The following is a 57,671-nucleotide window of genomic DNA, read 5'->3' as shown; positions in this document are numbered from 1 at the left end:
CTGGCCGGTACGCGTGTACTACGAGGACACCGACGCAGGCGGCATCGTCTTCTATGCCAACTACCTGAAATTCTTCGAGCGCGCCCGCACCGAATGGCTGCGCGCGTGCGGCATCGACCAGCGTCGGCTCGCCGACGACACGGGCGCGATCTTCATCGTCCGCAGTACCTCGCTCGACTACCGCGCGCCGGCGCGACTCGACGACGCGCTGACGATCACGAGCCGGCCCGGACGCATCGGCCGCGCATCCGTGGAATTCACGCAGGAAGCCTGGCGTGGCGACTCGCTGCTCGTCGCCGGACACATCCGCCTCGGCTGCGTCGACCGAACCGGCATCCGGCCCGCGGCAATCCCGCCGGTCGTGCTCGACGCGCTGCAACGCGGGCCCGTCATCGACACCGGGCAGACTGTATTGTCAACGCAGCTCGGATGAGCACCGTTTAGACAAAACCTATGAACTTGCCTTCCTGAATCGATACTAAGCAAGGTTCGGCGCCAGGCCAGGCCGGCGCGCCGCGCCACACGCATACCGTGCCCCCTCGCCGGACACCCCCGAAGGGACGTTACTCAAACCTCTATGAACACTTCTCAAGACCTGTCGATCATTTCCCTCGTCCTCAACGCGAGCGTGCTGGCCCAGGCCGTGATGGGGCTGCTGCTGCTTCTGTCGCTGATGTCGTGGACCTTCATCTTCCGCAAGTGGTTCGCGATCCGCCGCGCACGCGCGCAGACCGAACGCTTCGAAAGAGATTTCTGGTCGGGCGGTGACCTGCAGGCGCTGTATCAGAGCGCGGCCAACAATCGCCACACGATCGGCGCGCTCGAGCGGATTTTCGAATCGGGGATGCGTGAGTTTCTGAAGGCGAAGGAAAAGCGCATCAGCGACCCGGGCCTCGTGCTCGACGGCGCGCGCCGTGCGATGCGCGCGTCGTTCCAGCGCGAAATGGACGTGCTCGAAGCGAACCTCGCGTTCCTCGCGTCGGTCGGCTCGGTCAGTCCGTACATCGGTCTGTTCGGCACCGTCTGGGGGATCATGAACTCGTTCCGCGGCCTGGCGAACGTGCAGCAGGCGACGCTCGCGAACGTCGCACCGGGCATTGCCGAGGCGCTCGTCGCCACCGCGATCGGCCTGTTCGCCGCGATTCCGGCGGTGGTTGCGTACAACCGCTACGCGCACGACATCGACCGCCTCGCGATCCGCTTCGAGACCTTCATCGAAGAGTTCTCGAACATCCTGCAGCGTCAGGCCCAGTAAGGAGCGCGCCATGGCAGGAAGTCCCATTCGATCCAGCATGCGCGGCGGCCGCTCGCGCCGCGCGATGGCCGACATCAACGTCGTGCCGTACATCGACGTGATGCTGGTGCTGCTCGTGATCTTCATGGTCACGGCACCGCTCGTCGCCCCGTCGATCATCAATCTGCCGACCGTCGGCAATGCCGCACCCCAGGAACAGACGCCGCCGGTCGTCGTCAACATCAAGGCCGACCGCACGATGAGCGTCAAGTACAAGGGCGACTCCGGCGCGACGCAGGAAGACACGATGACCAAGGCCGAGCTCGACAGCTTCATCCTGGCCCGGCAGGCGGACCATCCCGACCAGCCCGTCGTGATCGCGGCCGACAAGACCGTGCAGTACGATGCCGTCATGACCGTGATGTCGGACCTGAAGGCGCGTGGCGTCAAGCGCGTCGGCCTCCTCGTCAAATCGCAATGAACCGGCAGCAATCCACGCGCGGCAACGCCTATCCGTCTCAGCCCCCTCGCGAACGCGGCACCTGGCGCGCGTTCGCGCTCGCTGCGCTGATGCACGTGCTGCTCGCGTTGTTCCTCTATCACGGCGTGCAGTGGCAGAACAGCACGCCGGCCGGCGCCGAAGCCGAACTGTGGACCGAGGTGCCCGACGTGCCCGCGCCGCGGCCCGTCGTCACGCCGACGCCGCCCGCGAAGCTCGCTCCGCCCCCTCCCCCGGTGCGGGACGAGCAGGCGGACATCGCGCTGCAGCAGAAGAAGCGGCAACAGGAAGCGGCCGCGCGCGAAGCGCTGCTCGAGCAGCAGCGCCGCGCGCAGCAACTGAAGGCCCAGCAAGAAGAAGCGCGGCGCGAGCAGTTGGCGGCCCAGCAGGCTGCTGCCCTCGCGGCGCAGAAGGCCGCCGAGCGCGAAAAACAGAAGCAGGCGGACAAGCTCAAGCAACAACAGCTCGTGGAGCAGCAGAAGCTCGAACAGCAGAAACTCCAGCAGCAGAAACTGCAGCAACAGAAGCAGGCGCAGCTTGAAGCGCAGCAAGCGGCGAAGGCCAAGGCCGACGCGGCCGCGAAGGCGAAGGCGGAAGCCCAGGCCAAGGCGAAGGCCGAAGCGACGGCGCGCGCGAAGGCCGACGCGGCGGCGAAGGCGAAGCTCGACCGCGAGCGCAGCGCGCGTCTCGCACAGATGCAAGGCATGTCCGGGGCCGGCGAAGGCGGCGGTGAAGGCCTCGCAAAAAGCGGTACCGGGACGGGCTCCGGCGGCAACGCCGCGTCGCCCGGCTATCCCGACAAGGTGCGTCGCCGTGTGAAGCCGAACATCGTCTGGGGCGGCGAGCGCGCGGGCCTGACGACGGTCGTCGCGATCCGCTGCACGCCGTCGGGCGACGTGCTGAGCGTTTCGATCCGCCGTTCGAGCGGAAATTCGGGGTGGGATCAAGCCGTGGTCAATGCGATCCAGGCGTCGGTCCCATTGCCGCCCGATTCCAACGGTCGTACCCCGTCCGACATTACGATTACCTTCAAGGCGGCAGAGTGATCGCAAATGCGCTTACACTCCGTGCGTCGCTGCCGGACGGGAACGAATCGGGTATTTTTACTGTCTCTGCGGTTGCGCAGCGATCCAAGTCACATGGGAAGCAAGAAGCATGAGTTTGATGACGAAACTAGGTTTCAGGGCACTCGTGGCCTCGTGTCTCATTGCGGCCGGCGGCGCCGCTAACGCGCAGGTCAACGTGCTGATCACCGGCGTCGGTTCGACCCAGTTCCCCATTGCCACCGCGAACTTCGCGAACGAGGCGGGCCTGCCGCAGCAGGTCACGTCGATCGTCCGCGCCGACCTCGCCCGCAGCGGCAAATTCACCAATATCGACGCGGGCAGCACGCCCGTGCCCGAGACCGCATCGGTCGATCTCGGCGCATGGAAGGCCAAGGGCGCGAACGCGTTCGTCGCCGGCAGCGTGAACCGCGAAGCCAACGGCCAGTACAAGGTGAACTTCATCCTGTACGACACCGTGAAGCAGCAAAGCCTCGGCGGCCTGTCGCTGACGGCAGCAAACGATAGCTCGCTGCGCAAGGCCGGTCATCAGATCGCTGACTACATCTACCAGAAGCTGCTCGGCACGCGCGGCGTGTTCGCCACGCGCCTGTCGTATGTGGTCAAGATCGGCAACAAGTACAAGTTGCAGGTCTCCGATTCCGACGGCCAAAACGCCATTAGCGCACTGACCAGCAGCGAGCCGATCATCTCGCCGGCCTGGTCGCCAAACGGCACGAAGGTCGCGTACGTATCGTTCGAGCGCAAGAAGCCGATCGTCTACATCCACGACCTGCCGACCGGCCGCCGCTACATCGTCTCCGACCAGAAGGGCAACAACAGTGCGCCGGCGTGGTCGCCGGACAGCAACACGCTGGCCGTTGCGTTGTCGCTGACGGGCAATACGCAAATCTATACGGTCAATGCGAACGGCGGCGGTCTGCGCCGGCTCACGCAGAGCAGCTCGATCGATACCGAACCGTTCTACTCGCCGGACGGCCGCTGGATCTATTTCACGAGCGATCGCGGCGGCGCGCCGCAGATCTATCGGATGCCCGCGCAAGGCGAAAGCGCCGGCTCCGCGCAACGCGTGACCTTCACCGGCAGCTACAACACCAGCCCGCGCATCAGCCCGGACGGCAAGCTGCTCGCCTACATCTCCCGCACGGGTGGGGGGTTCAAGCTGTACGTTCAGGATCTGCAAACCGGCGCGGCGAACGCCATCACGAATACCAATCGCGACGAATCGCCGAGCTTCGCGGCAAACGGCCAGTACCTTCTTTACGCTACCCAATCGGGTGGTCGCAACGTGCTGGCAGCAGTGCCCTCCGACGGCAGCGCGCCGCCGCAGATCCTGTCCGTCCAGGGCGGCTCCGTTCGTGAGCCGTCGTGGGGGCCCTTCATGCAATGACCACAAGGAGAGTAACCATGATGTCGAACAAAGCTCGTCTGGCCCTGGCCGTGATGATGATCAGCGCGCTCGCAGCGTGTAAGTCGGGCGTGAAGCTCGACGACAAGGCCAACGCGGGCGCGATGAGCACGCAACCGAGCGCCGACAACGTCGCACAAGTGAACGTCGATCCGCTGAACGACCCGAACAGCCCGCTCGCGAAGCGCAGCATCTACTTCGACTTCGACAGCTATTCGGTGAAGGACGAATACCAGCCGCTGCTGCAACAACACACGCAGTACCTGAAGAGCCACCCGCAGCGCCACGTTCTGATCCAGGGCAACACCGACGAACGCGGCACGAGCGAGTACAACCTCGCGCTGGGCCAGAAGCGTGCGGAGGCTGTCCGCCGCGCGATGGCGCTGCTCGGCGTGAACGACTCGCAGATGGAAGCCGTGAGCCTCGGCAAGGAAAAGCCGCAAGCATCGGGTCACGACGAAGCATCGTGGGCGCAGAACCGTCGCGCCGACCTCGTCTACCAACAGTAAGTAACGGAAGAGTTGCCGTATGACGCACCGTGTATCCTGGCTGCGGATCACCGCAGCAATCTGCGTCGTCGGCGCGGCGTGGTCGGCCGCGCCGGCGCACGCCGGCATGTTCGACGACAACGAGGCGCGCCGCGCCGTGCTCGATCTGCGCAGCAAGAGCGACAACCTGTCCAGCCAGTTGTCGGCCGCCCAGCGTACGATCCTCGATCAATCCGGCCGTATCGACCAGCTGAACCAGCAGGTCGCGACGCTGCGCGGCGAGAACGAAGATCTGACGAACCGGCTGACGACGCTCGAGCGGCAGCAGAAGGAGTACTATCAGGATCTCGACACGCGGCTCAAGAAGTTCGAGCCGCAACAGGCGACGATCGATGGTGTCGAAGGCACCGTGCAGCCGGGTGAAACGGATGCGCTCAGCGCGGCGCAGCAGCAATTCCGCAACGGCAACTTCAAGGCTGCCGCCGCGTCGTTTCGCAGTTTCATCGCGAAGTATCCGCAGAGCCCGTACCAGCCGACCGCGCAGTACTGGCTTGGCAACGCGCAATACGCGCTACGCGACTACCGCGGCTCGACCGCGACGTGGCAAGCGATCGTGAGCAAGTATCCGCAGCATCCGCGCGCGGCCGACGCGCTCGTCGCGATCGGTACGAACCAGCTCGAGCAAGGCCAGAAGGCGGCCGCGAAGAAGACGTTCGAGCAGGTCGTGTCGCAATACGCCGGATCGAACGCTGCGCAGACGGCACAGGGCAAGATCGAAAGCATCAAATAAATCATGGTGACGGGTTGTTGACAGACCGGCGATCCGCCGCTATAATTTTTTGCTCTTTGGGTCGTTAGCTCAGTTGGTAGAGCAGCGGACTTTTAATCCGTTGGTCGCGTGTTCGAGTCACGCACGGCCTACCAAGATGTCAAGAAGGGGCTTCCGGGAAACCGGAAGCCCCTTTTTCATTGTCGTTGCCTCGCAAGCGGGTGTGCGCCGCGGCAGGCAGACACTTCTCCCCTCCTCGTTTTTCGCCAACGGTCCGTCGTCGAGCACGACGATCCCGCGGGCAACCTCACGTGCCGCGCTGCGCGCGCCGCCAGCGCCCCGGCGTCGTGCCGAGCACGGCGCGAAACGCCTTGCCGAACGCCGCCTCCGACTGATAACCGACCGCCTGCCCGATTTCCGCCTGGCCGCGCTGCGTATCCTGAAGCAGCGCGCATGCATGCATCATCCGGATCCGCGCGACGAATGCGCCGACGCTCATCCCCGCCTTCGCTCGGAAATGCCGCGCATAGGTCGCACGCGACATCGCGGATGCCGCACCGAGCGACTCGACCGTCCACGATTGCGCCGGCGCCTGCAGCACGGCCTGGACCGACGGGCCGAGCCGCGCGTCGGCGGCCAACGCGAGCCAGCCGGCCGGCACACGCGCATCGCGGCCGTACGCGCGCAACGCGTAGGCGAGCAGCGCCTGTCCGAGCGCATTCACGATTGCACGCGCACCCGGCTGCGCGTTCGATGCCTCCGCGCGCAGCACGCTCGTCAGCAGTTGCAGCGACGCAGGCCCCGACGCCTCGCGCAACCCGACATGCAGCACGCGCGGCAGCGTGCGCATCAACAAATCACCGGCACCGCGCGCGTAGATGAAGCGCCCGCAGAGCAGGTCGACACTTGCATCGGCCGGGGCCGCGGGATCGCGATTCGACTTGACCGGCAGCACTGCACCGCCGGCCGTGCCTGGCTCACGCAGCGACGCGGCCGACCGCACACCGCCGCCCTCGACATCGGACAAGTCGTGCGCGTCTCCCGCCGGCAACAGCACGAAATCGCCGTCGGACAGCCGCAGCGTACGCCCGTCGGCCGTACGCAGCTGGCACGTACCGGACAGCAGCAGGTGAAACGCCGCCTCGCCGGGCGGCAACGGATCGTGCGGCATCGCGAACGGGCCGTCGAGCAGGCAGCGCACGTCGAGTTCGACATGACTGCGCCCCAGCGACAACAGTTGACTCAACGCGTCCATGAGACGTTTGCGCTAAAAATTGACACTGTAGCGTATCGAAACCCTCAGCATAGGCGATCAGAATAAGTGCTGCATCGCCCGAGATCGCGGCATCCGCCGCCCGATCCACTTCTTCTCGAAAGGACGCATCATGCTGAACTGGAACGAATACCGGAAGGAACTCACGACGCGCATCGGCGAAATCGCGAAGCTCTCGCCCGACACGCTGGCCGGCTACAAGGCGCTGTCCGGCGCCGGTGCCAAGACGGGTCATCTCGACGCGAAGACGCGTGAACTGATCGCGCTCGCGGTGGCCGTCACGACGCGCTGCGACGGCTGTATCGCCGTGCACACGGCGGAAGCCGCGAAGCATGGCGCAACCAAGGAGGAAGTGGCCGAAGCGCTCGGTGTCGCGATCGCGCTGAATGCGGGCGCGGCGCTCGTCTACTCCGCCCGCGTGATGGACGCGCTCGGCGACTGACGCGTGCACGAAGGATGCGGCACCCGCCGCATCCTTCATCGACGTTCATCTACGTTCATCGACGATCGTCCGGCGCAGTCCGCCAACCGGCGAGCGCGCGGCAGCCGCGTATAGCGGCGCCGCGAAGTCGGCTACCATGCGCGAGAGGATTCATCGCGAAGGAGCGCTCCATGTGCCGCTGGCTCGCCTATACGGGTAATCCGATCCATCTCGAGACCGTACTGTTTCGCGCGAAGCATTCGCTGATCGACCAGAGCCTGCATTCGGAACTGGGCGCCACGACCACCAACGGCGACGGATTCGGCATCGGCTGGTACGGCCGCCCCGATGAACTGCCGTTCCGCTACCGCTCCGTGCATCCCGCATGGAACGACCGCAACCTGCGCGAAGCCGCGCGCGCGATCCGCTCGCGGATGTTCATCGCGCACATCCGTGCGGCAACCGACACGCCCGTCCAGGAAACCAACTGTCACCCGTTCCGCCATGGCCGCTGGCTGTTCGCGCACAACGGGTTGATCCGCGATTTCCACAAGCTGCGCCGCGACCTGACGATGAAGGTCGACCCGGCGCTGTTCGCTACGCTCGAAGGGTCGACCGACTCCGAGGTGATGTTCCGTCTCGCGTTGACCTACGGCCTCGAGCAGATGCCGCTGCCGGCGCTCGAACGCATGGTCGGCGTGATCGAGGACACCGCCGCGCGATACCGCGTCGCCGAGCCGCTCAACATGACGATCTGCGCGACGGACGGCGACCGGATCATCGCGGTGCGCTACTCGAGCGAACGGCAATCGCGCTCGCTGTTCCACAGCACGTCGTTCAAGCATCTGCACGAACTTTACCCACACAATCCGCGCATCGTCGAAGCGGGCGACGATGCGTTCATGGTCGTGTCGGAACCGCTCGTCGACCTGCGCAGCGCATGGGAGGAAGTGCCCGAAAGCACGGCGATCGTCGCGCATGGGGCGGATGTGCAGCAGCGGCCGTTCAATCCGCGGCACAAGTAGGCCGCGAAGGCGTTCGCGCCGTCACCCGCGACGCATGAGCCGCATGCGTACCGAATCCAGCTCCGCCGGCAACTTTCGCGAGCGCTGACGCGACCGCGTCAGCGCGACGAAGCCGAGCCGCTCGTACAGCGCGCGGGCGCGCGCGTTGCGGGTCAGCACGTCGAGCACGATGTCACGGCTGTCGTCGTCCGGCAACGCACCGCTCTCGAGCGCGTCGCGCAACAGTGCGGTGAAGATGCCCGCGCCGCGCCGCCGCTCGTCCGTCGCGCAATGCGCAATCAGGATCTGCGCGCGCTTGGGCGCCGGAATCTCCGTTTCGAGCACCAGCCCGCGCAGCAGCTGGCCGATCGTGCGGCGCACGCCGAAAAAGCGCGTCAGGGCCCACACGACGTGAACGTCGTCGAACATCGTCCGACGCCCGTCATGGATGGCCATCACGGCATGCACGGTGCCGTCGGCGCCGACCGCGACCCGATGCCTGCGCCACGAGAACCGGCCGTGACGCGACCGGAACGCCTGTTGCAGGAACGCAATGCAGCGCGCGTCGCTTTCACCGAGGAAGAAACCGAATTCGCCGACGCCGGATGCAAACACGAGCGGCGCGCATGCCGCCGCATCGTCCGCGCATGCGGCGCGAAACGGCGTCGACGCACCGGCTTGCGGCACGTCGAAGGACGGCGCGAGCGCCGCGGCGGACGTCATGCCGCCCGCCCCGCCAGGCGGGCCAGCACATCGACCGTCCGGCTGATCTGCCCGGGCTCGTGCGTCGAGCAGATGAAGAACCGCAGGCGCGCGGCCTTCTCCTCGACGGCCGGATAGAAGATCGGCTGCACGTTGATCCCTTCGTCGAACATCGCGTTGGCCCACTGCGCGGCTTTCAGCGAACTTCCGGTGATGACCGGCACGACCGCATACCCCGCGCTCGTGCCGGTGTTCAGCCCCGCCGCGCGTGCCTCGGTCAGGAACTGCCGCCCGCGCGCCTGCAGTTGCGCAACCCGCTCCGGTTCGGCCTGCAGGCGTTCGAGCGCGGCCAGCGACGCTTCGGCCAGCGTCGGCGCGAGCCCAACGCTATAGAGAAAGCCCGGCGCGAGATGGCGCAGCATGTCCACGAGCGGCTGACAGCCGGCGATGAAGCCGCCGCAACCGGCCAGCGTCTTGCTCATCGTGCCCATCCACATGTCGACCTGATCGGGCGCGACCGCGCAATGTTCGCGGATGCCCTTGCCCGTCGCGCCGAGCACGCCGAGCGAATGCGCTTCGTCGACCAGCAGGAACGCGCCGTGGCGCGTCTTCACGTCGACGAAACGCTGGAGGTCCGGGAAATCGCCATCCATGCTGTACAGCCCCTCGGTCGCGATCAGCACGTGCCGGTATTCGCGACGCACGCGTGACAGCAGTTCGTCGAGCGCCTGCCAGTCGTTGTGCGCGAAGCTCAGCCGTTTCGCACCGCTCAGCTGCGCACCCTGCACGATGCTGTTGTGCGCGAGCGCGTCGTGGACGATCAGGTCGCCGGGGCCGAACAGCGCGCCGATCACGGTCACGTTGGTCGCGTGGCCGCTCACGAACGCGACGCAATCGTCGGTCTCGTAAAACGCGGCCAGCGCCCGCTCGAGGTCGCGCTGCACCGGACGCTCGCCCGCGACCATCCGGCTCGCGGACGCCGACGTGCCATAGCGGTCGATCGCGGCCTTCGCACGCTCGGATACGGTCGGATCGCCGGCGAGGCCGAGGTAGTTGTAGTTCGCGAAGTTCACGTATTCGCGACCGCCGATCTGCGTGGTCGCGCCTGCAACGCCATCGTGCACGCGGAAGAACGGCGAGTCGACGCGCAGCTTCTCGCCCATCTCGCGCATGATCCTGACCTGCTGATATTGCGGCATCGATTCGAAACGGCTGCGCGCCGACGCGGCCTGCGCCGCCGGCGTACCGGGCACGCCGGGCGCCGCGGCGGCTTCCGTCGCGCGCTCGAGTTGCCGTTTCAGGGCTTTCGCCGCCAGTTGCTGGCGAAGGTGTTCTCCGAGTGCCATGTCTTGGGTTCCGGGCAGTCCGTCCGTTACGTCATTGCGTCCGCGTTACGCGGATACGTCGACCCATTCGTACGCGTCGGGCGTACCGAGCAACGCGCTGAGGAGTCGGTAATTCATTTCGTGGGTGGGGCGATGCGCGGTGACGCGCCCGAGCAGCGGCGAGCCCGAGAGCGCCAGATCGCCGACGAGATCGAGCACGCGGTGACGCACGAATTCGTCGGGCGCGCGCAGTCCGCCGATCACGTGATTGCCGATGATCGACGCCGTGCACGACGGCCTCGCGCCGCGCAGGATCGGCGTGCCCGTCAGGTAGCCGACGGCGATCGCCGGCACGGCCCACTTGATCCGCCCGTACGAACGCGACGACGAAATCTCGCTGGCGAACGTCCCCGGCGTGAGCTCGCCGTCCCACTGCATGTCGCCGAACCCTTTGAGATCGTCGCGCACGCTGAATTCGTATCGCTCGGCGGGCTCGACGCGCAATTCGCGCCGTGACGCGCCCTCGCCGTCGGCCACGCTTACCGGCTTCAGCACCCGGAGAAAGCGCTTCGAGCGCCGCAATTCGGCACGGCCGCCGGCCGCGATCGCGTCGATCCACGGCCGCGCGCTGCCGTCGAGAATCGGCACTTCTTCCGCATCGAGTTCGACGATCGCGTGATCGATCTCGCAGGTCAGCAGCGATGCAAGCAGGTGCTCGACCGTACGCACGCCCATGCCGTCGTCGGCACGCAGCATCGTGCAGAGCGGCTGCGCGCGACGCACCGCCGGGCCGGCGGCAAGCATCCCCAGTTGATGATCGCCGCGCATGCGGCGAAACACGATCCCGTGCCGTTCGCCCGACGGCGTCGCGGGCAGGATCCGCACCTGGACCCGGCGCCCGGTGTGCAGACCATGTCCGGTCATCGTCACCGGCCGGGCGACCGTGCCTTCGCTCGCCTGCCACCCCTGCGGTGCTTTCATCCGGCATGCACCGGCGTCGACTTGCATGTTGCTGCCCCCTGGTTTTCTTCGTGATCCTGATGACGTGCGAGCGTCGCCCGCGCCTCATCGCCCAATGCATGCCGCGCGACCAGTGCTTGCGCCAGCTCGTCCGATGCCGCGGCCTTTCCGTCGCCGTGTCGATCTTCGAGCAACTCGACGATGCGCTCGGCCAGCGTATGCACCGTCGCGCCTTCCGCGATCGCCATGATCGACAGCTTGACGCCGAAGGCCTCCTCGACGGCCATGCCGAGCTCCATGCCCATCAGCGAATCCATCCCGAGATCGAGGACCGACCGGCCGGCATCGACGCGCTCCGGCGACATGTGCAGAATCCGCGCGATCTGGCCGCGCAGCGCCGTCTCGACGAGCGCGACCGCTTCGGCAGGCGGCAGCGCACGCAACTGTTCCAGCAACACGCGATCCTCGCTCGACGTCTCGGCCGCCCCACCCGTCTGCAACGCCGTGTAACGGCGAGCGTGCGCGGCCGGCATGCCGCGCGAGATGGCGCCCCAATCGAGGCGCACGACGGCTTCGCCGGCAGTCCCTTCGGCAAGCGCGCGCTCGAGCGCGGCCATCGCTTCGTCCGACGTGATCGACGCACCGCCGATCCGCGACTGCAACGCCTCGCGCGTGCCGGCGTTGCGCGCGAGGAAGCCGACGTCCTCGATCGGCCCCCACGCCATGAACAGGCCCGGCTGGCCGGCCGCGCGACGATGCGCGACCAGCGCTTCGAGAAAGCCGTTGGCGGCGACGTACGCGCCCTGCCCCGGGTTGCCGAGACAGGTCGTCGCCGACGAATACACGACGAAGAAATCGAGCGTGCAACGCTGCGTCGCGCGATGCAGGTTCCATGCGCCCGCCACCTTCGGTTCGAGCACCGCTGCGAAGCGTGCGTCGTCGACGTTGCGCAGCAGCCCGTCGTCGATCTGCATCGCCGAATGCAGCACGCCCTTGAGCGGCGTTCCGCGACGCTCGATCTCGTCGACGAGGCGGTCGAGCGCCGCGGCGTCGGTCACGTCGCATCGCGCGACCGACACGTCGGCGCCGAGCGTGTCTCGCCAGCGGTCGACTTCGGCCTGCATTACCGCGCCCAACGCGCCGCCGCGACTCGCGAGCGTCAGGTGCCGCGCGCCGCGCTCGATCATCCGGCGCGCGGTCGCGAAGCCCAGCCCGCCGGTGCCACCGACGATCAGGTATGCCGCCTGCGGGTCGAGCCGCAGCGTCGGCACCGCGACGCCACGCGTCGGCGCCGGCGTGCCCGACGGATAGGTGACCAGCACCTTGCCGATCTGGCGCGCCTGCTGCATGTAGCGGAATGCTTCCTCCGCACGTGCGGCCGGGAACGCGCGGTATGGCAACGGATGCAGCACGCCGGCGGAGAACAGGCTCATCACTTCCTCGAACAGTCGCGTCGTCAGCGACGGCAGCACGCCCATCAGCTGATCCGCGTCGATGCCGAAATAGCTGATGTTGTTGCGGAACGGCCGCAGGCCGATCTGGCTGTTCTCGTAGAAGTCGCGCTTGCCGAGTTCGAGGAAGCGGCCGAACGGACGCAGCGTATCGATGCTTCGCACCATCGCTTCGCCCGCGAGCGAATTGAGGACGACGTCGACGCCTTCGCCGTGCGTGCGCGCACGGATCTCGTCGGCGAACGCGAGGCTGCGCGAATCGAACACGCGGTCGACGCCGAGCAGGCGAATGAACTCGCGCTTCTCGTCGCTGCCCGCAGTGGCGAAGACTTCCGCGCCGAGATGCCGCGCGATCTGGATCGCCGCGATGCCGACCCCGCCCGCGCCGCCGTGCACGAGCACGCGCTCTCCGCGTCGCAGTCGCGCCAGTTCGCACAACGCGTAGTACGCGGTGAAGAACGTCGTCGGAACCGTGGCGGCCTCCTCGAACGACATCGTGTCGGGCTTGCGTGCGATCGCGGTCGCGCGCGTGACCACGCGCGTCGCGAACGATGCCGGTGCGAAACCCAGCACCGCGTCGCCCGGTGCAAACCCTTCGACGTCCGCGCCGACCCGCGCGACGCGTCCCGACATTTCCATGCCGATCGTCGCGCCCGCGAAGCCCGTCTCGACGGCTTCGTCGGACAGCAGCCCCATCGCGTACATCACGTCGCGGAAATTGAGCCCCGTCGCCATCGGCTCGATCTCGACCTCGCCGGCGGCGAGATCGCGTGCCGGCATCGCGAACCATGCGAGGTTGCGCAACGAACCCGGCATGTCGAATGCGAGCCGCGCCCCCGTCCGATCCGATGCGCTCGACGACGCGTCGTCACGCTCGGCCGCCTGCGCGGCCGGCAGCATGCGCGGCACGTAGCGGCCCTGCGGCGCAAGCAGCACTTCTTCCTCGCCATCGTCGCCGAGCAGCGCCATCGCAAGCTGCGATGCCGGTTGTTCGACGGCGCGATCGACGTCGATCAACCGGAGCGGCAGCGTCGGATACTCGTTCGCGATCACGCGGCCGAGACCCCACAACGTTCCATGCTCGGGGTGTGACGACGTGCCTGCGGCGAACGGCGCGCCGCCACGCGTCGCGACACACAGTCGCCCGCGCTCCGTCGCGCCGGCGGCATCGAGATCTCGCACGATCGATGCCAGCGCGAGCGCGCCACCGCGCTGCGCGCGCATCATGGCCGCACCGTCGGCGGTGTCGAGCGATGCAAGCGGCGCCAAGAACACGACATGGGCCGGCTGCCCGGCCGGCTGACGCGCCGACCATGCCGCGGCGTCACGCACCGCTGCCGACTCGACGCGGCAGCCCAGCCGCTCGAGTTCGCCCGCCAGGGCGATGCCGAACGCATCGTCATCGTCCTGCACGATCAGCCAGTGCGCGCCGTCACGCTGCACCATGCGCGCTCGATCCTCGTCCCGCGATGCGCCGGCCGCCTGCTCGCGGGCAGCCGGCTTGCGCGCGACGACGAACGTCGGCATGCCCTCGAGATCGAGGCCTTGTTCGGTATCACGCACCACGTCGACCAGTCCGGCGCGTTCGCACATCGACTCGATCGCGCCCGGCGCCAGCGTGCCGTACGCGCAGGCAGCGCCCGCGCCACCCGCCGTGCCGAACACGATGTCGGAGAAGCGGCTGCGGCGCGCATCGGCGATGACGACGAGCCCGCCCGGCGCGAGCCGTTCGGCGATCGCCGTCAGCGCGGCGAGCGGATCCGGATGATCGCCCAGCATCCGGTTGACGATCACCACGTCGAACGGCGTCGTATCGCGGCATTGCGAGAACAGCGGCGCGTCGGTCGCGAACGCCAGCGTCCGTACGTGCGCATGCGCTTCCGCATCGAACCCGGCGAGCTGCTGCGCCGTACCCGCCAGCAGGTATTCGCAGCGACCGGCCGGCACGTCCACGTCGAGCGGCTGCAACACGTCGCCGCTCGCGGCGCCGAACTCCAGGACACGCAAGCGGCGTGCGTCCGGCCACACCGCGACGGCCTGCGTCACGCAGGCGGCGAGCAGCGCGCGCGCATGCGCCCAGGTCGGCGATGCATCGAAGAACTGCTCGACCAGACTGCGCCCGGTCGACGACAGCAGCGCGCCCTCGGGCGACGTGTCGCGCAGCACGCGCGGCAGCGCCGCGCCGACGTGCGCCAGCAGCGTCAACTCGGCGACATGGGCCGGCGATGCGGCCAGCACGTCGCGCCACAGCGCGTCACGCGCGGGCATCGCCGCGCAGGCTTCGTCGTCGCGAACCAGGCGATCGCCTTCGAAGCGCGCCAGCCCGTCCTCGACGACGATTTCCGCCAGTCGCGCGACCTGTTGCGAATGCGTGTTCGTCGGCAGCGCCGGCTGGGCGAACACGCCGAGCGCATCCAGCGCGTCGAGCGCATGCAGACCGGCAAGCACGTCGAGCAGCGGCAACGTTTCGGTCAGATGCTGCGTGCGGCGCGCGAGGTCCTCACGCGCCATGACTTGCGCGTTCGCACGCTCGACGAGCACGCCCGGCGGCGGCAACGCGTCGGCCGTGTAACCGGCCGGCAGCGGCCGCGCTTCGAGCACGTAGGCAAAGCGCGCGGGCGCGCCTTGACGGCGCCCGGCGAGATCGACGCGACGGAAGCGGCACGCGGAAAGGCGCGCGACGATCTTGCCGTTAGCATCGATGAATTCGAACGACGCGACGATCGAATGCGGGCTGCGGCGATGAATGCGCGCCAGCACGCGACGAATCGCTTCGCCGCTCAGGAAATCGACACGACCGATCTGCACGGGGACAAACGCCGAATGCGCATCGTCCGGCGTGACACCGGCCTGCGCCAGCACCGCGAACAGCGGATGGAAGCCGCTGTCCATCAGCGCCGGATGCAACAGATAGTCCGATCGCGCATGCTCATCGGCAAGAACCGCCGGCACATCGAGCTCGGCAAGCGCGTCGTCGCCCGACACGCGCAGCGACCGCACCCACCGGAACGCGGGCCCGTAGCTCAGGCCGATCGCCGTCGTGCCCGCATACAGCACGTCGCCGGAAAGCGCCGGACGCGACTGCAGACGGGTGACGACGGACGCATCCGGCATGCTGCACGCACCGAGCGTATTGCCGCTTTCGAGCAGGCGCCCCGTCACGTTCAGGTTCCACGGGCCGTCCGACATCCGGTCGCGCGTCTCGATCGTAAACGACGCGGTGCGCACGTCGATCGCGAACCGGAACAACTTCGCGTGCTGCGGCTGGAACACGACCGGCATGCGGATCTCGACGTTCTCGATGGCCGCATCCGGTGTGCCGAAGAACCTGCGCGCCGCCGCGAGTGCCATTTCGACATAACCGGCGCCCGGGAACGCGACGCCGCCGTCGACCACGTGATCGGCGAGCATCGGCACGCGCTGCGGATCGAGCTGGTTCTCCCACGCGAACGCATGCTCGTGCAGGCGATAGCCGAGCAGCGGATGATCGACGCGACGATTCACGAGCCCGTAGCCCTCGACGCTCGGCACGAGCCAGTAACGCTCGCGCTGCCACGGATAAGTCGGCAGCGCGGCGTGCGGGACATCGGGAACGAGGCGGTCGAGATCGACGCGCGCCCCCTGGGCGACCGCCGACAGGATCGCATGGGCGAGCATGTCCGCGCTGTCGTGCTGACGCTTGAGCGTCGGCACGACGACGCCCGGCGCGACACGTGCGGCAAGCGTCTGCTTCACGTAAGTGCGCAGGATCGAATGCGGGGCGATCTCGACGAACACGCGCACGCGGTCGTCGGCCAGGCGCGCAATGGCGTCGCCGAAACGGACCGGCTCGCGAATGTTGCGCCACCAGTAACCCGCGTCGAGCGCGGTACCCGGCAACGTGTCGCCGGTCACCGTCGACACGAATCGCGTGTGCGTATCGCGCGGCGCGAGATCGGCCAGCCCGTCGCGTACGACCGGCTCGATCGCATCCATGCGGCTGCTGTGGAACGCGTAATCGAGGCCGAGCATCTGATAGAAATGGCCGGCGTCCGCGAGCGCCGCGCCGATTGTTTCGAGCGCGGCTTGCGAACCTGCGAGCGTCACCGAGTCGGGGCTGTTGGTGCCCGCGATTTCAATGGCCGCGGCGAGATCGAGACGCGCGATCCAGTCGCGCGCCGCGGCTTCGCCGATGCCGGCCGCCGCCATCCTGCCCGCGCCGCGCGTCAGGCCCTGGGCACCGCTGCGAATCCGGATCACGCGCACGGCCTCGGCGAGCGTGAGCGCGCCCGACACCCAGGCCGCCGCGATCTCGCCGACACTGTGGCCGACCGCCGCATCGAAGCGGATGCCGCGCGCGGTCAGCACACGCGTGATGCCGACCTGCATCGCGAACAGCAGCGGCTGCGCGTTCTCGGTCGCGGCGAGCCATTCAGCGTCGACTCCTTCGCACATGACGTCGACGAGCGATGCGTTGCCGTCCGCGCGCCACAGCGCATCGACTTCGTCGAGCGCCGCGCGAAACACCGCATCCTCGGCATAGAGCCGCTTGCCCATCCCGGCCCATTGACAGCCGTTGCCCGCGTAGACGAACGCGACGGGCGCGTCGCCTTCGATGGCCTGCCCCTGCACGGCGCAGGCCGGCAGCCCGTGCTCCGACGGCTCCGCAAGCGCGGCGAGCGCCGCCAGGCCTTCAGCCTGATCCGCCGGCGCGACGACCGCGCGATGCTCGAGCCACTGGCGACGCCGTGCGGCGGCGGCCGCGAGTGCGGCCCAGTCGGCACCCGACTGCAGGCGCGCGAGATGGCGTGCGGCGACGGCTGCCAGCGCGGCCGGCGACCGCGCGGTAAGAACGAGCGGCGGCAACGGAGCATCGATCCGTGCCGCCGACTGCGCGACTGGCGCCGGCGCTGCCGCTTCGGTGACGACGACGTGCGCATTCGTGCCGCCAAAGCCGAATGAATTGATGCCGATGGTCAGCGGTGCATCGCCGCGCGCGAGCGGCGTGAACCGATCGACCACGCGCAAGCGGCCGCCTTCGAAATCGATGCCGGGGTTGGGCGTGTCGAAATGCAGCGAACGCGGCACCGCGCGGTGCTTCAGGCACAGCACGGCCTTCAGCAGACCGGCCATGCCCGATGCCGTTTCGAGGTGTCCGATATTGGTCTTGACCGAACCGATCAGCAGCGGATCGGATTCCGGCCGGCCGCCCGACACCGCGTCGATCAACGCGCGCGCCTCGATCGGATCGCCGACCGCGGTGCCCGTGCCGTGCGCCTCGAGATACGCGAGCGTGCGCGGATCGATGCCCGCGCGCCGATACACGGCGCGCAGCAGGTCCGCCTGCGTCGCGGCTGCCGGCACGTTGATGCCGCCGTGCGAATGGCCATCCGAATTCACGCCCGATCCGGCGATCACCGCGTGGATCGTATCACCGTCGGCCACCGCCTGGTCGAGCGGCTTGAGCAGCACGAACGCCCCGCCTTCGGCGCGCACGTAGCCGTCGCCGGTCGCGTCGAACGCGCGGCAGCGGCCGCGCGGCGACAGCATCGACGCCTTCGAAAAACTGACGAATCCGAACGGATGCAGCAGCAGGTTGACCCCGCCGGCAAGCGCCATCGCCGTCTCGCCGGACTGCAGCGCGCGGACCGCCTGATGCAGCGCGACGAGCGAGGACGAGCAAGCGGTGTCGACCGACATGCTCGGGCCGCGCAGGTCGAACAGGTAAGACACGCGGTTCGACGCGATGCTGAGCGTGTTGCCGGTTGCCGAATACGGATCGATCGTGTTCATGTCGTCCATATTGCGGTTGCCGTAATCCATGCCCGCCACGCCGACGAACACGCCGCAGTCGCGTCCGCGCATCGCGGCCGGACGCACGCCGGCGTCTTCGAACGCCTCCCACGCGAGTTCGAGCAGCAGCCGCTGCTGCGGATCCATTTGCGCCGCCTCGCGCGGCGAGATGCCGAAGAATTCGGCGTCGAAGCCCGCGACGTCGTCGACGACGCCCGCCGCGAACGTGTAGCTCTTTCCCGGCTCCCGTTTCGACGGGTGCCGATAGAACGCCGTGCCGAACCGGTCCGGCGGAATGGCGGTCACGGCATCGCGCTCGTCACGCAGCAGTTGCCAGAAGTCGTCGGGTCCCTCAACCCCACCGGGAAAGCGGCAAGCCATCCCAACGATTGCAATTTTCTTTTCCATCATCACGCCGGCGTCTGAAGCATCCCGGTCGGCGAAGCGGCGCGAGTGCAATCGACGTGCACCATTGCGCGCTGTATCGCGGCACCGAGACTCTCGACGCGAAGGTTTCGGTGCTCGCCGAAATCGTTCGCGAAGTTGCGCCAAATAAAGTAATCGCTATTGGTCGGTTCGGTTTCGAGCGCGTCGAACACCGAAGTCAGCGCGGGAACGTGATCGCCGTAAAAACACAGCACGGTCGGACGCTCCCGCTTGCGGAGATAATCAGTCAGCTTGCCGATCATGCCGTCGGCATTCTCGACGTGTCGAAGATAGGCGGTCAGATCGCGCCAGCGCGCGTCGTCGCCGAGCGTATGCCGCGCGTCGGATTCGCCCGGCCCGACCGGTTCCAGATGCAGCGGGCCGTGGTTCTCCATCGTGATCGCAAACGCGAACACCGGCCCGTCGCCGTGCTCCTGGAGGGCCGCGATGATGGCATCGGCCACCGGGCCGTCTCCGATATAAGGCCCGACTCGCGCGGCACCGCCGAAATCCCGAATATCCAGAAAACGGTCGAAATGCATGAACCGGAATGCCCGGTTGCGCCCGAAGAAATCGGCGTGATACGGATGAATCGCGAGCGTGCGATATCCGCCTCGCTTGAACCAGCCGGCCAGCGACGCACATGCGCGGCGCACATACATGTACGGGTAAAAGCGCGAATATCCGAGCGCCGCCGACGGCAATCCCGTCAGCATCGCGAATTCGCTGCGCATCGTATTGGCGCCCCAGGCGGGAACGTCCAGGCTGCCCTGCGTGAATGCCTCGCGGCGGGCGCGATCGAAATTCACGTACGGCTCCGCCGACACGCATGCGCCGAGGCGACGCGCGTCGAAATAGGATTCGCTCTGGATGACGATCACGTCCGGCGTGCTGTGCGGACGGCCACCGGCGAACGGCCCTGCGTCGACCGCGCGAAAGAACGCGTTGCGCTCCGCACGCCGCAGCCCGTTGACGAGGTAAGCGACGAATGCCGCGAAGAAACCCGTCCGACGCTGGTCCGCCATCGGGTCGAGCGTCAGCGGCATGCGACGCGACAGCGCGACACAGAACGGCGCGCAAGCGACCGCGATCACTGCGGCGGCGCCACGCGCCAGCATGCCGGCCGGTTGTTCGAGCAGAAACCCGACCGTCGCGACCGCCACGGCGGCAACGATACCGAACACCTTGCCCACACTCAGAAACGGCAGATAAAGACGCGGATGGGCGAAAACCTGGCTGAACAGGCTTAGGTCCGTAAAGACGAAGGGTTCACGCAGGGATTCGTATTTTGCGTTGCTGATGACGGCCAGCAACGCGATCAGCACGAGGGCGACGGATGCCGAGAAAAGCGGCCGTGCCGTCACGGCGAAAGTCGCGCCCGCCACGATCGCGAACGCGCAGACATGCAGAGCGATCGCCGCCGGCGAACGGACGAACGACGCGCGCGGATACGAGATGGCCTCTACGAGAAACGAGAGTGCGGCTGCCGCAGCCGCGAACGCGAATCCGGGCAGCACGTCACGCCTTCCCGCGCGGGAGATAGGACAGACGACCGAGAATGGCATCCGCCAGCGTGGCCGGCAGCAGGCGCAGCAACTTGATGCCGAAGGCAAGACTGAACGGAAAGGCAATTTCCACGCGGCGTCGCGCGAGGCGCTTCTTGATGTAACCGGCAGCCTTGTCCGCACTCCACATGAACGGCTTGCTGCCCGGGAAGACGTCGCTCATCGCCGTGCGGACAAAGCCCGGCATCACGACCGACAGGCCGATGCCCTCGCGTGCGAGGATCGGGCGCACGGAATCGCAGTAAGCGACCAGCGCCGCCTTGCTCGCGCAGTAGGCGGGCGAGATGGCCATACCCCGCAACGCGGCGAGCGAACTGACGACCGCGATCTGTCCGCACCGGCGCATGCGCATCCGGTCGATGGCCGGCAGCACCGCATGCAACGCGCCGTACAGGTTGGTATCGACGACATCGGCGGTGCGCGCCATGTGCTCCCAGTCGTCCGCGGACTGCAGCGTGCTGGCCACGCCTGCATTCGCAATCATCAATTCGATTGGATACCGCGTATCGAAATCGATCATCCAGTCCTGGACGGTGGCCGAGTCGCGCACGTCCATGCAGCCGGTCACGACGCGGGCGCCGCGCGCACGGCACTCCGCGGCGACGGATTCCAGCCGCGCCGAATTTCTGCCGATCAACCCCAGCGTGGTATCGGGCGCGGCATAACTCAATGCCAGCGCACGTCCAAGCCCGGCACTGCTGCCGGTTATCACGATTGCTCGTGGCCCGCTTGCGCTCACCTGCCCTCCCCGGTTGCGAATATTGCTGCTTTCCATCGTTTTAAACAGACTTTGTTTTTCAGCGGTGTCTGGTTATCGATCTTCAAGCGCGAAGCGCTGCCTGATATTTCGATCAAGCAGCAGACAACATTATCGATTTATTGCGTTCGATTATTTCGTATGATTTGACTACGTCCGCGACACATCACGCATTGGCACGGAACATCGATGTAGCGATGTGCGACCGCCCGAATCAGGGTTGCGAAAAAATGTGCGGGCCATGCAGCGAAACGACACCGCATGGAAATTTGCGCGACGCGAAAGGTTGTTGGCCACAAGCTTACAACGCGCCGACGCGATCATACATCAATATTAATATTCGAGTAATACCTTGCATGTTACGACCGCTTACGCCTCACATGCTCTCGCCGATCGGGACCATGCAAAACACGAAACTCGCATTGCTTGCAATCGTCAGGCACCGGTCGCACGCCGATCCGCGAAGTGCAAACATCGGAAAAAACTGCCGAACCATTTCACTTGACCGTCCGGTAGCGGTCCATTCGCACGACGTTTTAGTCGCGTCGAATGCCGATGATCGCGTCACCGTTCGGCCGGCTGCATGCGGCAATCCTGCAAGCCGTTGTTAAAGTTGCCTGGCCATTCGTCAGACATGAATCTCCGACTTGGCGGGTTCGATGAGAGACTGTCTGGTGGCATTCTGCCCCGTCCAATTGGGACGGACAGAATTCCTCGAATCTTCTTTGCAAATCTTGATGATCCTTCGACTCGCTTGATTCGCCGGGTCACGTATGCAAATCGTCAGGCGACACCTCCAGATCGGCGCCGGACCGGAGACGGGAGCGAAGCCAGGCGGCCGCGCCATCGGTAAAAGTGAACGCATGCCCCGATTCGATCGAGCGAGCACCGCCGGCCAACGCATCGGCGGCCTGCGGCATTCGTCGTACAACATCGCTCGTGATCTTGCGCTCCCTCGTCGTGCAAATACCTGCGTTTCTTTCGATGCTGACAATCAGCTTTACGCGGACCATATGCGAGAAAGGCAGGCACCCTTAACAAAGCGGCAATCCGCGCCCGCCATTCGGGTCGATTGGACTGCGCTCACGCGGAAATCACGATTGCACGCGGGCACGATGCTCTTGCCACGACCAAAAGAGAACCATACCGAAGCCGACGCAAACCGTTACGTTGAGCGGAATCAAAACATAGTTCTTCTTCTGAATCGCCAGAAAAACCGTCATGAGTGAATAGGCGAACGTGGCGATTTCCCCGGCCAGCAGAACTGCATTGATGCGAGGCATCGTCGAGCGATAGGCTTCCCTGCCTTTTGGCGTGCGATGAAAGCCGCTATACACGCCGAAAACCGCACGGACGCCCCCCGCGAAGTAATACCAGGCCATCGGCAAAAACATCGCGATATAAAGGTAGGTATCCCATACCGTTTTCAGAACACTCGGCTTGTCGTCGAATCTCGCGCCCTTGCGCGAACCGAACGCATTCGCAAGCGCCCAGATCGCCACCAGAACGAAAAAGGCGAATGCGCCGAGATGAATCCCCTCGCCGTCGAAATGCACCAGACAAGTCAACGGCATGCTGAGCAGTATCAGCACATAGATCGAAGCCAGCAGCACGGACGAGAACATCACCGAGATCGCGTGCATCCGCTTCATCAGCGGCATGCTTTGCGACAGCATTTGTCCGACATGCTTGAACCCGCTGTGGATCAGGCCGCGCCCCCAGCGTTCGCGCTGAATGCGAAACGCGCTGATGGTCTCCGGCAGCACTGACATGGAAACGACCTCTCGCAGATACGCATACTTCCATTCGCCGAACTGCGCGCGATAGCCCAGGTCCACGTCTTCGGTGACCGTCGACGCATTCCAGCCGCCCAGCGCATCGACGCACTCCTTGCGCCACACACACGAGCTGCCGCTCAGCGACGCCATGTCGCCGTCCTCGCTCAGCCCCACCGTCACGTACTGCTGATGGCCCATTTCCATGGCCTGAAAGCGTGTCAGGAACGACGCGTCGCGATTCTCGTGGCCGATGCCGGTCTGAAGGAAGCCGAGCTTCGGATCGGTGAAACACGGAATGGTCTTCAGCAGGAAATCCGCAGGCGGCACGAAGTCCGCATCGAAGATCGCAAAGAACTCGCCGGACGACTGCTGGATGCCGTTGACCAGGTTGCCGGCCTTGTAGCCCGTTCGCGACTGACGCTTGATGAGCCGGATGTCGATTCCGTCGGCGGCGTAGCGATCGACCTTCGCCCGCGCGAGCTTCGTCGTCGCATCCGACGAGTCGTCGAGCACCAGGATCTCGATCTCGTTGGACGGATAGGTCAGGCGGCAGGCCGCATCGATGAGCCGCTCGACCATCTCGGACTCGTTGCAGATCGGCAGCAGCACGCTGACCCGAGGATGAAAGCCATCTTCGGAGATCCGGACGGGCTGCGCCAGGTCGGTCAGCTTGCGCCGTTCGACCTTGCGGGAAATCAGCAGCACGCGCAATTCGAGCAGCACGTACAGCGCAAAGTAGAGCACCACCAGCAGGAAGACCAGTTGGGCAGCGTAGGAAAGCAGCGCGAGCATCGTGGCCACTTCCTCTCAGATCTTCACGACGGCGCAGATTTCTTCCAGCCGGTGCGCCCACGTATGGTTCTGCCGTACGTAGCGTGCGCCTGCCTCGGCCCGGTCCAGATCATCCTGCGACGGGCCATGCCGAAGCCGCGAAAACAACTCCCGCGCCTCGTCATGCGTATCGATCACGTGGCAGAACTCACGGAAATACCGGTCGACCGCGCAGCTCGCGTTGGTCACCGCGATGCCGCCACACGCGAGAATCTCGAGCAGGCGTCGCGAGAACATCGTCTCGGAGCCCGTCACCGAATTCACGTTGATCGAGATCGCATGCGACTTGTACACCTGCGCGGTTTCCCGATGCGGCACCTTGCCGTGCACGCGCAGCCCGTTCCGCTTCGGATAGCGGAACTCGAAAAAGCGCGACAGGCGATCGTGATTGCGATCGAATACGTTGAGCTGCAGATCGCTCTGCTCGCAGGTGTCGAACACCATGTCGAGAAAACGGCGGCGTTCGTTCAGGATGCGCCGGTAATAGCTGCCCGTGAAGCACGCTTCGTTGCGAACGAAATTGAAGCCCGAGAAATTGTGCGACGCCGGCTGATACGGCATCACCAGCGTGTTGACCGGCACGTGCGCGGGCACCTGCTGCCGATATCGGGCAAGACATGCCTCGTCGGTCGTGAACACGTAGTCGAACACCTTCGCCACGTCGATGAACGTGTCGAAGAACGCGCCGTCGTCCTTGTTCCAGAATACGGTCGGAACGCCCGCGCGCCCGGCGAAGTCGACCAGGCGAAAGATCGCCGTCGGCTTGCTCAGCCGCATCGGCGGCGACTGTCGCGCCAGCTCGTAGCGCCAGCTCCCGTCGACGCCGTGAAACGCCGATTCCACGAGCACGAGATCCGGTTTCCAGTTGCCGATCACGTCCGCGTAGTTGGCAGGCGTCATGGTGCGCACGCGACATTCCGCCGACAGGCAGTCCGCCGTGAAGTAATCGGTGACGAGCGCGATCTTCAGGCGCCCGAAGCGTCCGGCCTGCTCCACATCCTCCGCAACCGTCGGATAGTCGTAGACCAACGAACCCAGTTTTCTAATGACCCTGCCGACCATTTAACCCCTCACCCTGCGACATTGGCAGTGCGTTCATGACAAATTCGCGCCAGCGGCGCTGTGTGGCCGCGTATTCTCTCGCCTGGCCACGGAGCGCCGCGAGCGTACCGCGATCGGACAGCGCCGCATCGATCACCCGTGCCAGGTCGACCGCATCGCCGGCCTTGAAAAACCAGCCAGCCGGACTCGGACCCATTTCATCGCGAAACACCGGCAGATCCGGCACGATCACCGGCTTGCCCATCGCGAGCGCTTCCACGAGCTTGATCGGCGGCACGATCTCGCAAACCTTGAACGGCTTGCGCGGGATGCACACCAGTGCGCAACGACCGAGCGTCCGGCGCGCCTGCTCGGGCGAGGTCCGGCCCAGAAAGCGAATCTGCTCCGACAATCCGAGGCGCCGGACCTGCGCCTCCAGCGCCGGCCGTGCCTCGCCTTCTCCGACGATCTCGACCCGCACCGCGCGCCCTTGCCCGCTCAACCGGCCGACCGCATCGATCAACGTATCGAGTCCTTCATAGCCGATCAGCGAGCCTGCATATCCAATCGTGTCGGCGTCGATCTCCTCGGGCGCCGAAGGTGTAAACCGTTCGGGATCCACACAATTCGGCAGCAGATGCATCCGCTCGCCGGCAATCCCCCAGCGATCGCGCGCGAACCGGCCCAGTTGCGCCGAGATCACGAACAGCTTGTCCGCGTGCCGGGCCACCAGCCCCTCCAGCTGCAGCCCCTGCGTGAACCCCTGCCGCCTTTCGTATTCCGGCATGCGCGAGATGCGCGTCAACTCCCACAACCCGCGCATCTCGTACTGGAACGGAATGCCCAGTTGCCGCGCCGCCAGCAGGGCCGGCAGCGCGTTCACGTGATTCGACGCCGCGTGGATCACCGACGCGCGATGCTGCATGGCCACGCACGCGATGACGGGCGCCGCCTGCAACGCATACATCAGCACCGGCCGGTTGTTGAACGGCGCGCTCGCATGCAGATACCGGACCTCGCTCACCTGCGTCTCGCTGCCGGCGGCGTCGGTCAGGCGATCCGCGCGATCGCCGGGATAGCCGGGCCGCGTCAGCGGATGCACGCGACCGCCCGCAGCCACCAATGCGCGCACGACTTCGTGCGTGCGCGTCGTATAGCCGCTCGTGTGATACGGCAATGCGCTCGCCGCCACGTACAGCATGCTGTCCGGATCGCCGACGAACGGCACGCCGTGCGAACGCTGCTTCAGCTTGCGCTCGAGCACATGCGCCGTCAGTCGACGGCTCATCGCGAGCAGCGGCTCGGTCAACGCCGTCTGCAACGAATCGAGCATCGTACTCATGCTTTCGCCACCCCGGCCGCCTTCAGTTCGGCACGGGCGAGATCGGTCGTATGCGTGGTCCGGATCCTGCCGCGGGCCTGCAAGTCCAGGAATTCCGACGTCGTGATCACGTCGTAGTCCTTCGTCAGGCGCGCCAGGAGTTTCCGGTAGCCTTCGACACGCTGGTCGTCCCGATAGGTCGCATGCCCGTTCTCGTCCCAATACAGCAGCGACCACGAATGAAGCAGGAAAATCGAGAACGTCGGACTGCCGCTGAACGCGTCGAGCAGCAGCTTGCCCCACCACGGACGAAACCGGAAATACGGCGATTCAGGATAAGTCAGGCGTGCCCACCATTCTTCCTTGCCGACCTTCGGCAGGATCTTCTTTTCCGTCATCGGCACTTCGATCACGCCGTTCGACCACTGGAACGGCAGATTCGTGGGCTCGCTGTAGTTGCACTGCCCGGCATGGACCGCGCACAGGGAATTGTTGAACGACAGTTGTACGCCGGTGGACTTCAGCGCCCGGATCGTCGACGCGTTCCAGCGAAACGAACCGGCACGGTGCGCCAGCACCGGCTTGCCCGTTTCCGCCGAAATCAGCCCGCCGAAGTGACGAATCACGAACTCCGCGCGCGCATCGTCCGTGTATTGATTCATGTATTGCGGCCGTCGCGCGAGGCCGTGCTCGGCCCAGAACGAGTCCGGCAGGTATTCCGGATGCGTATGCAGTTGAACGTCCTGCCCCGCGGCATCCAGCCGGCGCACGACCTCCTTCGTTTCGTCGAGGTACGCATACGCGCCGCACTGGTCCACGAAGAACACGTGCTTGACGCCGAACTCGTCGCCGATGGAAGCCATTTCGGCAACCCCTGCCCGCCCCTTCTCGTGCACACCCCACATCAGCCGTTTGACGTGATCCTCCGTGGCGCGCTTGGGCAGCGCCTCGGTATCCACCGTCAACATGGCATAGCGATTTCTATCCATCATGTTCAGTTCACTTCCACCAATGCCTTCCAGTCGGCGTCGCTGGCCTGCGCCGCGGCCGGCGGCACGATCCGCGCATCGCGATAACGCCACGCGAGATAGGCGCGCTTTCTTTCGCGATACGAACGATCGTCGCCGCTCAATTCCGGCAGGTATTCCACCAGCCAGCCCAGTCGCGAATAGAAGGCGAAATCGGCCACGTCGGTCACCAGTACCGGTGCCAGCGCATCGTTGCCTTTCAGTCGCGCGGAAAAGCCTTCGCACGCATGGCGCAGTGCATCGCGCTCCGTACCCGGCGCCCAAATCAGCAATGTGTCCGCTTCGGCCGAAACCGGCGCGTGCTTCAGGGTCGGCAGCCACGGATAGTTCGTCACGTGAGGCGTAATCACACCCAACGTGGCCAGCACGCGCCTGATGCCGCGCCACGCGCGCTCCTTCAGCGTGGCAGGCGGCTTCCCGGCGAGCAGGTCATGGCGCGTCAGCAACGTCCAGTCGGGCTTCGCCGCCAGCATGCGCAATTCGTGCCTCAAGGCCCGGGTTTGGTCGATGATGCTCAATGCGTTCGCCTCTTGTCAGCAATCCTGGCCATGATCTCGTCCGCCGCAAGCGACGCGCCGTTCATCGGCACCGCGCACCGCGCGGGCGCCGCCTCGGGCAACATGCCCAGCAGCGCATCGACGGCCGCGTTGCGTTCCTGCTCGGTCTCGCAAGCCGACACGACGGCCGGCATCGCGTCGGCGACCATCCGCGCGCGGCGAACCTGATCGTCCACCAGTTGCGCGTTGGGCACCAGCAGCGCGGGCACGCCCGACTGCACCAGTTCGCAGCAGGTGTTGTAGCCCGCGGCGCCGACAAAGGCATCGAACGCACGCAGATAGCGCGCCAACGGGTAGACCGAGATCGGCAGCACACCGGCCGGCAATTCGACGTCGCGCACCGAAATGGGCGCCCGCGCCCAGACTACCTGGAATCCGGCCGCCTCGAACGCGGCGATCAGTCCGTGCCCGATGCCGGCAACATCCTTCAGGTTGCCCGGGCCAAGAGAAAAGAGGACGAAGCGGCCGGCCTGCGGCAGGCCGAGTGCGTTTCTCGCCGCTGCGCGGTCGAGCAACTCGTCGTCCTCCAGCAGGCAGACCGGTGGCACCGACAGCCGCGTGCCGCCGTTCGTCAGCGACGCGCGTGCTTCGGTCGCGCCCAGTTCACCCGGCCGGATCACGAGATCGAACAGCGCTTCGTCCACCGGCACCGTCTTGGTATCGGCCTTGAGCAGCCCGCGATTGGACCACACGAGGACGGGCGATCCATACATTTCGCATGCCGTCAGCAAACCCTTGAAGGGCCACGTTCCGTCGAATACGACCGCATCCGGGCGAACCCGCTCCAGCATCAGGCCCAGCCGCACGGCCAGTTCGCTGTTCCAGCCGAACGTCGAGCTCGACGACCAGTAATGGGAAACGAAATAGTCCGCCTCGAATCCCATCTCCTCGATGATCTCGATCGCCGACGCCAGCGAAAAGAAGAACGGGCGCGCGCGGCCCCGCAGGCGACGCGCGTACGCGAGGCAACGGTTCAGATGGCCCATGCCCGAGCCGTTCACGTTGAAGAACAGGATGCGCGGCAACGCGCTCGCCGCGCGCGCCGGGTGACCGGACTCCTGGCCGATCATGCGTCCCCGCCGAACAGGTCGCGCGTGTAGACCTTGCCTGTGACGTCGGTCAGATCGTCGGTCAGGCGGTTGGCAACGATCACGTCGGCGGAGCGCTTGAATTCAGCCAGATCGTGGACGACCGACGAGTTGAAGAACGTCGATTCGTGCAATGCCGGCTCGTAGACGATGACCTCGACGCCCTTGGCCTTGATGCGCTTCATGACGCCCTGGATGCTGGACGCGCGGAAATTGTCGGACCCGGCCTTCATCACGAGGCGGTAAATGCCGACGACCTTCGGCTTGCGCTTGAGAATGCTCTCGGCGATGAAGTCCTTGCGCGTGCTGTTCGACTCGACGATCGCACGAATCAGGTTCTGCGGGACGTCGCGATAGTTGGCCAGCAGCTGCTTCGTATCCTTGGGCAGACAGTAGCCGCCGTAGCCGAAGCTCGGGTTGTTGTAGTGCGCGCCGATGCGTGGATCGAGACATACGCCGTCGACGATCTGGTGCGTGTCGAGACCGTGCTGCGCGGCATAGGTGTCCAGTTCGTTGAAATAGGCCACGCGCATCGCCAGGTACGTATTCGCGAAGAGCTTGATCGCCTCGGCTTCCGTGCTGCCCGTGAACAGCGTCGGAATATCCTGCTTGATCGCCCCCTGCTTCAGCAGGCCGGCAAACGCTTCGGCTCGCTCGGAACGTTCGCCGATCACGATCCGCGAAGGGTGCAGGTTGTCGTACAGCGCCCGGCCTTCGCGAAGGAATTCGGGAGAGAAGATCAGGTTGTCGGTGCCGAGTGCCGCGCGCGTACGCTCGGTGTAGCCGACCGGAATGGTCGACTTGATCACCATCACCGCCCGCGGGTTGATCGCCATCACGTCGCGGATGACGACCTCGATCGAGCGGGTGTTGAAGTAGTTCGTATCCGGATCGTAGTCGGTCGGCGTGGCGATCACCACGTAGTCGGCGCCGGCGTACGCGTCTTCCTTGTCCAGCGTCGCGCGGAAGTTCAGGTTCTTGTGGCGCAGGTAGTCCTCGATCTCGGCATCCTCGATCGGCGACTCCTTGCGGTTGAGCATCGCCACCTTCTCGGGGACGATGTCGAGAGCCACGACTTCATTGTGCTGCGACAGCAGGACGGCGTTGGACAGGCCGACGTAGCCTGTGCCGGCGATAGCGATTTTCATGCAGTTCCCTATAAAACATGTCAAAACCGGTCAGGCTGCGGACGGCGGCATCTGGCTTGCACCAAAGGCGACGCGGGACGACGGCGGCCGGCGCTACACCCCGCCCTTGCGTGCGCGGTCGCACAGCATCAACACGATCGGCTTTACTCGACTGTTGACCTGCCTTCGGTATACAGCAAGCGTCGAACGTCGAAGTGCATCATGACCACGGCAGCAACAGCAACGATCTCGCACGGGGCGGCCAAGCCTCTCTTGCGGTGATATCTCCCGCGCTTGATCATTTACTTGCCGATCCTTATCGAATTCAGCACGCTCTGCCAATCGACAAATCTCTTGTGCGGCTCGCCGCACCATACTTTGACCGCGAGCGCCTCAGCATCGGGATCCATACAGCTGGCCTGCGAAAATACCGGACCCGCGTCGCAAGTCCTCCACATATGCGGTGCATATTCACTTTGCCCCGCCTGGGCCCGAGCTTTGTCGAAAGCAACCGACGAGTCTGCAAATTCCAGGTGCTTTTCCTGTCCGAAGGCAAACGGCTTGATGAAATCCACTGACTGCTTGAGAGATGCTCCGGATGAAGCCCGGTAGTCATACCAGTCGTGCTTGCGTTGATGCGCAACGCATGCCAACGTCAGCAAAGGAGCAACGCTGTACAAGTGATAATGCAACGCGTCCCGTTGAACGAAGTCGATGCTTTCTCCGTTGGCCCTGAAGCTTTGGTCCATCTGTCTTTCGAACCCTTTTTCCACAGTTTTCCAAAGGGCGTCATCTTTCAGCACGGTCGCAATAAGACCAACAATTTTCAGGCGATGACTTTGCCAGTTTCCGGTTCGATGCCTCGGGTCATTCCAAACGGTAACGGCCCGCCCCCTCAACCAATCGTCGACAAGCCCGGCATTATCAGGAGAAAACCGAGGTCGCAGAATATCATATGCGACGATCAACGGCTCCAGCTTCGTTTCATTAATAGGATCGCCGTCAGTGCGATTCACCTTGGCCCATGCCAAAATATAATCAACACCTTTTTCAGCATATTTTTCGTCCTCGGAAACCAGCCACACCCACGCCAGCGCGGATATTTTCTGCATATCGCGAAGCGAGTCGTCTGATTTTATTTTACCGGAATTCGAATTCAGCTTACCCTCGCCAACGAGAATCGGAGCGGGTTGCGGCGTGTCGTCCAGCGCAGTATTTGCGTTTTTGTACAAGGAATTGTACAGCGACCTCGCTTCACCGTCGTTTTTCAGCAATTGGCGCAAACTCGCCACCTGTCCGGCATCCAGACTCACCGGCCCAGCCCAAGCCGAACTCAGCAACAGCGAGCAAAGGCACAACAAAAATCCAATATACCGCCCGGCCATATTGCCTCCTTGACTGCGTCGATTTGTACAATCTCGCCAATTACGAATAACGCGAACCGCGCGAGAAACGATGCTTCGACACGCAGTTACCGTGACACTCCACTCAATCCGCACTCGATTCGTTGACGTATGCGTCGACGTAACTTCTGCTCCAGCCGCAATTTCTCCTGATAATCTTTGCGGGCACACCCGCAAGCACGACATTTTCCTCGTGGAAAACTTTTGCCACCAGAGAGCGCGACCCGACAATAACATTATTTGGAATAACTGAACCCTTCATAATGACCGCCTCCGAGCCGATCCAGCAGTTGTCGCCAATGGAAATCGGTTTTGATTTATTCAGCAACTCTCCGGTGGAAACATCAAAAATGGCGTGACCGTCGGTTGCACGGAAAGTAATTCCCGAGCTGAGCATGCAACCCTTTCCGATTTCGACGATCAAGTTACTTTCGTTAGACATGGCAAATCGAGCACTCTCAATAGACGTACCGGATTTGATGATCAATCTTTTCCTCACGCCGATTCCTGACATGTCAACGACTGTATTTATCAACCCACGCTTGTGAGTTGACTGAATCTCCACCTTGCAATCGCGGCCAAGCGTAAACCTGCAATTTCTGAACAAGGCCCCCTCATGCACGATGACTTCGGAACCGTCGGAACGGAAGTCAACTGTCAGACCATCGATCGATGGATTTTCAACGAGCGATCCATCCAGCAATTTCAATCTATATAAATTCATCGAATTACCGTCCATTACTCACAGGATTCACCTGCCACAACTGCACTTCCGCCATGACAAGCGAATCATCTCGCACGGGCGAGCGTCAAGAAAGCGCCCTGTATTTTGCAAAGGCCGAGCCGATCACCTGATGCATGTCGTAGTATTTGTACTCGGAAAGCCGCCCGCCAAAAATGACATTAACTTCCCGTTCTGCGAGATCCCGATACTTCGAATACCTCGATGAATTTTCCTCATCCCCGACCGGATAGTACGGAATTTTCGTACTGGACCAAGCAGACGGAATTTCCTTGGTAACCACGGTTTTCGGGCTTCGATTACCTGGAGTAAAGTGTTTGTGTTCGATGATGCGCGTCCATGGCACGTCCTGATCACCATAATTGATGACAGCATTGCCCTGGTAATTTTCCGTATCCTCGACCCAGGTATCAAATTCCAGCGTCCTATATTCGAGCTCGCCGTATATGCCGCCGAAATAATCGTCAATTTTTCCGGTAAAAACAATCGTTTTAGCTTTGCCACTCCAGGCGCCCTTGTCCGCCAGATAGTCGATGCCAAGTTGCACATCGATTCCCTCGAGCATATTTTCGAACAGGGCGGTATAGCCGTCTTGCGGAACCCCCTGGTATTTATCGTTAAAGTAGTTATTATCCCAAGTCAACCGCACCGGCAACCGCTTGATGATGGAGGCAGGCAAATTTTTTGGATCGCGCTGCCACTGCTTCGCGGTATAACCGCGAATCAGCTTCTCGTATATGTCAGTTCCGACCTGGGAAAGAGCTTGCTCCTCCAGGTTTTCCGGCTCACGGTCATTCAGTCGCAATTTCTGCGATTCAATAACCTGCATTGCCTCTTGAGGAGTCGTCACACCCCACATATGGTTGAACGTATACATATTGAACGGGAGAGAATACACCTTTCCGCCCGAAATCGAAATCGGTTGATTTCTGAAATTATTAAAACCAGCAAATCGATTTACAAATTCCCATATCTTTTCATCGTTACAATGGAAAATATGAGGGCCATATTTATGCACATCGATGCCCTCTTGTTTTTCCGTATAACAATTTCCCGCAATGTGGTCTCGCTTGTCGATAACGAGACACTTCTTTCCATCGTCCGTCGCCAGGCGTGCAAAGGTGGCGCCGAACATACCGGCTCCGACGATCAAGTAATCATACATTGTGAGCTTTCTCCTCTCGCTGACTTGCCAACAGATCCATCAATTTAGTTTTTCTCGCCTCATAAACAGGCAAAAGACTCTCGGGAACCCGATCCTTGACCCACCTTACGAGGGTGCTCGCAAACTCAACCCAGATATCAACCAGACATTCTCCGTTGGGGTGTTTTGAAATTCGATGATGCGTAAACTCCAATGCATCAAATGCAGTCAAACGCCGGTGATCGGAGATATTGGTGACTTGAAAACGCGATTCGAATTTCCGGTGAGTGCAAACAACATCATCGCCATACCCAATACTATTAGACGCCAATAGACTATCCCAATGAAATGCAATGTCGTTATGCACCATAGTTGGCCCAAAGAAAATATTGGCGTCGTGCAGCAGATCTGTTTTGATAATCCTATTCCACGGATAGTTAATCAAAGCCGCCGCAATACGCCGCCGCTGATTATTATCGGCCGCCTCGGAAAACTTTTTCCACAGCGCATTGTCGGCATTAAACATATCCCGAACTTGAGATTTTTCGTGAAATTCAATCCTGTATTTCACAAAGTACAGATCGTTATCTTGATTCTTCGCATGCATCACGGCCGCGGCAAGTGCCTCACCGTCGATGACATCATCAGAATCAAGAAAAAATGTGTAACGGCCAGTGCAGAGCGGAATAATCGCATTCCGAGCACGACCGGCACCCCGATTCTTCTGCTGAAAGAAATGAAGATTATCGTGCTGCTGCTCCAGGGCGCGACAGATATCGGCGGTTCGATCCTCGGAACCGTCGTCAATAACCAGCACATTTGCCTTGATGCCCGGAACGTTCAACGCGTATCCCAACGTTTCCGCGATGAAATTTTCACAGTTGTAGGTCGGAATAACGATCGTCAGATCGTAGTCTGGATATCCGTTGAAAAAATCCTTTATGCGATTATTGAAATTTCCTCGCACACTCTTGGCAGGAATTGTTTCTTGATTACGATTTACAACGGCCGCGATTCGCTTGCCTATGAGCGCCTTGACCTCTTCCCGCTCCTGACGTTGCGAAACCCAACTGCTTCGATAGCAATAATCGTAGAACTCGTCGACAACGATCTGATCTTTCGACAAATCCACGTGTTTCCGTAGAAAGCAGCCGATCGTATTGATGTGATTGCACATGGCAGCGAGCTTGTAGTCGGCCGCGCCCATCGTCTGCCCTTCACGAGCCATACGGTGATAGCTGATTATTTCATCGATCTTTACCAGCTTACTGTGGGACGCCAGCACGAACCAGTGCAATGGATTATCCTCATAGAAATAATCCCCTTCTGGATATCTAATTTGATTCTCTTCGAGGAAGCTTCGCCGATAAAGTTTTCGCCACGGAACGGGCGACGTGCGAAATACCTCTGGATATTCTTTTGCAGTGAACGCCTCGTCCGTAGGAATTTTTTCAAATGCCTGCAAATCATAGGCTTCCGCGTAGGAGCGACTTTGCTCCACGAACGTTCTGAATCCGCCAATGACGACGTCCGCCTGGTGACGCTCGGCTGCCGCCACCATTCTCTCGAAGGCTGTTTCAGTGATCCAATCGTCGCTATCGACAAAACCGACATACACCCCTGTCGCGGCATCTATTCCGATGTTACTGGGAATACCGGCGCCACCGAGAGTATTATGATCCAGGCCAATTACGCGAATTCGGCTATCCAGTTCGGCATGCATTCGGATAATTTCTTTTCCATTATCGGTCGACGAATCGTCGACGATAATAAGTTCGAAATTCTTGTAGGTTTGATACCGAACGGAAAGGATACAAGCGTCCAGATATGGACCGACGTTAAACACCGGCATCACGATCGAAATCTTCGGACCATGTCCCGCGACGGCCCCCGTAAACCCGTGATACTCCGCTTTACCCTGTTCGCTGCGCTTCAGTTTTCTTTCGGCCCACTCGATATTGAACCGAGCAAACCGATACAGTGGGTCATCACTGGATATCTTATTGTATTCGGCGATTGCACCAACGAAATCGCCACGCTTGATTAAGTCATTCCCCCGTTTGATACTCATCAATCGCCTCTCTGAATAGATATCTTGTTGAATTTTGATTAACAGGCGCTGCGGCAGCCGCAAGCATTTGAGCTCATTTCACTGCTGCAACGTTCTTTGCACCACCGCCATCCGCCTGGAATTCATTGAGTTTATTCTTCAACACCCGCAACTCCCGCATCAAGGTGACCGGATGCGCCGTTGCAAATCTTTCGCTCATATACGCAACATTAGCCCGCCGCAGCAGAGGCGAGTCGCTCATCCATTCTTCCTTTTGCTCATAGATGCGCATCACGCGGTAGCCGAGCGGCTGAAGGAATTGATCTATTTCCGGGAAATACGTTTGCTGAGTGCCCGATTGATTGAATCCGACTTCGATATACAGAATATCTACGCCCTGCGTAGAGAGCAGTTGCTTCGCGCTGTTCAAAACTGCAAGCTCCCGTCCCTCTACATCGATCTTCAGCAGATTGATCCTGCCGTCGGTGAAGATGGGGCGATGACTATCCAGGCTTACTTGGTTGACTGTGAAAACGTCACCCGGAGCATCGACGGTCCGCAGATTTCCAGGCAGAGCCTTTGTCATACTCCGGGCGTGGATGAATTGACTGGTCCCGTCTGCGTCACCGACCGCTACGTTATACGCATGCACGATCGGACCACCCTTTCCGGATGTCCTGTCAAGCAACTGTGCATAGCTGGTCGGGTTCGGCTCAAACAGGTGTGCTTCATGGACACGGAACTTCTTTGCCGTCTGCTTGATTTTTAGAAAAACATCCCCGACATACGCGCCGACGTCGACATAAACGATTGCCTTCCCGTTGAAAAACAGCTCAAGGTCGCCGATGAGGTCGTCGATATCGGCATCGCCTCTATTGCCTGCATTTTTCGAGACTTGACTCTTCAGTGCGGCAAGCTCCTGTTCCAGGCGCGTCTTCGCACGCGTCAGCGTTTCGACTTCCCGCCCGCGCTCGTCAGCCGCCGCAGACCGGGCTTCGTGCGCAAGCATCAGTTCGCGCTTCTCATTCTCCAGCTGACCTCGTGCCAGCTTCAAAGATTCGATCTTCTGTCCACGATCTTCGGCGACGCGGAGTTGCGTTTCCAGCTCGACTTCAAGCTTGCGCCTGTCGTGTTCCAATTCTGCTTTCGCTCCCCGCAGCACCTTCATTTCACGATCACGCTCGTCCGCCACTTTCGCCTGCAATCGGCATTCGACTACCAGGCTCTGCTTTTCCTGTTCGAGTTCGGCTTTGCCCTGTTTCAATATGTCGACTTCCCGTGCGCGCTCTTCGGTCACCCGCGACAGCATTTCACGCTCGGCAACCAAAGCCGCTCGCTCCTGCTCCAGTTGCGTTTTTGCCTGCGTCAATGCATCAACCGCGCGTATGTGCTCCCCGATGGCACGTGACTGCACCTCACCCTCGATCGCCAGAGCCTGCTGTTTCCGCTCGAGCTGTGCTTTTGCCTCTTTCAACGCAGCAACTTCGCGTGCGCGCTCCTCCGCAAGCATCGACTTGGCTTCGCTGGCGACCAATGACTGCTGGTGCAATTGCCCCAGTCGCGCACTCTCCTCCTTTGCCGCAGCCAGTTCGCGCGCGCGCTCCTCCCCGATTCGCAACTGCACTTCCTGCTCGACTGCAAGAATCTGCCGTTCGTATTCAGCTTGCGCCTTCATCTGCTTCAGCGCACCGATCTCCCGCTCGCGATCTTCTGCCACTTTCCGATGCGACTCGCATTCGTTTGCCAACGCCTGAATCTCAACCTCAAGGCCCGCTCGGATTTCCCTCAACGTAGCCAATGCGACACCAAGCTCGTTTGCCGACGCGGATCGGGATTCGAGTTCAACCGCAAGATGCTGTACGTCAAGGCGCAATTGCTCATTGGATTGCTCGAGCTCTCGTCTCCTGTCGAACGCTTCCTCCAACTCATCCTGAAGCTGATACACGTTATCCAGCAACAACCGGATTTCCTCGTCCTTTCGGAAGCATGCGTCCATGCCGTCCTTCACCTGACGCTCAAGTTGTTCCCGCGACGTCACCCACGTCGCTTGCCCCGCCTCAAATCGATCATTGAGCAGTTTCAGCGCGTCGATCTTCCGGTCACCTTCAACCAACAGCGCCGATTGCGTCTCGTACCGAGCTGTCAGCGCCCGTTGCTCGCGCTCCAGTCGCGCGTTCGCTTTCAATAGCTCTGCAAGCTCCTGACTACGCTCGATCAACAGCTTCGACTGCTGATCCCTGTCCTGAACGACGCCGTTCAATTGCTGCTCAAATGCGGCACGTCGCTCAGCAAAGGCTGTTCGCTGTTTTGCGTCGCGCTGACGCGCAACCTTCGCCGCGGTTCGCAGTTGCAGAGCCTGACGGCTTTCCGAATCGCTGAAGCTCGTCTCGGGCGGCACGATGCCCAGCATTGCCTCTGCTTCGATCAGACTGCCGGCCTCGTGAAGTCGGAAGGCCAGCCATTTCAAACGGAAAGGTTTAGGATCCGCATCGTAAGCATGCCGCGCGGCTTCCGCCGCGGCGGTGCGGTCCTGCTTCATCAAGTGCCGGGCCAAAGCCGTATACGCGTTAGCCAGCATGGCTGGCGAAAGCGATACCTTGGCAACGAGTTGTTCGACTGCAACAAAACCACCGGAGCCGTACGCCGCAATGATTTTTTCGAAATTCTTTCCGCCCAATGCTTCGGGTGGATTCCGACGGCCGGACTGGCGCCAGATTTTCACGAGTTTGCCCGGCACCGACAGCAACGACGCCGGCGCATCTGCTCCCTGAATCAGGATGTCGCCCAGCTTCGCGTTAAGCGCGTTCCGCGATTCCACTTGATGAATGCTTCGTTGTGACTCGACGAGAGCCTGCAGCCGCAAATTTTCGGCCAAAATCTCGGGCAGCTCGTCATCGAGCCAACTATTGGCACCTGCGACACCGCTTCGTGCGACGATGCCCAACCCGGCTTCCCGTCCGAGATTCTTGAGACGCAGCTCAAGCTCCTCCTGAGTCTGCAAGAGCTGATGAAGCAACGTGACGTTTTCCTCCTCTGCCCTGGTGAGACGGGATTCAGTCGAATCGTGATCGTTTGCCTTATTTGCCATTTCTCTTCTCCCAGATTCCGCGGGCATCGATAAGCGCTCTTTTTCCGGTGATATTTGGGGAAACGTCTTTGAACTGGGAGTGGTCAACCAGCACGACAAGGATATTTGCCCACTCCATCGCCGTGTTCAAATCCATTTTTAATACGTGACGACCGGCCAGACTTTCGGGCATCACCTCAAGATTCGGCTCAACTACGCCAATCTTCCCGGAATAGCGATTGATTAATTCCGTTACGATCTGCAACGCGGGGCTTTCACGCAGATCATCGATATCGGGCTTGAAGGTAAGACCGAAGCACGCGATACGGACATCGGTTGCGGCTATGCCTTTCGTGCCTAGCTCTTCGATGGCCCGTTCGATTTTTCGAAGAATCCACTCCGGCTTTGCATCATTGACTTGCCGCGCGGTCGTGATCAAACGCGCGCTCTTCGGCGCACTGTTTACGATGAACCACGGATCAACGGCGATGCAATGCCCACCGACGCCGCATCCAGGTTGCAGGATGTCGACGCGCGGATGCCGATTCGCCAGTCGAATCAATTCCCAAACATCGACACCCTGCTCCTCGCAAATCATCGACAGCTCGTTTGCGAATGCAATATTGACGTCCCGAAAACTGTTCTCGGTCAATTTGCACATCTCGGCCGTGCGAACGTCCGTGATGATGCAATCCCCCTGAACAAACAATTTATAGAGTGCTGCCGAACGTTCCGAACATCTGGATGTCATGCCGCCAATCACGCGATCGTTGACCACCAGTTCATGAACGATGCGACCGGGCAAAACCCGTTCAGGACAATGTGCGATACGGATATCAGATGCATCGCCAGCTTGCTGTGGAAAGCTCAGATCCGAACGCATTTCGGCGAGCCAGTCGGCCAGCAGCTCGGTCGTACCGACGGGAGACGTAGATTCGAGAATGACCAAATTGCCGCGTGCAAGGACAGGGGCGATCGACTTTGCCGCGGACTCGATGCAACTCAAATCCGGCTTGTAATCGCCGGTCAATGGCGTCGGCACCGCGATGACGAACGCATCAGCCGGCTCGACACATGTCGTTGCCCGCAGATAGCCGGCTCCGACCGCGGCACGAACCAGAATATCGAGTTCCGGTTCGACGATATGAATATCACCACGGTTGATTGTATCGACGACATACGGCGATACATCGACGCCAATTACCCGTCGCTTGCGTGACGCAAACAGCGTGGCGGTAGGCAAACCGATGTAACCGAGGCCAATTATCGAGATCGTGTTCAACATTCACCCACTAAGATATCGCGGATACGCTGTGCCGCTTTACCGTCACCGTACGGATTGGTCGCGCAAGCCATGACGGCATACCCCTCTGGATCATCGAGCAGTCGGTTCGTTTCTGCGACGATGGCTGCCTCATCAGTACCGACAATCCTGACCGTTCCGGCGGCCACCGCTTCAGGCCGCTCGGTTGTATCGCGTGTCACCAGCACGGGCTTGCCCAGCGCCGGAGCCTCCTCCTGAATTCCGCCGGAATCGCTGATTAACAGGGCGGCTCGATCCATCAAGTAAACGAAAGGCAAGTAGTCCTGTGGTTCGATGAGGAATATTCCGGGAACATTTCCGAGAAGACGATGAACCGGTTGCTTTACTTTCGGATTGAGATGTACCGGGAAAACGATCTCGACATCGCTTCGTCGTGCAATTTTCAGCAAGGCGCGACAAACAGCCTCGTGACCACTGCCAAGATTCTCCCGGCGATGTCCGGTGACGAGGATCAGTCGCTTCCTTGAATTCAGGAATGCGAATCGCTCTTCCATCTGCTTGCGTTGTACCGGGTCCTCACGCACGCGGGCAATCGTATCCAATAGCGCGTCGACAACCGTATTGCCTGTCACATGGATATCAATTCCCGATACTCCCTCCCGCAGCAAATTGTCGCGAGCAAGACTCGTCGGGGCAAAGTGATATTTGGCCAGCACGCTCGTCAGCCGTCGGTTCGCTTCCTCTGGCCAAGGAGCGGACAAATCCCCGGTACGAAGGCCCGCCTCCACATGACCAACACCAATCTGTCGATAGTGCGCGGACAATGCAGCTGCGAGCGTCGTCGACGTATCGCCCTGCACCAGCACGAGGTCCGGACGTGCATCGCTCAATACGGAGTCGAGACCCGCCAGTGCTCGGCTTGTCATGCCCAGCAATGACTGATCGGGCGCCATGACGTCGAGATCGTAGTCCGGTCGAATACCAAAAAAGCCGAGCATCGAATCAAGCATCTGTCGATGCTGCGCGGTCACACAGACCCTCGTCTCGATTCCAGGCTCACCTGCCAGCACATTGACCAGCGGCGCCATCTTGATGGCTTCTGGTCGGGTTCCAAGGACAATCAGGGCTCTCATTGCTTTCCCCAATTCAATCCACGTGATCCAGAATGATGCTTTCCAGCAGCTTTATGACACCGATCATCGCGGCGGCAATCAAAAGCGTCACCAGCGTGTTGTAAATTCTCCCCGGCTCCAGTGGATAGCTCGGCTTGGTCGGCGCCTGCAATGTCGAGACCATCTTGAGCGTGCGCGCGGCGTCCATCCGTCCTGTCTCCAGCGCAGAAAGAGCCGTCTTGTAAAGATCCTGTGCGAATCCCGTTTGCATTTGCAGACGCTGAAATTCCTCGACCGTGTAGTTGAGGGTTTTTCGGGACGGTGATGCCAGGTCAGCCCGCTTCTGGGCAATCTGCCGCTCAAGCGCGTTCAGATTGTTTCTGAGCATCACGACGGTCGGCTGGTCCGGGCTCAGCGTCGACGGCAAGGATGCCAGTTGCGTCTGGACATCGGTCTTTTGCGCCTCGAGCTTGTCGATAATGGCGTTGAGACTGTCTACAGTCACTTGCGGAGCGGTCAAACCTTTCTGATTCTGAAAATCAATCAGCGCTTGCGTCGCATCCAGCAGTCGGTCGTGTGCAAACGTCACCTGCTTGGACAGAAAGTCGACTTGCGATTGTGCGAGCGCGTGACCGATCTGGTTCATATGCGCTTCGCCTTCCTTGACCATCATGTTCACGATAGCTTGTGCCGTCTCCGGGTCGTATGCCTGGGCGCTGATTCGCAGCACACCGCTGTAGGTGTCGTATTGAACGTCGATACGAGACAGCCAATACCGATAGAACCATTCGGTAGGCGCGCTCTTAAACCACATGCGTGAAATGATGTCTCGATGCCAATTGCTGTAATGCGAACGCAGATCAAGAGAAGCATCGAGTTTCTTCAGCATATCGACGGACAACAGGTATTCGCGAAGCAACAGCTGATCGCTACTGTTGGGGCCGGCTACAGCCCCCATGATCGCGGGAATGGCCGGCGTCGAGCCATTGATTTGATCGGTGCGCTGAATGACTACTGTGGCGTCGGAAACGTAACGATCGGATGCCAGAAGCAACCAATATGGGATCGAGAGAATTGCATACGCAATGATCACCCATATGATCAACTTGAACACCTTGACGGAAGACAGCCGTCCCCTTCCGCTCTCGTAGATCGCAGACAGTCGTGCAACCACGCCCCAGTTTTTGGTGACCGATGATTCGTTCATAGGAAAAGTTTGTTCTTGTATGCCTTCAACGCCTCATCGAGGTCGTCAAACCAATATGCCTGACCCTCGTTGATCCAGATGCCAGACTGACAAAATTGCTTTAAAGTGCCTTCATCATGCGAAACCATGATTACACTCGCCCTGCTCGTCATTCCTTTAAATGCATCGGCAGCTTTTTTTCTAAATTTTGCATCACCCGCAGCAGTAACTTCATCCGAAATATATACGTCGAAATCAAAGGCCAATGACAAAGCAAACTGCAGACGAGATCTCATCCCCGATGAATACGTTCGCACCGGTTCATCAAAAGCATCACCTAGTTCGGCAAAACCCTGGATAAATTCCAAACGGTCTCTCAACTCGTCCTGATGGCCATGCACTCGGCAAACGAACTTTGCGTTCTGACGCCCAGTCAGGGTTCCTTCAAGTCCTCCCCCACCCATGGGCCAGGAGACCCGGCATCGCCGATCCACTTTCCCCTTGGTCGGGAAATCGATTCCACCGATGATCCGCAATAACGTCGATTTCCCTGCTCCGTTATGTCCGATCAGGGCAACGCTCTGCTTCGGAGGGATAACCATGTTGATGCCACACAGCACCCATCTCCCGACGCCATGATCGGTCATGTAGCGCTTATGAACGTCTTCGATCACTATCACCGCATCACCAGTTTTCTGGAAAAACGTTTGTACAATGCCAGTCCGACAAGCATGAATCCCAGCGCCCATGCATATAAATAGGCGAGGCTTACGCCGGCAAGCGGGTAATACGATGGCAGGAATCCTTGCCGCACCAACTCAATTCCATTGACAACCGGGTTGAGCACGAACAGATACTGATACGGAAGCGGAACGTACAATGAAAGCGGAAGCAATGCCCCCGATATGTAATAGAGCGGTAAATACAATATCTTGAATATGTGATCGAGCTCCGGCACAAAATTCATCGCCACCGACGTTATCAGACCGAAACCCATTCCGAATAACCACAACCCGATGACGCTCAATATCACAAGCAATGGATCGGCCGGCAGCCACACCGGATTGAGCAAATCAACCGTCATTGCGTGGCCGGCGAAAACGGCAAGCATGAGAATGATGATTGAAATCGGGATCATCAAAAACAGCTCCAGTACTGCCCGCACCAGAGCAACGTCAAACGGCTTGACCTGTCGATACGCAAAAAACGCCCGATTGCAATCGATCCCATGCAGCACTTGAGTCCAGGTGCGGCGCCAGAGAAGAAATCCGATAAACCCCGCGATAATCCACATGTTTATCGCCATTCCGCCCACTTCGTGAACGTGGAACGTCTCCAATCCGAAGGCGTGCAGGGAGATATAAATAATCGGCTCGACCAACAGCCACAACCAGGCAGCCCGCGCCTCGAACAGACGATCGAGCGCCTCGCGCAGGAACATCGCGCGCCAGACGGAATATGTCACCTCGAACGGGGTACGTATTTTCTCTGCCATGATTCGTTACTGCAGCTCTCGATTCAGTGTGGCCGTGGGATCCGCCACCATCACGATGAACGACAGGAATTTCTTGAACTCCGCCCCCGGCGAGTTCGAGACATAAATCACATCGCGATTCTGAATCGGGAAGTTTTGCGTCACGAAAAACGCCGCCGGGTCACGCAGGTCGATCTCGTACACGACGGGCACCGTCCCGTTGACAGACTTTGCGGCCGGCTCCGTCAGATCGACCAGCTTCGGATCCTCGAAGCGGAACACGAAGACGCCACGCGCATCCGCGCGTGCGTCATTAAGGCCGCCGGATCGGGCCAACGCCTGTGCGAGGGAAATACCTTGGGCCTCGAACGGAATTTCGTCGTTCTTGCCCGTCGCCCCCAGCACCGAAAACGTCTGCGGCTGATAAAGCGCCGTCACGACATCGGCAGGTCTGAGCACAATGTTCTGCCGGGGATCTCGAATAATCGCGTCGAGCGGCATGGTGGCAGTGACGTCGCCTCGCGAAAGCTGCACCGCCATGCGGCTGACCGACTGCTTCACCCCCCCGGCAAATGCCAGCGCGTCCAGCAACCGCTCGCCCTTGGGCGTCAGCGGCATCATTGCGCTGGTATTGACCTCGCCGACGACGGTCACATTCGACGCGTTGTTCTTGGTCACGTTGACCAGCACCTGAGGAAGATTCGCCTTCCCCTTGAGGTGGCCGACGATGTTCGTCTCGATCTGCTCCGTAGTACGCCCCTTGACGCGCACCCGCCCTGCGAAGGGAATGGTGATCGTGCCGTCCGAGGCCACCATCTGCGCCGGCAAAGTAACGCCATTCGCCGTATTGGCATTGGCCGTCATCGGCGTTGCTGGTGTCAGGGTGCTGAACAGCATCGCAGGGGGCGCCTCCCAGATCGTCACTTCGATGACGTCCCCCGGACCAATCTGATAGGTATTGCCAGCCCCATTCGGGAACAAGCTCGAGAACTGCCCCAGCTTCTTGCTCTCGGCCAGTTTTCTCGCCAGCGCATCGTTGACATCAACCAGTTGGATGCCTTCGATTCGGCCACTGGTTTCGCGCTCTTCCTGAACCTGCTGACGAGAAACGCCCGAGCCCGGCAGCCAGCCTGGAAATGTCCCACACCCCGAAAGCGCCAAAGCGGCAAGGACGGAGATTGCCAATAAACTCTTTTTCATGGATCTTGAGGTCAAGACTTTTTACTATTGATTTGCCAGCGTCATTTCCCGGGCGTTCAATCAACGCATCCCCCCGAACACCCGGCCGCTTTTTCATCAGTCGATTGGCTCGATCAGGCCATCGACCTCTCAAAAATTCTTCACTTAAATTTGCATTCTTTCGGCCATTGGCGACCGAAAAAGCAACAAACCCACCCTCTGTGACAGCAGAAGAAATGGTTACTGCATGTCAATTTCCGCCACGGATTCAGGTTCGATGGCGAACGAACTTCAGAAATTCATGGGAAATAACCGAAACGACGGCACGTCTTAAAACCGCGCCCGGCCTTGCCAGCCGGCCGTCTGCGCCTGTTATCGGGGTGGTCGATCCCGCTCCGGCAATCGCACTGTCCGCTCAGGTTCTCGCAACTTACAGCGCAGGTCTCCCAAACGCCGGCATTATCGCATGGAAGTAGGACATGTCCGAATTCAGTCCGAAAACCATAGGATCAGTCCGCATCCGCGATCTCACGGTAATAAGCGGTAATTAACTCCGATTGCACTCCGGAATTAACAATGCCCGTGTCGGGGAAAACGGCGTGCGTCGCGCTGATTGAAACGTTTTCGATACCGGCGTCCAGGCAGGCGCGGCGGTTGTCTCGGTCTCACAGGTCGGTTATAACCGTGCGACGAATATCGGCCGCAGGCCGTTCTTTAAACCCGTCTTGGAGCCCTCATGCCGAACCTGGAATCCGCCCAGCAATTCCTGATGACCCGCGGCCTCGACTTTGGCCTCAATCTCCTCGCCGCGATCGTGTTGTGGTTCGTCGGCCGCTGGGCGATCCGCATCGCCACGCGCCTGCTCGGCAAGGTCGTGCGCCGCAGCGGCAAGGTCGACCCGACGCTCACCGACTATCTGACCTCGGTCGTCAGCGTGCTGCTGACGATCCTGCTGATCCTCGCGATCCTGCAGATCTTCGGCGTGCAGACCACGTCGTTCGCCGCGCTGCTCGCCGGCCTCGGCCTCGCGATCGGCACCGCCTGGGGCGGCCTGCTCGCCCACTTCGCCGCCGGCGTGTTCATGCAGGTGCTGCGGCCGTTCAAGATCGGCGACGTGGTCAGCGCGGGCGGCGTCACCGGCACGGTGAAGGAACTCGGTCTGTTCGGCACGACGATCATCACCGCCGACAACATCGTGACGATCGTCGGCAACAACAAGATCTTCTCGGACAACATCTCGAACTACAGCGCGACGCCGCATCGCCGCGTCGACCTGACCGCCAAGATCGCGAACGGCGTGGATGCGGTCGATGCGATCAACCGCCTGAAGTCGCAGATCCAGCAGATCCCGAACGTGCTGCCTCAGCCGGCGCCTGACGTCGGCGTGCTGCAGTTCACGCCGGAAGGCCCGCTGCTGTTCGTGCGTCCGTCGACGCAGCCGGAGAACTACTGGCAGGTGTACTGCGATACCAATCGCGTGATTCTCGAGACGTTCCGCGACGCGCAATACCCGACGCCCGAAACGCCGATCTTTCATCGCACGACCTGACGGAACGATGGCGCCCGACGGCCCGCCGGATTCTGGCTGAAGCAGCCTGCGTCGAGCAGCCGGAACGGCCGACACCGCCACTCGGCAATCGGCCGGACCGCACGGACGAAAAAAAAGCGTGGCAGCCGCCACGCTTTTTTATTGCGCCGAAGCGAAAACGTTCGGCTCAGTGGCCGCCCGTGTTCGGCGTACCGCCCGATCGCCGTCCGCGCACCAGCTTCCACAGCGCGCCCAGCGCAACCGGCACGATCGCCGCACCGATCCCGGCCAACACGATCACGTTCAGATACTGGCGGATGAACGGAATATTGCCGAAGAAGTAGCCGAGCAGCACCAGCAGCAGCACCCAGACCAGCGCGCCGATCACGTTGAACAACTGGAAGCGCGCGACGCTCATCGACGACGCGCCGGCGACGAACGGCGCGAACGTGCGCACGACCGGGATGAAGCGCGCGAGCACGATCGTCTTGCCGCCGTGCTTGTCGTAGAACGTGTGGGTCTTCTGCAGCGCCGCGCGATCGAGGAAACGCTCGAGCACCGGGATATGCGTATTGAACACCTTCGGCCCGATCCAGCGGCCGATCAGGTAGTTGACGGTATTGCCGGCAATTGCCGCGACCAGCAGCAGCACGATCAGCCCGCCGACGTTCATGTCGCCCGTCGCCGCGAACGCGCCGCCGATGAACAGCAGCGAATCGCCCGGCAGGAACGGCAGCACGACGAGCCCCGTCTCGCAGAACACGATCAGGAACAGCACCAGATACACCCACGCACCGTACTGCCGGATGAAGTCGCCGAGGAACGCGTCGATATGCAGGACCAGGTTGACGAAATGAAGCAGCGTATCCAAATGCGATTCCTCGAAGGCGAAAGGGCCGGAACGGCCGAAAAAGCGGAAGTGCCCGCCGGACAAGGCGGCGCGCGGAACGGAGCCATCATACCGAAACTACCTTAAGGCTCCGTGAAAAAACGTAACCGGCCGCTGCCCGGCACGCCCCCGCCGCCTCGCTATAATTCGGCCATGTCCGAAATCACCGAAACGGCCGCGGGCGCCGCGCCCGCCCCTGCTCCGCGCCCGCTGCGCGCGATCCAGCCCCTGCCCGACCAGCTGATCAGCCAGATCGCGGCCGGCGAGGTCGTCGAACGCCCGGCGTCGGTCGTCAAGGAGCTGCTCGAAAACGCGATGGACGCCGGCGCGACGACGCTGCGCATCGTGCTCGAGGAAGGCGGCGTCAAGCGCATCTCGATCACCGACGACGGCTGCGGAATACCGCCCGACGAACTGCCGCTCGCGCTGATGCGTCACGCGACGAGCAAGATCCGCTCGCTCGAGGAGCTCGAGGCGGTCGCGACGCTGGGTTTTCGCGGCGAAGCCCTCGCGTCGATCGCGTCGGTCGCCGAAATGTCGATCACGAGCCGCACGGCCGACGTCGCGCATGCGACGAAGATCGACGCGACCACGGGCGCGCTGTCGCCGGCCGCCGGCGCGGTCGGCACGACGATCGAGGTTCGCGAGCTGTACTTCAACACGCCCGCGCGCCGCAAGTTCCTGAAAAGCGAGCAGACCGAGTTCGGCCACTGCCTCGAAATGATCCGCCGCGCGGCGCTCGCGCGGCCGGACGTCGCGATCTCGGTGCTGCACAACGGCAAGGCCGTCGAGCACTGGAACGCGACCGAGCCCGCACTGCGGGTCGCGAAGATTCTCGGCGACGGCTTCGCGACCGCGCACCTGCCGCTCGACGAGCAGGCCGGGCCGCTTGCCGTCTACGGCTGCGCGGGCCTGCCGACCGCGAGCCGCGGCCGCGCCGACCAGCAATACTTCTTCGTCAACGGCCGCTTCGTGCGCGACAAGTTGCTCACGCACGCGGTGCGCGCGGCGTACGAGGACGTCCTCCACGGCGATCGCTACCCGTCGTACGTGCTGTTCCTCGACCTGCCGCCGGAAGCCGTCGACGTCAACGTGCATCCGTCGAAGATCGAGGTGCGGTTCCGCGATTCGCGCTCGATCCACCAGTACGTGTTCCACGCGGTGCAACGCGCACTCGCGCGCCACGCAGGCGCGTCGCCGGAAACCACCGCGGGCGGCCATGCCGCGCAACTCTCGCCGGCGCCGAGCGGCCCCGCGTCGTTCCTGAATACGCCGCTCGGCCAGGGCGCGGCCACCGGCACGGGCGGCAGCGGCTTCTCGGCGCCGCCGTCATCGTCGTCGTCGGGCAACACGTGGATGCGCCAGGCGCGCATGACGCAGGGCACGCTGCCGGTCGCGCAACCGCTCGCGCTCTACGATGCGCTGTTCGGCCGCAAGGACACGGGTGCGGGCACACCGGACGGCACGACGATCGTCGCCCGCGATTCGGCCGATGCGGCCAATGCGCCAGTCGCGCCGCTGCCGGGCTTCGCCGCGTCGTCGCTTAGCGCCGCCGTACACGACGAGCAGCCGCTCGGCTTCGCGCTCGGCCAGATCCACGGGATTTACGTGCTCGCGCAGAACGCGCACGGCCTCGTGATCGTCGACATGCACGCGGCGCACGAACGGATCCTCTACGAACAGTTCAAGAACGCGCTCGCCGACCGCACGGTCGCGGTGCAATCGCTGCTGCTGCCGATATCGATGACGGCGACGCCGGTCGAGATCGGCACGGTCGAGGAAGAACGCGACACGCTCGAATCGCTCGGCTTCGACCTCGCGGTGCTGTCGCCGACGACGCTCGCGATCCGCGCGGTGCCCGCGCTGCTGAAGGACGCCGACTTGCAGTCGCTCGCGCGCGCGGTGCTCGCCGACCTGCACGCGTTCGGCGGCTCGCGCGTGCTCACCGAGCGTCAGCACGAGCTGCTCGGCACGCTCGCGTGTCACCACGCGGTGCGCGCGAACCGGCGCCTGACGCTCGACGAGATGAACGCGCTGCTGCGCCAGATGGAAGCGACCGAACGCGCGGACCAGTGCAATCACGGCCGGCCGACGTGGTATCAGCTCACGCTGAACGATCTCGACCGTCTCTTCATGCGCGGCCAATGAACGCTTCACCGCAGTCCCGCCCAACGACGATCGCCTGCCTGCTCGGTCCCACCGCATCGGGCAAGACGGCCGCGGCGCTGGCGCTTGCCGCGCGCCGTCCGATCGAGATCGTCAGCGTCGATTCGGCGCTCGTCTACCGCGACATGGATATCGGCACCGCCAAACCGACGCGCGACGAGCGCGCGAGCGTGCCGCACCACCTGATCGACATCATCGACCCGGCCGACGCCTATTCGGCGGCCGAATTCCGCGCGGACGCGCTGCGCGTGATCGGCGAGATCGCCGCGCGCGGCCGCACGCCGCTGCTCGCGGGCGGCACGATGCTGTACTACAAGGCGCTGACGCAGGGCCTCAACGATCTGCCGACCGCCGATCCGGCCGTGCGCGCGAAGCTCGATGCCGACGCCGCGCGCGACGGCTGGCCGGCACTCCATGCGCGGCTCGCGCAGGTCGACCCGGCGACGGCCGCACGGCTCGCGCCAAACGATTCGCAGCGGATCCAGCGCGCGCTCGAAGTGTTCCTGCTGAGCGGGCAGCCGATGTCGGCGCTGCTCGCCGCACCGCGCCGCGCGGACGATGCAGCCGCCGCGTACCGCTTCGTCCCGGTGGCGCTCGAGCCGTCGGACCGCGCGGTGCTGCACGCGCGCATCGCGCAACGTTTCGACGCGATGCTCGACGCGGGCTTCATCGACGAAGTCGAACGGCTGCGCCGCCGCGAGGATCTGCATCTCGGCCTGCCGTCGATGCGCTGCGTCGGCTACCGACAGGCATGGGAATTCCTCGACGGCGACACCGATTACCGGACCATGCGCGACAAAGGCATCTTCGCGACGCGCCAGCTGTGCAAACGGCAGATCACTTGGCTGCGCGCGATGCCGGAGCGGATCGTCGTCGACTGCGTCGCGCCGGATTCGACCGACCGCGCGGTTGACGCGCTCGAGCGCGTGCTGGACGGCCGTATCGAGGATCGCTAACGGGGCCCCATCGGCCCGCATCGCCCCCGCCCCGGAAAGAAGCTCTTCGCGGAATTTCGTGAACCGATGACGATGCGTGTGCCTCTGGCCGCGAAGATCCCGGCTCTGTCGCCGCGATGACCGCAGTCATCCGTTGTGGGCGAATGCCAGCACGATCGCGTTGCCCAGTTCATCAACAACCCGGTCCGACGCACCGGGGGCCGCGAACATCGTGAACTCGACATCGGGCAGGGCCGGCAGGCCGGCATCCGGGGGGATCGCACGCAAGCCGTGCGACAGTTGTGTATGCACGATTGGCGTCACCGCAAAGCCCGCGTGCGCGGCGGCGCACAGGCCGGCGCCACTCGGGCACACGAGCACGATCCGGTAATCCACGCCCGCGCGGGCCAGTGCTGCCAGCGAGGCCTCACGATACGGGCACGGTTCCGGCAGCAGCGCGATCGGCACCGGTACGCCAGGCGTGAGCGGCGCCCAATCCGCACCGGCCCACACAAGCGGCTCGCGCCAGAGCACGCGTCCGGTGGGCCCGCCGTGGCAGCGTCCACCCATCACCACATCCAGCTCGCCGTGATCCAGCGCCTGGAGCAGTTCGCCCGGGATACCGACTCTGATGCTGAACGCGATGCGCGGGTACCGCGCGGCAAACGCCTGCATCACGTGCATCAGCCTGACATTGGCGAGGTCTTCCGACAGACCCACGCGGATCGTGCCCGCACTCGGTTCGCGCAGCAGTTGCGCCCGCGCGTCCTGATTGAGCGCGAGGATGGCGCGCGCGTAACCCAGCAGCAGTTCGCCGTCCACCGTGAGCGTGACCGAGCGCGTGGTGCGCACGAGCAGGTCACGGCCGATCTGTTTTTCCAGGCGCCGAAGATGCGCGCTGACGGCGGACTGCGTCAGATTCAGACGGGCCGCGGCATGCGTGAATCCGCCTTCCTGGACGACGGCCACGAAAGAGCGCAACAAAACGGTATCGAACATGAGATGTCCCGCAATACAGTGCGAATGCTACTGAATAGCGCGATGATACTTCGTTTATATTTCGAATCGAACTATGTTCTGATGAGGGCCGTCAACCCGTCAGGAGTCGTTCCATGTCGACCTTGCTGCATATCGAATCTTCTCCGCGCAAGTCGCGGTCCGCATCACGCGACGTTGCGCACGCGTATCTGGAAGCCTGGCGCGACGCGCATCCGGAGCATCGGGTCGACGTGCTCGACCTCTGGGCGACGCCATTGCCGGAACTCGACGGCGATGCGCTCGATGCCAAATACGCGGACTTGAGCGGCACGCCGCTCAGTGAAGGCCAGCAACAAGCGTGGGCAGGGTTCCGGCAGCTCGCGCAGCGGCTACACGACGCGGATACGCTGCTGTTCTCCGTGCCGCTGTGGAATTTTTCCATCCCATACAAGCTCAAGCATTTCATCGACGCCGTGTCCCACCGCGGCCTGCTCTTCTCATTCGACGAGCGTGGGTTAGCGGGATTGCTGAACGGCAAGAAAGCAGTCGTGATCTACGCGAGAGGCCTCGACTATTCGAGGCAATCGAGCACGCCCGCCGAGTCGTTCGACTTTCAGCGGCCGTTTCTTGAAGCGTGGCTGCGCTTCATCGGTATCACCGACATCGAATCGATCATCGTCGAGAAAACGCTGTTTGGACCTGAAGTCGATCACGCGGGCAGAGAGGCTGCGCGCGAACAGGCAGTGACGCTGGCACACGCAGCTTCATCATCCGCTTCGGCTTCGGTTGATGGCTGAACTGGCCATGGCCGGAAGCATCAACAGCGCCGTCAAGGTCATCGAGCGTCGGGCTTAAGGGTATCCGGACGGGGAGTCCTTCTCCCCGGAGATTCGCGTCGCGTCCTCCGGTATTCCTCGAAGAACCGAAAAAAAAGCCGCCCGGATCGACTCCGGGCGGCTTTCCTTGCTGCATCTTGCGTGCGGTGCGTCAGACCACGACCGTCTGCGCCTCGCCTTCACGGCTTGCACGCACGGTGCCGATCTTCCATACCTGCTCGCCGGCGGCCGTCAGGTCGGCGATCGCTGCGGCGGCATCGGCCGCCGCGACGATCACGGCCATCCCGATCCCGCAGTTGAACACGCGGTGCATTTCGGCGTCGGCGACGCCGCCGTGCTCCTGCAGCCACTTGAACAGCGGCGGCAGCGGCCACGCGTTCTGGTCGAGCTCGGCCGTGAGGCCTTCGCGCAGCACGCGCGGAATGTTCTCGACGAGGCCGCCACCGGTGATGTGGGCCATGCCCTTCACCGATAGCTTCTGCATCAGCGCGAGCAGCGGCTTCACGTAGATGCGCGTGGGCGCCATCAGCGTGTCGGCCAGCGAACGGCCGTGGAAATCGGCGGACAGGTCGGGGTTCGCGCGCTCGATGATCTTGCGCACGAGCGAGAAGCCGTTCGAGTGGATGCCGCTCGAGGCAAGGCCGAGCACCACGTCGCCTTCGGCGATCGTGCTGCCGTCGATGATCTTGCTCTTCTCGACCGCGCCGACCGCGAAACCGGCCAGATCGTATTCGCCGTCCGGGTACATGCCCGGCATTTCGGCCGTCTCGCCGCCGATCAGCGCGCAGCCCGACAGTTCGCAGCCGTGCGCGATGCCCTTGACGACCGTTGCGGCCGTGTCGACATCGAGCTTGCCGCACGCGAAGTAGTCGAGGAAGAACAGCGGCTCGGCACCCTGCACGAGGATGTCGTTCACGCTCATCGCCACCAGGTCCTGGCCGACGGTGTCGTGTTTGTTCAGATGAAAGGCCAGCTTGAGCTTGGTGCCCACGCCGTCGGTGCCCGACACGAGCACGGGCTCCTTGTACTTCTTCGGCACTTCGAACAGCGCGCCGAACCCGCCGATGCCGCCGAGCACGCCGTCGCGCAGGGTTTTCTTCGCAAAAGGCTTGATCTTGTCGATGAGCGCGTCGCCTGCGTCGATGTCGACGCCTGCGTCGCGGTAGGACAGACCCTGAGCGTCGGGAGCGGATTTCGGAGGATTCATGGGGGAATGCGAGAAGGTCGGTAAAATGCGATTTTACCCGAAGCCGGCCCGTTGGCCGGAATTCCCAGCACCGAATCGTCAGGGATTGCATCTTGGTCGACACGTCCCCGTTTTCATCGCCACGCGAGCCGCGCCGAAACCCGCGCGCCGCGGTGCGTGCGGCCGCGTGTGCAGGCACCGGAGCAGCCCCCCGCGCGTGCCCGGCGTACGGCGCGCGTTTCATCAACCGACCCGCATTGTGACTGTTGTGTCCCGTCAACTGACGCTCGATCTCGGCACGCCGCCGCCCGCCACGTTCGACAACTTCATCATGAATGAAGAGAACGACGAGCTCATCTCGCGGCTCCAGAAGCTCGACCTCGCGCTCGCGGCAGGGCCCGTGCCGGACCGGTCGTTCTATATCTGGGGCGAGCCCGGCAGCGGCCGCACCCACCTGCTGCAGGCGCTCGTGAGCGACGCGTCGTACGGCTACGCGCGCTACCTGACGCCGCAAAGCCCGCTCGGCGCGTTCACGTTCGACCCGCGCATCGGCATCTACGCGATCGACGACTGCGACCGGATGAGCGACACGCAACAGGTCGCGCTGTTCAACCTGTTCAACGAGGTCCGCGCGCACCCGTCGAGCGCGTTCGTCGCGGCGGGTCCCGCGGCGCCGCTCGCGCTCGACGTGCGCGAGGATCTGCGCACGCGCCTCGGCTGGGGGCTCGTGTTTCACCTGTCGCCGCCGTCCGATGCCGGCAAGATCGCCGTGCTGAAGCTCGCGGCGAAGGAGCGCGGGATCGCGCTCACCGACGACATCGCCGCCTACCTGCTGACCCATTTCCGCCGCGACATGCCGAGCCTGATGGCGCTGCTCGACGCGCTCGACCGCTTCTCGCTCGAGCAGAAGCGCGCCGTCACGCTGCCCCTGCTGCGCCGGATGCTGGCCCGCCCCGGCGACGACATCGCACCACCGGGCACAGGCCCGAACCGCTTCGAGTAAAATGCGCATCCATGACTAATCTGGCACTCTTTGACCTCGATCACACGCTGATCCCGACCGATAGCGACCACGAATGGGGCCGCTTCATGGTGAAGCTCGGCATCGTCGACGCGGAAAGCTTCTCGCGTCAGAACGATCAGTTCTTCGCCGACTACAAGGCCGGCAAGCTCGACATCCATGCGTACCTGTGCGCGATGCTCACGCCGCTCGCGAAGTATTCGCGCGCGCAGCTCGCCGAATGGCACGAGCAGTACATGCACGAGGTGATCCGCCCCGCGATGACGCCCGCCGCGCTCGAACTCGTGCGCAAGCACATCGATGCCGGCGACCTGTGCTGCGTCGTGACCGCGACCAACGAGTTCATCACGCGTCCGATCGCGACCGCGTTCGGCGTCGACACGCTGATCGCGTGCGAGGTCGAAACGACCGACGGGCACCCCGATTCGCCGTACACGGGCCGGCCGACCGGCACGCCGAGCTATCGCGAAGGCAAGATCGTGCGCACCGAAGCGTGGCTCGCGTCGCTCGGCAAGCACTGGGACGACTTCGAACACAGCTACTTCTACAGCGACTCGCACAACGACATCCCGTTGCTCGAGAAAGTCACCGACCCGATCGCGACCAACCCCGACGACACGCTGCGTGCGCATGCAAGCGACCGCGGCTGGCGCATCCTCGATCTCTTCTGAACGTCGTGATCAAAAAATTCATTCGCAAGCTGCTCGGCCAGGACGGCGCCGAACAAACGTCGCCCGTCGAGGCGCCCGCCGCCGACACGGCCCCTGCCCAGCGCCCCGCGAAGGGTAGCCGCGGCAGCACCGCCAGGAAGCCGCGCAGCAATCACGAACCGACCGTCGTGCCGGCCAGCGTGCATCAGATCGATCCGTCGCTGATCTCGCGCAATGCCGTACGCGTGACCGACACGCTGCAGCAGGCGGGCTTTCGCGCGTTCATCGTCGGCGGCGCGGTGCGCGACCTGCTGCTCGGCATCGCACCGAAGGACTTCGACGTCGCGACCGACGCGACGCCGACCGAGGTGCAGCGCCTGTTCCGCCGCGCGCGCCTGATCGGCCGCCGCTTCCAGATCGTCCACGTGCAGTTCGGCCAGGAACTGATCGAGGTGTCGACGTTCCGCGCCCTGGTCGACGCCCCGCCCGAAGCCGCCGCGGCCGAGCCGCCGAAGCGCCTGAAGCGCGACGAACTCGATCGCCGCACGCATGCGGTGGACGCCAGCGGCCGCGTGCTGCGCGACAACGTGTGGGGCGAACAGCACGAAGACGCCGCGCGCCGCGACTTCACGATCAACGCGATGTATTACGACCCGTCGACGCAGACCGTGCTCGACTACCACGACGGGATGGCCGACATGCGCGCCCGTCTGCTGCGGATGATCGGCGACCCGGCCACGCGCTATCGCGAGGATCCGGTGCGGATGCTGCGCGTCGTGCGTTTCGCGGCGAAGCTCGGCTTCGAGATCGAGCCGCACACGCGCGAGCCGATCAACGCGCTCGCCGACCTGATCAACAACGTGCCGGCCGCGCGCCTGTTCGACGAAATGCTGAAGCTGCTGCTGTCGGGCCACGCGCTCGCATGCCTGAAGCAGCTGCGCAAGGAAGGCCTGCACCATGGGCTGCTGCCGCTCCTCGACGTCGTGCTCGAACAACCGCAGGGCGAGAAGTTCATCACGCTCGCGCTGAACAACACCGACGCGCGCGTGCGCGCCGGCAAGACGGTGTCGCCGGGCTTCCTGTTCGCGACGCTGCTGTGGCACGACATGCGCCAGCGCTTCGAGCAATACTCGGCGGAAGGCGAATTCCCGGTGCCGGCGCTCCATCGCGCGATGGACGACGTGATCGACATGCAGACCGAGAAACTCGCGATCCACAAGCGCTACTCGGCCGACATGCGCGAGATCTGGGGCCTGCAGCTGCGCCTCGAAAAACGCTCGGGCCGCAGCGCGATGCGGCTGCTGGAACACCAAAGGTTTAGAGCGGGGTATGATTTCCTCCTGTTACGCTGCGAATCCGGCGAGCTCGATGCGGAAGTCGGACAGTGGTGGACGGATTTCATCGAAGGCGACGCGGCCGCGCGCGAGGCACTCCTCACGCAGGGCGGCTCGAAGGAAAAATCGCCCCGCAAGCGGCGCCGCCGCGGCGGTGCGCGAAACCGCAAGCCGGGCGAAGGCGCCGCCGAGCAGGCGCCGGACACCGCGGGCGGTTCCGACGACTGACGCGCTCGCCGGCGAACGACGTAGGAAGTGATGCCATGACGGTTGCATATATCGGACTGGGGGCGAATCTCGGCGATGCGCGCCAGACCCTGAAGGACGCGGTGGTGTGCCTCGCGCAGCAGCGCACCATCTCGATCCTCGGCAAATCGAGCCTGTATCGCACGGCGCCCTTCGAAGCGGGCGGCGACGATTACTACAATTGCGTCGTCAAGCTCGACACGACGCTGTCGGCCCGTGAGTTGCTCGCGCTCTGCCAGAAGATCGAACATCACTTCGGGCGCGAGCGCCCGTATCGCAACGCGCCGCGCACGCTCGACCTCGACATTCTGCTGTTCGGCACGGATTCGATCGACGAACCCGACCTGATCGTCCCGCATCCGCGCCTCACCGATCGCGCATTCGCGCTCGTGCCGCTCGTCGAGATCGAGCCCGCGCTCGACATCCCCGCGCGCGGCCGCGCCGATGCGTACCTCGCCTCCGTCGCGGATCAGCGCGTCGAGAAGGTGCAGACCTGTCAGTGCCTGATGCAGAAGGCCCTTGCCGCCGGCGCTGACGCCGACAAGAACCGCTGCCGATGAACATCACTCCGCTGACCGTCACCGCGCCCGACCTGCGCGCCCCGCATCGCTATCTGGTGATCGAAGGGCCGATCGGCGTCGGCAAGACGACGCTCGCGCGCCTGTTCGCCGAGCGCTGGTCGATGCAGACGCTGCTCGAGCGCCCGCAGGACAACCCGTTCCTCGAACGCTTCTATCGCGACACCGCGCGCTACGCGCTGCCCGCGCAGCTGTCGTTCGCGCTGCAGCGCGCGCAGCAGGCGCGCGAACTGATCGGCGCACTCGATACGGGCCGGCCCGTCGTCGCCGATTTCATGCCGCAGAAGAACGACATCTTCGCGCGGCTGAACCTGCCGGAAGACGAATGGCAGTTGTACCGGTCGATCGCGACGCACCTCGACGTTCCGCAGGCCCCCGCGCCCGATCTCGTCGTCTACCTGCAGGCGAGCCCCGAAGTGCTGTTCTCGCGCATCCAGAAGCGCGGGCTGCCGATGGAGCTGCAGATCAGCGACGCGTACCTGCGCTCGCTGGTCGATGCGTACAACGAATTCTTCTATCACTACGACCGCACGCCGGTGCTCACGGTCGCAGCCGAACACCTGAACCCGCAAGATTCCCCCGAAGACCTCGCGCTGCTGATCGAGCGCATCGACACGATGCGCGGCCGCAAGGAATTCTTCGTCAAGGGCGAAACGACGCGCTGACGCGTCCTCGCCCGTCGTTCCTCCCCCATCGAACCGGATTTCCCATGACCTATCTCCAGGAATCGAGCCGGCCTGCCGTCACTGTGCCCAAGCTGCAGGCAATGCGCGAAGCCGGCGAGAAGATCGCGATGCTCACCTGCTACGACGCG

At 62.9% G+C, this 57,671-nt stretch carries 47 protein-coding genes and 1 tRNA gene (2 of these 48 running past the window's edge); 20 read left to right on the top strand and 28 right to left on the bottom strand.

Going from position 1 to position 57,671, the window contains the following annotated elements; genetic code table 11:
* The 8 genes from ybgC to WS49_RS28490 form a co-directional block, all read left to right on the top strand.
* Positions 1-433, top strand: partial view of a tol-pal system-associated acyl-CoA thioesterase gene (ybgC, locus tag WS49_RS28525; protein WP_059535492.1) — the 3' portion only. The gene continues 53 nt to the left of window position 1, outside the view; the window shows 433 of its 486 coding nt (coding positions 54-486); its start codon lies beyond the left edge, outside the window; its stop codon occupies positions 431-433.
* A gap of 144 nt (positions 434-577) precedes the next feature.
* Positions 578-1,255 (top strand): protein TolQ, encoded by a 678-nt coding sequence (gene tolQ, locus WS49_RS28520; RefSeq protein WP_010091489.1) that lies wholly within the window; start codon positions 578-580, stop codon positions 1,253-1,255.
* A 10-nt stretch (positions 1,256-1,265) separates the two neighbouring features.
* Complete coding sequence (gene tolR, locus WS49_RS28515) at positions 1,266-1,715, top strand: protein TolR (RefSeq protein WP_059535490.1); 450 nt, start codon at positions 1,266-1,268, stop codon at positions 1,713-1,715.
* Positions 1,712-2,779: a cell envelope integrity protein TolA gene (gene tolA, locus WS49_RS28510; protein ID WP_059535488.1), complete on the top strand. Its 1,068-nt coding sequence runs from the start codon at positions 1,712-1,714 to the stop codon at positions 2,777-2,779. Before tolR ends, tolA begins: the two co-directional genes overlap by 4 nt.
* Positions 2,780-2,888: 109 nt before the next feature.
* The gene (tolB, locus tag WS49_RS28505; RefSeq protein ID WP_059535486.1) at positions 2,889-4,187 is read left to right on the top strand and encodes a Tol-Pal system beta propeller repeat protein TolB; all 1,299 of its coding nucleotides are present in this window, start codon (positions 2,889-2,891) and stop codon (positions 4,185-4,187) included.
* Between the two features lie 17 nt (positions 4,188-4,204).
* Positions 4,205-4,714: a peptidoglycan-associated lipoprotein Pal gene (gene pal / locus WS49_RS28500; RefSeq protein WP_059535484.1), complete on the top strand. Its 510-nt coding sequence runs from the start codon at positions 4,205-4,207 to the stop codon at positions 4,712-4,714.
* A 19-nt stretch (positions 4,715-4,733) separates the two neighbouring features.
* Positions 4,734-5,483, top strand: coding sequence for a tol-pal system protein YbgF (ybgF, locus tag WS49_RS28495; RefSeq protein ID WP_059535482.1), 750 nt, complete (start codon positions 4,734-4,736; stop codon positions 5,481-5,483).
* Between the two features lie 58 nt (positions 5,484-5,541).
* A tRNA-Lys gene (locus tag WS49_RS28490) sits at positions 5,542-5,617 on the top strand.
* Between the two features lie 152 nt (positions 5,618-5,769).
* Here WS49_RS28490 and WS49_RS28485 read toward each other — a convergent pair.
* Positions 5,770-6,717 (bottom strand): cupin domain-containing protein, encoded by a 948-nt coding sequence (locus tag WS49_RS28485; protein WP_059535480.1) that lies wholly within the window; start codon positions 6,715-6,717, stop codon positions 5,770-5,772.
* A gap of 130 nt (positions 6,718-6,847) precedes the next feature.
* Here WS49_RS28485 and WS49_RS28480 point away from each other — a divergent pair, with 130 nt between their 5' ends.
* Positions 6,848-7,177: a carboxymuconolactone decarboxylase family protein gene (locus WS49_RS28480; RefSeq protein WP_059474721.1), complete on the top strand. Its 330-nt coding sequence runs from the start codon at positions 6,848-6,850 to the stop codon at positions 7,175-7,177.
* A gap of 170 nt (positions 7,178-7,347) precedes the next feature.
* Positions 7,348-8,181: a class II glutamine amidotransferase gene (locus tag WS49_RS28475; protein WP_059535478.1), complete on the top strand. Its 834-nt coding sequence runs from the start codon at positions 7,348-7,350 to the stop codon at positions 8,179-8,181.
* A 21-nt stretch (positions 8,182-8,202) separates the two neighbouring features.
* On the opposite strand, the gene WS49_RS28470 is transcribed toward WS49_RS28475, so the two are convergent.
* From WS49_RS28470 to WS49_RS28355, 24 genes are all read right to left on the bottom strand, one after another.
* Positions 8,203-8,883 carry a GNAT family N-acetyltransferase gene (locus tag WS49_RS28470; protein WP_059535476.1) on the bottom strand — a complete coding sequence of 227 codons (681 nt, stop codon included), beginning with the start codon at positions 8,881-8,883 and terminating at the stop codon, positions 8,203-8,205.
* Entirely contained in the window at positions 8,880-10,208 is a 1,329-nt protein-coding gene (locus WS49_RS28465; RefSeq protein WP_059535474.1) for an aminotransferase class I/II-fold pyridoxal phosphate-dependent enzyme, read from the bottom strand. The genes WS49_RS28470 and WS49_RS28465 overlap by 4 nt, the downstream gene beginning before the upstream one ends.
* A 45-nt stretch (positions 10,209-10,253) precedes the next feature.
* Complete coding sequence (locus WS49_RS28460) at positions 10,254-11,168, bottom strand: UDP-3-O-acyl N-acetylglycosamine deacetylase (protein WP_059535529.1); 915 nt, start codon at positions 11,166-11,168, stop codon at positions 10,254-10,256.
* On the bottom strand, positions 11,165-18,778 hold the full coding sequence (locus tag WS49_RS28455; RefSeq protein ID WP_156441468.1) for a type I polyketide synthase: 7,614 nt from the start codon (positions 18,776-18,778) through the stop codon (positions 11,165-11,167). Before WS49_RS28455 ends, WS49_RS28460 begins: the two co-directional genes overlap by 4 nt.
* A 2-nt stretch (positions 18,779-18,780) precedes the next feature.
* Complete coding sequence (locus tag WS49_RS28450) at positions 18,781-20,313, bottom strand: LTA synthase family protein (protein ID WP_059535472.1); 1,533 nt, start codon at positions 20,311-20,313, stop codon at positions 18,781-18,783.
* Position 20,314: 1 nt separating this feature from the next.
* Positions 20,315-21,136, bottom strand: a complete 822-nt coding sequence (locus WS49_RS28445; RefSeq protein ID WP_373557210.1) for an SDR family NAD(P)-dependent oxidoreductase — start codon at positions 21,134-21,136, stop codon at positions 20,315-20,317.
* Positions 21,137-22,212: 1,076 nt separating this feature from the next.
* Positions 22,213-23,688 (bottom strand): glycosyltransferase, encoded by a 1,476-nt coding sequence (locus tag WS49_RS28435; RefSeq protein WP_059535527.1) that lies wholly within the window; start codon positions 23,686-23,688, stop codon positions 22,213-22,215.
* 15 nt (positions 23,689-23,703) lie between these two features.
* Entirely contained in the window at positions 23,704-24,789 is a 1,086-nt protein-coding gene (locus WS49_RS28430) for a CgeB family protein (RefSeq protein WP_059535466.1), read from the bottom strand.
* Positions 24,770-26,110: a glycosyltransferase family 4 protein gene (locus tag WS49_RS28425; protein WP_059535464.1), complete on the bottom strand. Its 1,341-nt coding sequence runs from the start codon at positions 26,108-26,110 to the stop codon at positions 24,770-24,772. The genes WS49_RS28430 and WS49_RS28425 overlap by 20 nt, the downstream gene beginning before the upstream one ends.
* Entirely contained in the window at positions 26,107-27,081 is a 975-nt protein-coding gene (locus WS49_RS28420) for a polysaccharide deacetylase (RefSeq protein ID WP_059535462.1), read from the bottom strand. The genes WS49_RS28425 and WS49_RS28420 overlap by 4 nt, the downstream gene beginning before the upstream one ends.
* 2 nt (positions 27,082-27,083) lie before the next feature.
* A complete protein-coding gene (locus WS49_RS28415) occupies positions 27,084-27,635 on the bottom strand; it encodes a hypothetical protein (RefSeq protein WP_156441467.1) in 552 nt (183 codons plus the stop codon).
* Entirely contained in the window at positions 27,632-28,744 is a 1,113-nt protein-coding gene (locus WS49_RS28410; RefSeq protein ID WP_059535458.1) for a glycosyltransferase, read from the bottom strand. Before WS49_RS28410 ends, WS49_RS28415 begins: the two co-directional genes overlap by 4 nt.
* On the bottom strand, positions 28,741-29,910 hold the full coding sequence (locus tag WS49_RS28405; RefSeq protein ID WP_059535456.1) for a nucleotide sugar dehydrogenase: 1,170 nt from the start codon (positions 29,908-29,910) through the stop codon (positions 28,741-28,743). Before WS49_RS28405 ends, WS49_RS28410 begins: the two co-directional genes overlap by 4 nt.
* Positions 29,911-30,191: 281 nt before the next feature.
* Positions 30,192-31,274, bottom strand: a complete 1,083-nt coding sequence (locus WS49_RS28400) for an alginate lyase family protein (RefSeq protein ID WP_059535454.1) — start codon at positions 31,272-31,274, stop codon at positions 30,192-30,194.
* A gap of 103 nt (positions 31,275-31,377) precedes the next feature.
* The gene (locus WS49_RS34450; RefSeq protein WP_179949265.1) at positions 31,378-32,001 is read right to left on the bottom strand and encodes an acyltransferase; all 624 of its coding nucleotides are present in this window, start codon (positions 31,999-32,001) and stop codon (positions 31,378-31,380) included.
* Positions 32,002-32,101: 100 nt separating this feature from the next.
* Complete coding sequence (gene glf, locus WS49_RS28395; RefSeq protein WP_059535452.1) at positions 32,102-33,199, bottom strand: UDP-galactopyranose mutase; 1,098 nt, start codon at positions 33,197-33,199, stop codon at positions 32,102-32,104.
* Positions 33,192-35,312 (bottom strand): glycosyltransferase family 2 protein, encoded by a 2,121-nt coding sequence (locus WS49_RS28390; RefSeq protein WP_156443998.1) that lies wholly within the window; start codon positions 35,310-35,312, stop codon positions 33,192-33,194. The genes glf and WS49_RS28390 overlap by 8 nt, the downstream gene beginning before the upstream one ends.
* 10 nt (positions 35,313-35,322) lie before the next feature.
* Positions 35,323-38,316, bottom strand: coding sequence for an FkbM family methyltransferase (locus WS49_RS28385; RefSeq protein ID WP_059535448.1), 2,994 nt, complete (start codon positions 38,314-38,316; stop codon positions 35,323-35,325).
* A complete protein-coding gene (gene wecC / locus WS49_RS28380) occupies positions 38,306-39,580 on the bottom strand; it encodes a UDP-N-acetyl-D-mannosamine dehydrogenase (RefSeq protein WP_059535446.1) in 1,275 nt (424 codons plus the stop codon). Before wecC ends, WS49_RS28385 begins: the two co-directional genes overlap by 11 nt.
* Positions 39,574-40,692, bottom strand: coding sequence for a non-hydrolyzing UDP-N-acetylglucosamine 2-epimerase (gene wecB, locus WS49_RS28375; RefSeq protein ID WP_059535444.1), 1,119 nt, complete (start codon positions 40,690-40,692; stop codon positions 39,574-39,576). Before wecB ends, wecC begins: the two co-directional genes overlap by 7 nt.
* A gap of 13 nt (positions 40,693-40,705) precedes the next feature.
* Entirely contained in the window at positions 40,706-41,878 is a 1,173-nt protein-coding gene (locus WS49_RS28370) for a chain-length determining protein (RefSeq protein WP_082725596.1), read from the bottom strand.
* Positions 41,875-42,537, bottom strand: coding sequence for an ABC transporter ATP-binding protein (locus tag WS49_RS28365; RefSeq protein ID WP_059535442.1), 663 nt, complete (start codon positions 42,535-42,537; stop codon positions 41,875-41,877). The genes WS49_RS28370 and WS49_RS28365 overlap by 4 nt, the downstream gene beginning before the upstream one ends.
* Positions 42,534-43,352, bottom strand: a complete 819-nt coding sequence (locus tag WS49_RS28360; protein WP_059535440.1) for an ABC transporter permease — start codon at positions 43,350-43,352, stop codon at positions 42,534-42,536. The genes WS49_RS28365 and WS49_RS28360 overlap by 4 nt, the downstream gene beginning before the upstream one ends.
* Positions 43,353-43,358: 6 nt before the next feature.
* Positions 43,359-44,531 carry a polysaccharide biosynthesis/export family protein gene (locus WS49_RS28355; RefSeq protein WP_059535438.1) on the bottom strand — a complete coding sequence of 391 codons (1,173 nt, stop codon included), beginning with the start codon at positions 44,529-44,531 and terminating at the stop codon, positions 43,359-43,361.
* 715 nt (positions 44,532-45,246) lie between these two features.
* Here WS49_RS28355 and WS49_RS28350 point away from each other — a divergent pair.
* The gene (locus WS49_RS28350; RefSeq protein ID WP_059535436.1) at positions 45,247-46,059 is read left to right on the top strand and encodes a mechanosensitive ion channel family protein; all 813 of its coding nucleotides are present in this window, start codon (positions 45,247-45,249) and stop codon (positions 46,057-46,059) included.
* Positions 46,060-46,225: 166 nt separating this feature from the next.
* Here WS49_RS28350 and WS49_RS28345 read toward each other — a convergent pair whose 3' ends face one another.
* The gene (locus WS49_RS28345) at positions 46,226-46,909 is read right to left on the bottom strand and encodes a DedA family protein (protein ID WP_059535524.1); all 684 of its coding nucleotides are present in this window, start codon (positions 46,907-46,909) and stop codon (positions 46,226-46,228) included.
* A gap of 171 nt (positions 46,910-47,080) precedes the next feature.
* Here WS49_RS28345 and mutL point away from each other — a divergent pair, with 171 nt between their 5' ends.
* Positions 47,081-49,075 carry a DNA mismatch repair endonuclease MutL gene (gene mutL, locus WS49_RS28340; protein WP_059535434.1) on the top strand — a complete coding sequence of 665 codons (1,995 nt, stop codon included), beginning with the start codon at positions 47,081-47,083 and terminating at the stop codon, positions 49,073-49,075.
* Positions 49,072-50,049, top strand: coding sequence for a tRNA (adenosine(37)-N6)-dimethylallyltransferase MiaA (gene miaA, locus WS49_RS28335; protein WP_059535433.1), 978 nt, complete (start codon positions 49,072-49,074; stop codon positions 50,047-50,049). Before mutL ends, miaA begins: the two co-directional genes overlap by 4 nt.
* A gap of 126 nt (positions 50,050-50,175) precedes the next feature.
* Here miaA and WS49_RS28330 read toward each other — a convergent pair whose 3' ends face one another.
* Positions 50,176-51,027: a LysR substrate-binding domain-containing protein gene (locus WS49_RS28330; protein WP_059535432.1), complete on the bottom strand. Its 852-nt coding sequence runs from the start codon at positions 51,025-51,027 to the stop codon at positions 50,176-50,178.
* 113 nt (positions 51,028-51,140) lie between these two features.
* Here WS49_RS28330 and WS49_RS28325 point away from each other — a divergent pair, with 113 nt between their 5' ends.
* Positions 51,141-51,803 (top strand): FMN-dependent NADH-azoreductase, encoded by a 663-nt coding sequence (locus WS49_RS28325; protein WP_059535430.1) that lies wholly within the window; start codon positions 51,141-51,143, stop codon positions 51,801-51,803.
* A 190-nt stretch (positions 51,804-51,993) separates the two neighbouring features.
* Here the strand turns inward: WS49_RS28325 and purM are convergent, their stop codons facing one another.
* Complete coding sequence (purM, locus tag WS49_RS28320; protein WP_059535428.1) at positions 51,994-53,049, bottom strand: phosphoribosylformylglycinamidine cyclo-ligase; 1,056 nt, start codon at positions 53,047-53,049, stop codon at positions 51,994-51,996.
* 247 nt (positions 53,050-53,296) lie between these two features.
* Between purM and hda the strand changes: the two genes are divergently transcribed.
* The 6 genes in view from hda to panB are tightly spaced (at most 44 nt apart) and all read left to right on the top strand, a layout consistent with a single transcriptional unit that may run on beyond the window.
* Positions 53,297-54,031: a DnaA regulatory inactivator Hda gene (hda, locus tag WS49_RS28315; protein WP_006760485.1), complete on the top strand. Its 735-nt coding sequence runs from the start codon at positions 53,297-53,299 to the stop codon at positions 54,029-54,031.
* A gap of 11 nt (positions 54,032-54,042) precedes the next feature.
* On the top strand, positions 54,043-54,720 hold the full coding sequence (locus WS49_RS28310) for an HAD family hydrolase (protein WP_059535426.1): 678 nt from the start codon (positions 54,043-54,045) through the stop codon (positions 54,718-54,720).
* A 5-nt stretch (positions 54,721-54,725) separates the two neighbouring features.
* The gene (pcnB, locus tag WS49_RS28305; protein WP_059535424.1) at positions 54,726-56,261 is read left to right on the top strand and encodes a polynucleotide adenylyltransferase PcnB; all 1,536 of its coding nucleotides are present in this window, start codon (positions 54,726-54,728) and stop codon (positions 56,259-56,261) included.
* A gap of 35 nt (positions 56,262-56,296) precedes the next feature.
* Positions 56,297-56,839: a 2-amino-4-hydroxy-6-hydroxymethyldihydropteridine diphosphokinase gene (gene folK / locus WS49_RS28300; RefSeq protein WP_059535422.1), complete on the top strand. Its 543-nt coding sequence runs from the start codon at positions 56,297-56,299 to the stop codon at positions 56,837-56,839.
* On the top strand, positions 56,836-57,522 hold the full coding sequence (locus WS49_RS28295; protein WP_059465459.1) for a deoxynucleoside kinase: 687 nt from the start codon (positions 56,836-56,838) through the stop codon (positions 57,520-57,522). The genes folK and WS49_RS28295 overlap by 4 nt, the downstream gene beginning before the upstream one ends.
* Before the next feature lie 44 nt (positions 57,523-57,566).
* Positions 57,567-57,671: the 5' portion of a 3-methyl-2-oxobutanoate hydroxymethyltransferase gene (gene panB / locus WS49_RS28290; RefSeq protein ID WP_059535421.1), read on the top strand. 711 nt of this gene lie beyond the right edge of the window; only the first 105 of its 816 coding nucleotides appear in the window; the start codon lies at positions 57,567-57,569; its stop codon lies off the right edge, out of view.

It is taken from the genome of Burkholderia sp. RF7-non_BP4, from assembly GCF_001521935.1.
Lineage (GTDB): Bacteria > Pseudomonadota > Gammaproteobacteria > Burkholderiales > Burkholderiaceae > Burkholderia > Burkholderia diffusa.
This window is presented reverse-complemented; position numbering and strand designations above follow the sequence as displayed.

Excerpts from the sequence above, each read along its gene's own strand:
- WS49_RS28475 (WP_059535478.1), top strand. The coding sequence starts at position 7,348 with ATGTGCCGCTGGCTCGCCTATACGGGTAATCCGATCCATCTCGAGACC.
- WS49_RS28370 (WP_082725596.1), bottom strand. The coding sequence starts at position 41,878 with ATGAACGAATCATCGGTCACCAAAAACTGGGGCGTGGTTGCACGACTG.
- WS49_RS28360 (WP_059535440.1), bottom strand. The coding sequence starts at position 43,352 with ATGGCAGAGAAAATACGTACCCCGTTCGAGGTGACATATTCCGTCTGG.
- purM (WP_059535428.1), bottom strand. The coding sequence starts at position 53,049 with ATGAATCCTCCGAAATCCGCTCCCGACGCTCAGGGTCTGTCCTACCGC.
- WS49_RS28460 (WP_059535529.1), bottom strand. The coding sequence starts at position 11,168 with ATGAAAGCACCGCAGGGGTGGCAGGCGAGCGAAGGCACGGTCGCCCGG.
- ybgF (WP_059535482.1), top strand. The coding sequence starts at position 4,734 with ATGACGCACCGTGTATCCTGGCTGCGGATCACCGCAGCAATCTGCGTC.
- WS49_RS28350 (WP_059535436.1), top strand. The coding sequence starts at position 45,247 with ATGCCGAACCTGGAATCCGCCCAGCAATTCCTGATGACCCGCGGCCTC.
- WS49_RS28425 (WP_059535464.1), bottom strand. The coding sequence starts at position 26,110 with ATGAGTACGATGCTCGATTCGTTGCAGACGGCGTTGACCGAGCCGCTG.
- tolR (WP_059535490.1), top strand. The coding sequence starts at position 1,266 with ATGGCAGGAAGTCCCATTCGATCCAGCATGCGCGGCGGCCGCTCGCGC.
- WS49_RS28405 (WP_059535456.1), bottom strand. The coding sequence starts at position 29,910 with ATGAAAATCGCTATCGCCGGCACAGGCTACGTCGGCCTGTCCAACGCC.
- WS49_RS28465 (WP_059535474.1), bottom strand. The coding sequence starts at position 10,208 with ATGGCACTCGGAGAACACCTTCGCCAGCAACTGGCGGCGAAAGCCCTG.
- mutL (WP_059535434.1), top strand. The coding sequence starts at position 47,081 with ATGTCCGAAATCACCGAAACGGCCGCGGGCGCCGCGCCCGCCCCTGCT.
- miaA (WP_059535433.1), top strand. The coding sequence starts at position 49,072 with ATGAACGCTTCACCGCAGTCCCGCCCAACGACGATCGCCTGCCTGCTC.
- wecB (WP_059535444.1), bottom strand. The coding sequence starts at position 40,692 with ATGAGAGCCCTGATTGTCCTTGGAACCCGACCAGAAGCCATCAAGATG.
- WS49_RS28420 (WP_059535462.1), bottom strand. The coding sequence starts at position 27,081 with ATGATGGATAGAAATCGCTATGCCATGTTGACGGTGGATACCGAGGCG.
- WS49_RS28400 (WP_059535454.1), bottom strand. The coding sequence starts at position 31,274 with ATGGCCGGGCGGTATATTGGATTTTTGTTGTGCCTTTGCTCGCTGTTG.
- tolQ (WP_010091489.1), top strand. The coding sequence starts at position 578 with ATGAACACTTCTCAAGACCTGTCGATCATTTCCCTCGTCCTCAACGCG.
- tolB (WP_059535486.1), top strand. The coding sequence starts at position 2,889 with ATGAGTTTGATGACGAAACTAGGTTTCAGGGCACTCGTGGCCTCGTGT.
- glf (WP_059535452.1), bottom strand. The coding sequence starts at position 33,199 with ATGTATGATTACTTGATCGTCGGAGCCGGTATGTTCGGCGCCACCTTT.
- WS49_RS28310 (WP_059535426.1), top strand. The coding sequence starts at position 54,043 with ATGACTAATCTGGCACTCTTTGACCTCGATCACACGCTGATCCCGACC.
- WS49_RS28445 (WP_373557210.1), bottom strand. The coding sequence starts at position 21,136 with ATGGAAAGCAGCAATATTCGCAACCGGGGAGGGCAGGTGAGCGCAAGC.
- WS49_RS28455 (WP_156441468.1), bottom strand. The coding sequence starts at position 18,778 with ATGGAAAAGAAAATTGCAATCGTTGGGATGGCTTGCCGCTTTCCCGGT.
- WS49_RS28470 (WP_059535476.1), bottom strand. The coding sequence starts at position 8,883 with ATGACGTCCGCCGCGGCGCTCGCGCCGTCCTTCGACGTGCCGCAAGCC.
- wecC (WP_059535446.1), bottom strand. The coding sequence starts at position 39,580 with ATGTTGAACACGATCTCGATAATTGGCCTCGGTTACATCGGTTTGCCT.
- WS49_RS28330 (WP_059535432.1), bottom strand. The coding sequence starts at position 51,027 with ATGTTCGATACCGTTTTGTTGCGCTCTTTCGTGGCCGTCGTCCAGGAA.
- WS49_RS28325 (WP_059535430.1), top strand. The coding sequence starts at position 51,141 with ATGTCGACCTTGCTGCATATCGAATCTTCTCCGCGCAAGTCGCGGTCC.
- WS49_RS28355 (WP_059535438.1), bottom strand. The coding sequence starts at position 44,531 with ATGAAAAAGAGTTTATTGGCAATCTCCGTCCTTGCCGCTTTGGCGCTT.
- WS49_RS28385 (WP_059535448.1), bottom strand. The coding sequence starts at position 38,316 with ATGGCAAATAAGGCAAACGATCACGATTCGACTGAATCCCGTCTCACC.
- pal (WP_059535484.1), top strand. The coding sequence starts at position 4,205 with ATGATGTCGAACAAAGCTCGTCTGGCCCTGGCCGTGATGATGATCAGC.
- WS49_RS28430 (WP_059535466.1), bottom strand. The coding sequence starts at position 24,789 with ATGGTCGGCAGGGTCATTAGAAAACTGGGTTCGTTGGTCTACGACTAT.
- WS49_RS28435 (WP_059535527.1), bottom strand. The coding sequence starts at position 23,688 with ATGCTCGCGCTGCTTTCCTACGCTGCCCAACTGGTCTTCCTGCTGGTG.
- WS49_RS28295 (WP_059465459.1), top strand. The coding sequence starts at position 56,836 with ATGAACATCACTCCGCTGACCGTCACCGCGCCCGACCTGCGCGCCCCG.
- WS49_RS28480 (WP_059474721.1), top strand. The coding sequence starts at position 6,848 with ATGCTGAACTGGAACGAATACCGGAAGGAACTCACGACGCGCATCGGC.
- tolA (WP_059535488.1), top strand. The coding sequence starts at position 1,712 with ATGAACCGGCAGCAATCCACGCGCGGCAACGCCTATCCGTCTCAGCCC.
- WS49_RS28485 (WP_059535480.1), bottom strand. The coding sequence starts at position 6,717 with ATGGACGCGTTGAGTCAACTGTTGTCGCTGGGGCGCAGTCATGTCGAA.
- folK (WP_059535422.1), top strand. The coding sequence starts at position 56,297 with ATGACGGTTGCATATATCGGACTGGGGGCGAATCTCGGCGATGCGCGC.
- WS49_RS28410 (WP_059535458.1), bottom strand. The coding sequence starts at position 28,744 with ATGATCGGCCAGGAGTCCGGTCACCCGGCGCGCGCGGCGAGCGCGTTG.